The organism is Variovorax sp. 160MFSha2.1 (assembly GCF_048305075.1).
Classification (GTDB): domain Bacteria; phylum Pseudomonadota; class Gammaproteobacteria; order Burkholderiales; family Burkholderiaceae_C; genus Variovorax; species Variovorax guangxiensis.
The window spans coordinates 2,389,092-2,444,132 of the sequence record NZ_CP157624.1; the positions used below are offsets into that span (position 1 = coordinate 2,389,092).

Consider the following 55,041-nt stretch of genomic DNA (forward strand, 5'->3'; position numbering starts at 1 on the left):
GCGCTCGCGCTTCGGGGTGTACGTGGTGTCGTCGGGACGCATCTGCGTCGCGGGGCTCAATGCTTCCAACATCTCCCATGTGTGCGAGGCACTGGCCGAGGTGTGTTCCGGCGGAGAAACCCGATGAAGCCGGTCTGCAGCATCCTGATCGTCGGCGCGGGCATCGCGGGCTGCTCGGCGGCCATCGCGCTGGCCCGCAAGGGCTTCGGCGTGACGCTGGTCGAGAAGCAGGCCGAATGGCGCTTCCAGAGCTCGGGCATCTTCATCTACGGCAACGGGCTGGAGGCGCTGCGCCGCGTCGGCGTGCTGCCGGAGATCCTGGGCGCGGGCTTCGCCATCGAGGACGGACGCAACGTCTACCTGGACCATCGCGGCGAGCCCATCGTCGACGTTTTCTATCCGTGTTCCAGCGGCGGCGCGGCGCCCATCGTGGGCATCAAGCGCTCGGAGATGCACCGCATCCTGGCCGCGCAGCTCGACCTGCTGGGCGTGGAGATCAGGCTGGCGACGACGGTGGCGAAGATCGACGCGCCGGCCGGCGGCGATCGTGCCGAGGTCGTGTTCTCCGACGGCACGGCGCGGCGCTTCGACCTCGTCGTCGGCGCCGACGGCATCCGCTCGCAGGTGCGCGAGGCCGTGTCCGGCGCGCTCGCGCCGCGCTACTCGGGCTTCGGCGTGTGGCGCAGCGTGCACGAGCGGCCGCGCGAGCTGGACGCCAAGATCATGATGATGGGCATCGGCAAGCGGCTGGGCATCATGCCGATCAGCAACGACAGGCTCTATATCTTCGGCACGGTCGCCGAGCCCGCGGGGCGCTGGTATCCGAAGGAGAGCTGGTCCGGGCAGATGCGCGAGCGCTTCGCCGAGTTCGGCGGGCCGGCGCGGCAGTTCCTCGACCAGCTCGGCGCGGATTCCGAGGTGCTCTACACGGCCGTCGAGGAAGTGCAGGCGCCGCTGCCCTGGCATGCGGGTCGCGTGCTGCTGATCGGCGATGCGGCGCATGCCTCCACGCCCTTCATGGGGCAGGGCGGCGCGATGGCGGTGGAAGACGCGGTGGTGCTGGCCGACATGCTCGCGCGCCACGGCATCGCCGAAGCCACGCTGCAGGCCTTCGGCGAGCGCCGCCATCCGATGTGCCGCTTCGTGCAGGAGGCTTCGCGCAAGGTGGGCGAGGCCGGCGCCGTGGAAGACGCCGAAAGCTGCGCCCGGCGCAACGTGGCGATGCGCGAGGGCGCGCAGCAGCAGGTCGATGCCTTCTACCGCCAGCTGGCGGGGTTCGCGGTGCCGCATATGCCGGAACCGGCCTAAGCATCTGACAAATGGGTCGTTCGCTTGCGGGCGAGGGCGCGACAGAATCGCGCCCTTTGTCTCCTGCTATCGAAAGTTCGCCATGCGTGCCCATCTCTCCTTGTCGAAGCTGCTGAAACCCGCCTTTGTGCTGCTGGCGTATGCTTCGCTGACCATGGCGGCGCAGGCGCAGGCGCAGGCGCAGGCGCAGGCGCAGGCCCAGGCGCAGCCGGCGGCCGGCGCCTATCCGTCGAAGCCCGTGCACATCACCGTGGCGAACACGCCCGGCAGCTCGCCCGACGTGCTGGCGCGCTACCTGGGGCAGCGCCTTTCGGAGCAGTGGAAGCAGCCGGTGGTCGTGGACAACCGCGCGGGCGCGGCGGGCATCCTGGCGGCCGACGGGCTGGCCAAGGCGCAGCCGGACGGCTATTCGCTGCTGGTGGGCGCCGACGGGCCCATCACCATCCTCCCCAACATCCAGGCCGGGCTGCCCTACGACGCGCGGCGCGACCTTGTGCCGGTGGTGTCTCTGGGGCAGATCGACTTCGTGCTGGTCGCCAACCCGAAGACGGGCTTTCGCACGGTGGCCGACTTCGTGCGCGCGGCCAAGGCCAGGCCGGGGCACATCAACTACGCCTCCGCCGGCAACGGCAGTCCGCAGCAGCTGAGCATGGAGCTGCTCAAGCAGAAGGCGGGCATCTACGTCACCCACATCCCTTACCGCGGCGGCCCGCTGGGCATGCAGGACGTGATCGCGGGGCAGGTCGACGTGATGTTCATCGCCGTCGGCCCCGCGCTGCCGCACATCCGCAGCGGCCGGCTGGTAGCGCTGGGCACCAGCGGCGAGAAGCGCCATGCGCTGCTGCCCGAGGTGCCGACGGTGGCCGAGAGCTACAAGGGATATCGCTCGGGCACGTGGTTCGGCCTGTTCGCGCCGGCGCGCACGCCGCAGCCGGTGCTGGACGCCATCGCCTCGGAGGCCGGGCGCATCGTGCAGGCCCCGGCCGCACGCGCCGAACTGGCGGCGCAGGGCATCGAGGCCACGGGGTACGCGCAGCGCCAGTTCCAGACGCAGGTATCGGCCGAATACGAGCGCTATGCGCAGATCGTGAAGGCCGTGGGCATCAAGGCCGAATAGCAGGAATCGCCCAAGTTCCGCCCGGGGAAGTAACGGCGGGGCTTTACATCGAAACCTTGTGCAAGTCGGTCTACCGGCCGTTTCCGCGGCTCGGGCGACGCCGGGATGCGCTAAGGTCCGGGCATCCGCGTTCCTGAATACCTTCGCCCGACCATGTCCCGTCCTCCCATCGAGATCGAAACTGCCCCCAACCCCACCGCCACGGTGATCGTGATGCACGGCCTCGGCGCCGACGGCAACGACTTCGTTCCCATCGCCGGCGAGCTCGACCTGTCGGCCGTGGGGCCGGTGCGCTTCGTGTTCCCCAACGCGCCCGTGATGCCCGTGACCATCAACGGCGGCTACCGGATGCCGGCCTGGTACGACATCGTCGTGCCCGACCTCGAGGCACAGGAAGACGAAGCCGGCCTGCGCCGCTCGCAGGCGACCATCGAGGCCGTCATTGCCAACGAGAAAGCCCGGGGCATCGTGGCCGGGCGCATCGTGGTGGCGGGTTTCTCGCAAGGCTGCGCGATGGCGCTGATGACCGGCCTGCGCCACACCGAGCGGCTGGCCGGCGTCGTCGGCCTCTCGGGCTACCTGCCGATCGCCGCCACCACCGCGGCCGAACGCCACGCGGCCAACCATGAGACGCCGGTGTTCCTCGCCCATGGCCGGCAGGACCCGGTGGTGCCCTACGCGGCCGCCGTGCGCACGCGCGAGGCGCTTTCCGCGTTGGGCTACGCCGTCGAATGGCACGAATACGACATGGCGCACTCGGTGTGCATGGAAGAAGTCGCCGACCTCAACCGCTTCCTGCTGCGGGTGCTCGGCTGAACCAGATCAACGCTCGCACGAAGGAGCCGCAACATGATCCTCGTCATCGGCCACGCACTGGCCAAGCCCGATACCCTGCAGGCGATGCTCGCCATCAGCACCGAGCACGTGCTGCGCTCGCGCTCCGAGCCCGGCTGCATCTCGCATGAAGTCTCGACCGACGCGCAGGAGCCGCTGCGCCTGACCTTCGTGGAGCGCTGGAGCGACATGGATGCGCTGCAGGCCCACTTCCGCGTGGACGCCTCGCGCGCGTTCGCCAAGGCGCTTTCGGCGATGGCGGAGGGCACACCGGAGATCCACGTCTACCGCTCGGAAGAGATCGACCTCTCGGCGGGCCAGGCCAAGGCCTGAACCGCGTCCGGAACGCCGACAGCTATCAAAAACATAGCGCACAACAGGGTAACCAGCCCCGGGATTCCCTGCACGAGCAGTGCCCGCTTGCCCGTGCTACCTTCCAGCCCCTCAGAAGATTGATGGGTCATAACAATATGAGCAACAGATTGCAGGAGAGGTTGGGTGCACTTTCAGCCGCACGACTGAAGGGCATGCGACGCGGTATCGAGAAGGAGAGCCTGCGCGCGCTGCCCGACGGCAAGCTTGCGCTGACGCCGCATCCGCTCGCACTGGGCTCCGCGCTCACGCATCCGCACATCACGACCGACTTCAGCGAATCGCAGCTCGAACTCATCACGGGCGTGCACGCGGACGTCGACTCGGCCGTCGAGGAACTCACGCGGGTGCACCAGTTCACCTACCGCGTGCTCGACGGACTGGGCGACGAGCGCCTCTGGGTGTCGAGCATGCCCTGCGGCCTGCCGACCGACGAGACCATTCCGATCGGCCGCTACGGCTCCTCGAACGTGGGCCGTGCCAAGAGCGTCTACCGCATGGGCCTGAGCCACCGCTACGGCCGGCGCATGCAGACGATTTCGGGCATCCACTACAACTGGTCGCTGCCCGAGGTGTCGAGCGAAGAGTATTTCGCGCTCATCCGCAACTTCCGCCGCCACGCCTTCCTGCTGCTGTACCTGTTCGGCGCCTCGCCGGCGCTGTGTTCGAGCTTCGTGGCGGGCCGTCCGCACGAGCTGCAGCCGCTGGGCGACGGCAGCATGTTCATGCCGCACGGCACCTCGCTGCGCATGGGCCGGCTGGGCTACCAGAGCGACGCGCAGGCCTCGCTGGCCGTGAGCTACAACAGCCTCGAAGGCTATGCCGCCTCGCTGCAGGACGCGCTCACCCGCCCGTGGCCGGCCTACGAGGCCATCGGCATCCGCAACCTGGGCGGCGACTACAACCAGCTCGGCACCAGCCTGCTGCAGATCGAGAACGAGTTCTACGGCACCATCCGCCCCAAGCGCGTGATCAACCCCGGCGAGCGTCCGCTGCACGCGCTGCGCGAGCGTGGCGTGGAGTACGTCGAAGTGCGCCTGATGGACCTCGACCCCTTCGAGACCGTCGGCATCAACGCGCAGACCATGCGCTTCATCGATGTGTTCCTGCTGCACTGCCTGCTGAGCGACAGCCCCGACGACACGCCGCAGGAAATCGCCGACCTCGCGCAGAACCAGCATCTCACCGCCGCGCGCGGCCGCGAGCCGGGCCTGAAGCTGCGGCGCAACGGCGCCGAGGTGACGCTCGCCGACTGGGGCCTGGAGCTGGTCGGGCAGTGCCTGCCCATCGCCGCCGCGCTCGACGCGGCGCAAGGCAGCGGCACGGCGCATGCCGACGCGGTGCGCGCCGCCGGCGCCGCGCTGCGCAACCCCGACAGCCTGCCCTCGGCCCGCGTGCTGGCGGCCATCGAGAAGGAACACGCCAACTCCTTCGTCGGCTTCGTGCGCGCCCGCTCCGAGCAGACCCGCGCCACGCTGCTGGACCTGCCGTTCTCGGCGGCCCAGCAGGCCGAGTTCGAGCGGATGACGGCCGAGTCCATCCAGGAGCAGAAGCGCATCGAGGCGGCAGACACCATGCCCTTCGAGATCTACCGCGAGCAGTACGTCTCGCCCGCGCGCCTGGGCATGCCACGCAGCCGCACTCCGGTCGCTGCCTGAGCGCCGCTGACGCGCTGGCGACTGGGCTCGCCGCGCCGAAGCTGCCCCGCGGCCGCTTTCTGGGGTAAAACGCCACGCTGCCGCCCGGGCAAGGCAAGCCCGGCGCGGCAACGAACAACGGCAACTCCCATGGAAGGCGACACAGAGACATGAGCAACGGCAGCAACCTCGATTTCAAGGGCCGCGTGGCCATCGTGACCGGCGCGGGCGGCGGCCTGGGCCGCCAGCATGCGCTGGCGCTGGCCGCGCGCGGCGCGAAGGTGGTGGTCAACGACCTGGGCGGCGCGCGCGACGGCTCCGGCGGCTCGGTGAGCGCCGCGCAGGCGGTGGTGGACGAGATCAAGGCGGCCGGTGGCGAGGCGATTGCCAACGGCGCGTCGGTGACCGACTTCGAGGCGGTGCAGGCCATGGTCAAGGAGGCGGTCGACGCCTGGGGTCGCGTCGACATCCTCGTGAACAACGCGGGCATCCTGCGCGACAAGAGCTTCGCCAAGATGGACCTGGCCGACTTCCGGCTGGTGGTCGACGTGCACCTGATGGGCGCCGTGAACTGCACCAAGGCCGTCTGGGCGCTGATGAACGAGCAGAAGTACGGCCGCATCGTGATGACCACTTCTTCGTCAGGCCTGTACGGCAACTTCGGCCAGAGCAACTACGGCGCGGCCAAGCTTGCGCTGGTGGGCCTCATGCAGACGCTGAGCATCGAGGGCGCGAAGAACGACATCCGCGTGAACTGCCTGGCGCCCACGGCGGCCACCCGCATGACCGAGGACCTGTTCCCCAAGGAAATGCTCGAAGCCTTCCGCCCCGAAGCGGTGGTGCCGGCGATGCTGGTGCTGGCCGGGCAGGACGCGCCCAACCGCACCGTCCTCTGCGCGGGCGCCGGCACCTTCGAGGCCGCGCACATCACGCTGACGCAGGGCGCCTGGCTGGGCATCGAGGCCGACACGCCCGAGCAGCTGGCGGCGCGCCTGCCGGAAGTGACCGACCGCGAAGGCGAGGTCGTGCCGCAAAGCGGCGCTGCCCAGGGCGCCAACGAAGTCGCCAAGGGCATGGCGAACGCGAAGCGGGGCTGAGCCCGGCACCGTGTTCATGGCGCGCTTGACCTTGAGCGCACTCGAGCATTTCCAATGAATTCACCGGATGTCCGGTTCATTCATTCAAAGCAAGGAAATCGAGCCATGAACACGATCGACAACAAGGCCCTGGTCCAGCACATCCACGACGAGCTGGACAAGGGCAACGGCCGGCCCTTCGTCGAGAGCCTCGCCGACGACGCGAGCTGGAAGCTCGAAGGCAGCACCGCCTGGTCGCGCACCTACCAAGGCAAGAAGGCGATCCGCGAGGAGCTGCTGGACCCGCTCTTCGCCCAGTTCGCCGCGCCCTACAGGAGCAAGACAGAGCGCGTCATCGCCGAGGGCGACCGGGTGGTGGTGCTCTTCAGCGGCGACGTGCCCACCAAGGCCGGCAAGCGCTACAACAACCGCTATTGCTACGTCTACCGACTCGAAGGAGGCAAGGTGAAAGAGCTGACCGAATACTTCGACACCGCGCTGGTGCAAGAGGCGCTGCAGCCTCCGACCGTCGTCCATGCCGGCTGAGGAAGCCACCAAAAGGGGCTCTCCCTTCCACATCGGCGAACTGGCCAAGCGCACAGGCCGCACGGTGCACGCCATCCGCTGGTATGAGACGCAGGGGCTCGTGCCCGGCGTGGCGCGCGACGAGGGCGGCCGGCGCCTCTACGTCGAGCTGCATGTCGGCTGGCTCGACCTGATGGAGCGGCTGCGCCGCACCGGCATGTCGATCGCCGAGATGCGCGAATACACCGCGCTCGCGCTGCAGGGCAAGACCACGCTGCGCGAGCGGCGCGACATGCTCGCAGCGCACCGCGAGCGCGTGAACGAAACCATCGCCGAGTGGAAGAGGGCGCTGTCGCTTGTCGAGCGCAAGATCGACTTCTACGACGAGTGGATGGCCAGCGGGCATCGCCCGCCGCTCATTGCCGCGGAACCCTTGCCCGCGCCGAGGAAGCGCGGAAGCGGCGCTACTCGGCGATGAAGCCCGGATCGGTGCGGATCGAACCCCTGTCCCGGTGGTTGTGAAGCCGTCCCAGCGTGTTCTCGATCAGGCGCTTGAGCTTGTCGGAGGCGCCACGGAAAGCCTCGTCGAGGCTGGCCGCGTGCTGCGTCACCGCCAGCGGCTGGTGGTGCGCCAGGCGCGCTTCCATCACGCAGCACTTGTCGCTGCCTCCGGCCTTGTCGTGGTTCTCGTCGCTCAGGTGCACCTCGACGCGCGTCACGTCGTCGACGAAACGGCCCAGGTTCTGCTTGATCTCGGTGTCGGCCCAGCGCTCCAGCGCGTCCTTGTTGGTGATGCCGTTGCTCGTATTGACCTGTATCTGCATGCAATATCCTCGCTGGATGGATGAACGAAGGCCCACTTTGCACCGTGCGGCGCCGGGCGGGCCGTAGGTCTGGTTCCTACCCGCGCGACGGGCAGGCCCCAATCAGCTCTGGATGTAGGTGGTCAGCTGCTCGATGGTGGCTTCCTGGTCCGAGATGATGTCGTCCATCAGGTCCTGGATGGAGATCATGCCGACCACCCTGTCGCCATCGACCACCGGCAGGTGGCGGAACTTGCGCTGGCTCATGAGCGCCATGCACTCGCGGGTGCGGGTGTGCGGCGTCACGGTCATCACGTCGGGCGTCATGATCTCGCGCACCTTCATTTCCTTGGAGTTCTTGCCCTGCAGCGCGACCTTGCGGGTGTAGTCGCGCTCGGAGAGAAAGCCCACCAGCCTTTCGCCGTCCATCACCATCAGCGCGCCGACCTCGAAGCGCGCCAGGATGGAGAGCGCGTCGAACACGCTGGTGTCGGGGGAGGTGCGCCATGCCGCGGAATCATGGCGCTTGAGCAGTTCGGAGACGGGTTTCATCGTGTGCAACTCCATGAAGGGTTTTCGATTCGACCGACGCTCGGGCGCCGCACTCGCTCAAATCATAGGGGCGATGAATGACCGCGCGGCGCAAAAAACTCTAAGGGATTGCGCGTGTGTGCAAGACACGCGCAATGCGCGAGAACTTAAGGCTGCGCAGCCGCGGCCGCAGGGGTGGCGATGAACACGCGGTTCAAAGCCACCGCGTCGCCGACCACCGTCTTCACCAGACCCTTCTCGTCGAACTGCACCTGGAACTCCGACCAGCTGTCGCGCCAGTAGCGCCACACAGGGGCGTCGAGGCTGGGGTTCTCGCTGGCCACCGGGTAGGCGATGGCCATCAGCACCTGCTCGCGCGTCATGCCGGGCATCACCTTGCCGGCGAGGATGGCCTCGCGCACCGGCGCGGGGAAGGTCGCCAGCTTCTGCTTCGGGTCGGCGGTCACCACGTAGCGTTGCGCGAAGGCCGGCAACGGGATGTTGCGGCTGTAGTCGTTCTTGATGCGCTGCTGCTTGCCGGCGAGCTCGAGGCTGAACCAGCGGAAGTCGTAGGCCGTGATGCGCGCCGGGGTGCCGACGGCGACGATGCTCGTGCCCTGCTCGTCGTAGTTGATGTCGCTGATCGAATCGCCGTAGGTGCGCATGTTGCAGCACAGGTAGCCGCTGACGAGCGGGCCGGGCGGCGGGGAGGGCCGCTGGGCATGGGCGACGGTGATGGACGCGGGCACGACGGTGGCTGCCAGCAGGGCGGCAGCGGCAAGGCGCTTGAGCATTTGTGGATTTCCCTCGGAGTTGTTGGAATCGCTGCGGATCGCTGTCCTCGGCAGCGAAGGGATTCTAGGAGCGAACAATCCCCAAGCGAAGGCAGAATGAGCGTCTGCAGCTATCGAAAGCGTAGCAACCAGCTTGCGTTCAGGTTCCCGGTTCACAATGCGCCCCGGCGGCCCCGCCGCCCACCCGAATTCACAGAGACAGCGCGAAAAGAAAGAAGAGCCCACCGATGGCGATCCAGTGGTTCCCCGGTCACATGTATTCGACCCAGAAGGCCATCACCGAACGGGTGAAGGACATCGACGTGGTCATCGAGTTGCTCGACGCCCGCCTGCCGGGCTCCAGCGCCAACCCGATGCTGGCCGAGCTCACGGCCGGCAGGCCCACGCTGAAGGTGCTCAACAAGCAGGACCTGGCCGACCCCGCGCGCACAGCCCTCTGGCTGGCGCACTACAACGCGCTGCCCGCCACCCGCGCCATTCCCCTCGACGCGAGCCAGACCACGCCCGCGCAGCAGATCGTGAAGGCCTGCCACGAACTCTCGCCCAACCGCGGCGGGCTGGCCAAGCCGATGCGGGTGCTGATCTGCGGCATTCCCAACGTGGGCAAGTCCACCCTCATCAACACCCTCACCGGCGGGCGCAAGGCCAAGACCGGCGACGAGGCCGGCATCACCAAGCTCGAGCAGCGCATTACGCTGGCCGACGACTTCTACCTGTGGGACACGCCCGGCATGCTGTGGCCGCGCATCATCGTGCCCAAGAGCGGCTACAACCTCGCGGCCAGTGGCGCGGTGGGGCGCAACGCCTTCGACGAGGAGGAAGTGGCGCTGGAACTGCTCGGCTACCTCAAGGCCAACTACGCCGCCGGCTTGGCCGCGCGATTCAAGCTCGTGGAGCTCGACGCCGAGACCATGGCCGGCATGAAGGACGAAGCCCTGCTCGACACCATCGGCCGCAAGCGCGGCGCGCTGCTGGGCAAGGGCCGCGTCAACCTGCAGAAGGCCGCCGAGATCGTGATGCACGAGTTCCGCGCCGGCAACCTCGGGCGCATCACCCTCGAGACGCCCGGGGAGTTCGCCGTGTGGCTGGCCGACGGCCAGCGCGCCGACGCCGAGCGCGCGGCGAAGAAGGCCGCGCGCAAGCAGAAGGGCAAGCCGAAGGCAGAGGCGGCGCCCGCGCAGGACGATTGAGCGACTGAGACCGGCCATGCCCGCGGCGCCCGACCACGATGCCCCGGCCGGCACGGCCTGGCACAAGGCGTTGGCGCGGCGCTTTCCGGATCTCCTGCCGGCATCGCTGGCAGCGCTCGCGGCGCACGCACGCAGGGAGACGCTGGGCGCGAACGGCATCGTGCTCACGGCCGGCACCGTCTGGCAGCACGCGTTCTGGGTCGAGCAGGGGATGCTGCGGCTCTTCTACATCGACAGCGAAGGGCGCGAATCGAACAAGAACTTCCATGCCGAGGATGCGTTCATCTGGCCCGTGACAGAGGCGATGCGGCACGAGCCCGCTGCCTTCTTCATCGCGGCGCTGGTGCCGGTCACGGTCTGGCGCCTGCCGTACGCCACGTTGCAGGCCACGGTCGAGGGGCTGCCTTCATGGACTGCGCTGCAGCTGCACGCGCTTTCGGGGCTGCTCGACGACAAGATGCGGCGCGAGCAGGTCTTCCTGCAATGCTCGGCGCGCCAGCGCTACGAGACCTTGCTGCGCGAACGCCCCGAGTGGGCGGGGCGCATCCCGCTGCGCCACCTGGCCTCGTACCTGGGCATGACGGACGTGTCGCTCTCGCGGCTGCGCGCTGAGATGGGACTTATCGAGGGTTAAGGCGCCTGCCGCGCGGCGGCCCGACAGTGCGGGCTTTCCCGTTCGAGGAGAGAGCCCGCCATGTCTTCACGCAACCCGGCTGCCCCATTGCCGCTGGCCTTCCATGCCCTCGCCGTTTTCTGGCTCGGCGCGATGGCCGGCTTTTTCTGGACCTACAGCGCCAACGTCAACTTCGCGACCCTGGAGATGGACGGTGCCACCTATGCGCTCGTGCAGTCGGGCCTGAACCGCAACGTGCGGCACGCGATGTTCTTCGGCTTCTTCTTCGGCCCGCCGCTGCTGTGCGCGCTTGCCCTTGCCACGGACTGGCGCGCCTGCCGGGCTGGCTGGTGGCGATGCCTGCTGCTGGCGGGCGTGCTCTACGGGCTGGGCATCGTGCTGTTCACCGCGCAGGTCAACCTGCCGCTCAATGCGTACACCGAATCGTGGAATCCGCAGGCGCTGCCGCCCGACTGGGCGCAGACGCGCCTGCGCTGGAACGCCGCGAACCTCTGGCGCACCGTGGCCAGTGCGCTGGCCTTCGGGCTGGGGCTCGCGGCACTGTGTCTGCGGGCGACGGCCGCGGCTCAGTCCAGCGCGAACAGCGCGGCCGCCGCCTCGTCGAGCGCCGCGACCCTGCGCGAGTCGGAACGCGGGCCGGCTGCCTGCAGCGCGCGCTGATACATCGCCACGCGCGTGGCCGACACCGGCCTGCACAGCGGCCGCCCGCGCGTCTGCGCGATGCCGCGTCCGGGCACCACGTAGCGCCCCGGGCTGAGCCGCGCGAAGCGGATGTAGGCCTGCAGCGTGGGGAGCACGTCGGCGTGCAGCGCGTTCATGCGCTTTTCCGCCTCCTTGCCGATCTGCGCGTAGCCCTTGGCGTCCTTGGTGATGGGCAGGCCGAGGATGTCGGCCATGTCGATCTCGAAGTGCGTGAAGTCGCCGTACGGGCGCTTGCAGTCGATGACGAAGCTGCTCCAGTTCGCGTGCTGCAGCAGGCGGATGTGCTCTTCGGTCACGTCGAAGGCCGCGCGCTTCTCGAAGGGCGGCTGGAAGGCGTAGTGGCCGGCCACGAAGCTCGCGTGCAGGAAGAAGGCGGCCGCCACGTTCACGAATCGGTCGAAGACCGGCGAGTTGCCGCCGTCGAGCACGTCGCCGAACTGTTCGAGCGTCATGTCGGGCGGCACGATGGCGGGCGCGCCGGATTCGCAGCCGACCCACTCGGCGTGGCTGCGGCGGAACCAGTCGATGTCGGCCTGCGTGATCTCGATGCTGCCCGGCTGGGGCGGCGCTGTCGGGGCGGATGCGGGCGCATCCTGCGACTGGCCGCAGCCCGAGGCGGCCAGCAGGCCGGTTGCGGCGCATGCGGCAGAAAGTACCAGCGCATCCCGCCGATGGAACCATCTCAATTTGTTCTCTCCAGGGAAAAGCTATCTGTCCGGCGCACGAGGATGCCATGCGGGCCTGACATCTGCCTGAGGACGGCCGGGGCATCGGGAGCGTCAGGGGCGCGGTGTAGGCTCGCCGCATCCACATCGCAAGGAGCGACATGACCGAAGCAGCGCAGGACCGAGGCAACGACGACGACGGTGACGACGAGCTCTCGCCCGGCTGGGACGCCATCACCGCCGCCATGGAGCGCCTCTACCCCGGCCAGGAGCCGAAGCACTACGGCACGGTGATCAAGTGGATGCTCGGCGGGCCCGATCCGCTGGACGGCGTGAGCGTGTGGAAGCGCATGGAGCCGGTGCCGCACTGGCACTACCTGAGCTACGGGCTCAGCGAGCTCTACACCAAGGAGTCGGACGTCGCCGAAACCAGCGGCTACGGCTTCGAACTCACTTTCCGCCTCGCCTGCGAGCCGGACGACGAAGAACCGCCCGCATGGGCCATCAACTTCCTGCAGAACCTCGCGCGCTACGTGTTCAAGAGCGGCAACGTGTTCGACGACGGCCACTGGATGACCGCCAACGGTCCCATCGCGCTGGAGCGCGAGACGCTGATCCGCTCGATGGGCTTCGTGTTCGATCCCGAGCTGCCGGCCATCGACACGCCCAACGGCCGCGTGAGCTTCATCCAGGTCGTGGGCCTGACGGAAGACGAGGAGCGCGCGGGCAAGCGCTGGGACACGCGCCGGCTGCTCGACGCGCTGCTGCCGGCGATGCCGCTGTGGGTGACCGACCTCGGGCGGCCCTCGCTGCTCGACGATGCCGAAGTGCGCGGGCGCGTGGAGGAGGGCGCGGCGCGCGAGGGCTCGTCCAGCGGTTTTCTCTTCACCGAAGTGCTGGGCTGGGAGACGAGCAAGCGGCTGCTGCGCGCGCCGGTCACCGAGATCACGCTGGGCGCGCGGCAGGTCGACGAGCTGGTCGCGCTGCTGCCGCTGCGGCTGCCTTTCGGGCGCGACTTCCACTTCGCGAGCCGCGAGCGGGCGCTGGTCTTCGCGCACGGCGAGACCGACAGCGTTTCCGAAGAAGACGGCAGACTCACGCTGCGGCTTTCCGATGCGACGGTGCGCGAGCTGGCCCGCACGCTGAGGCCGGTCGCCGGCACCTACGAGGTGCAGGGTCTTGGCGCCGTGCGCTGGAAGGTGCAGAAGACGACAATCAGGGACCCGCAGGGGAACGTTGTCGGCACCGTAGGCTGACCGGTCATCCCCACGCCAGCCCACAGCCAGCCCATCGCCAGCAACCCGACTCCAGATGCAACGTCTCACGCGTCAACGCAACGCCGTCTTCTCCGCCTTCAGCGACGCAGGCCGCGTCCTCACCGCTCCGCAGATCCTGGCGCATGCGCGCGAGATCGTTCCCGAGATCAGCCTCTCGACCGTGTACCGCCAGGTCTCGCTGCTGCTGGCGGACGGCGAAATCGCCAAGGTCGAGCTGCCCGGCGAGCCCGCCCGCTACGAGGTGGCGTGCAAGCCCGAGGCGCATGGCAAGGCGGGCCGCGGCGCAAAGCACGCCGACCATCACCATCACTACTTCCATTGCTCCAGCTGCGGGCAGGTGTACATGCTGCATTCCTGCCCCGGGCCGATGGACGACCTGGTGCCCGAGGGCTTCAAGGTCAGCAGCCACGAGGTGACGCTGCACGGGGTGTGCGCGTCTTGCTCGGGAGCGGCCGACAAGGCGCACTGACCAGTCGGCTTTCATCCGGCTTTCAATTTATTGAGAATGGATTCTCAATAACGTATAGTCGCGGGTCCGAATCCTCTGGTTCCGATCCGATCATGCAAGTCCTGTCCTCGCTCAAAGAAGCAAAGAAGCGCCACCGCGACTGCCAGGTGGTGACGCGGCGCGGCCGCACCTACGTCATCTGCAAGTCCAATCCGCGCTTCAAGGCCAGACAGGGCGGCGCGAAGAACAGGCACAAGCGCTGAGGAGCGCATGCGCCGCTGACGGGCGCGGCGACTGAAGAGCCGGCGCCCGAATCTCCCCAACACCGAACAAACGAACGATCGACTGACCGCCTCGGCGCGTGTGCGCCGGTGCGTGCCTGCGCGCGTCCCGTTCGTCCTTCCATTCACCGGGTTTCCTTCATGCTTCGAGCCACCGGCCTCACCAAGCAATACGGCGCGCACACCGCGCTCGACAGCCTCGACCTCGACATCCGCGCGGGCGACATCTACTGCCTGCTGGGCGCGAACGGCGCGGGCAAGACCACCACCATCAACCTGTTCCTGAACTTCGTCGAGCCGACCTCCGGCACGGTGGAGATCAACGGCATCGACGTCGTGCGCCACCCGGTGGCCACCAAGCAGCACGTGGCCTACATCCCCGAGCAGGTCACGCTGTACGGGCCGCTCTCGGGGCTGGAGAACCTGCGCTTCTTCGCCGGGCTCGCGCTGGGCCGCGAGCTGCCGCGCGAGCGGCTGCTGGAGCTGATGACCGAGGTGGGGCTGGACCACGCCGCGGCCGACAGGCGCGTGTCGGCCTACTCCAAGGGCATGCGACAGAAGGTGTGGATCGCGGTCGCGCTGGCCAAGCAGGCGAAGGCGCTGCTGCTCGACGAGCCCACCTCGGGGCTCGACCCGCAGGCCGCCAGCGAGTTCTCGGGCCTGCTGCGCCGCGCCGCCGACAACGGCGTGGCCGTGCTCACCACCACGCACGACCTGTTCCACGCGCAGCAGACCGCCACGCGCGTCGGGATCATGAAGCGCGGCCGCCTCGTCGAGAGCCTGGACGGCGAGGCGCAGATCGCGCGCACCGACCTGCAGTCCCTCTACCTGGCGCACATGAGGGCATGACATGCAGCTCGTGAACTGGATCGCACGCCGCGAATTCCTCGAACGCCTGCGCGACGGGCGCCTCTACTGGGCCGGCGGACTGGTGGCGGTGCTGCTGCTGACCGCGCTCGCCGTGGGCTGGGCGCACCAGCGCGACGCGCAGGCCGAGCAGCGCGCCGCGCAGGCCATGGACTACCGCGACTGGCTGCGGCAGGACCGTCGCCATCCGCACGACGCCGCGCACCAGGGCATGCACGCCTTCAAGCCCGAGGCGGTGCTGTCGATGATCGACCCGGGCATCAACCTTTTCATCGGCAGCACCGTGTGGCTGCAGGCGCATCGCCAGAGCGAGGTGAAGTTCAATGTCGCGCAGGACGCGACCGGCCTGCAGCGCTTCGGCAATCTCTCGGTCGGCTGGATATTGCAGGTGCTGAGCCCGCTGCTGGTGATCGTGCTGGGCTTCAACGCCTTCGCGGCCGAGCGCGAGCAGGGCATCCTGCGCCAGACGCTGAGCCTGGGTGTGTCGCCGCTGCGGCTGCTGGGCGGCAAGGCGCTGGCGCTGACGGCGTCGCTGGCCGTGTTGCTGGTGCCGGCGGGGCTTGTCGCGGCCATCGCCGTGGGGGCCGGCGCGGATGACGGCGAGCGGCTCGACGCGCTGCTCCGGCTGGGGGCGTGGGCCGTCGGCTATGCCGTGTACCTGGGCATCTTCGTGTTCCTGGTGCTCGGCGTTTCCGCGGCCTGCTCGACCTCGCGCATGGCGATCGCGCTGCTGCTGGCCATCTGGATCGCTCAGGCGGTGATGGCGCCGCGCGTGCTCTCGGAGCTGTCGCGCGCATGGTTCCCGAGCCCGACGCGGCTGGAGTTCAACCGCCAGCTCGGCGCAGAACTCAAGACCGTGTCCGACGAGGTGTGGCGGAAGAACTTCGGCTCCACCGAACGCTGGGGGCGCGACGTGCCGCTGAGCAAGTGGGGCATCGCGCTGCGCCTGGACGACCAGGCCTCGTACCCCGTGTACGACCGCCACTACGGCCGCCTGTGGGACACCTGGGAGCGCCAGCAGGCGGTGCAGGAATGGAGCGGCCTGCTGGTGCCCGTCCTCGCGGTGCGCAGCTTCTCGATGGGCATGGCGGGCACCGACTTCGCGCACCACCGCAGCTTCACCACCGCCGCCGAGCTGCATCGCCGCCATATCCAGGACCTGATGAGCGAAGACCTGGTGGCGCACGCCGACCCGCTGGGCGACCAGCATTTCGCCTACCAGGCGACGCCCGAACTGTGGGCGACGGTGCCGCCCTTCGACTACCAGCCGCCGCGCGCGGCCTGGGCGCTGATGCACCAGATGCGCAGCTTCGCCGTGCTGTGCGCGGGCCTGCTGCTGGCCGCCGCCTTCGCGGCATTCACCGCCTCGCGGCAGCGCGCGCTCTGAGCAACCGTCTTGTCAGTCAAGCGATATGCATCGTCGGATCCCATGTGGTGCCGTGTTTGGCGATGGCATTGAGCATGGTCAGCAGCTTGCGCATGCAGGCCACGAGAGCGACCTTCTTGCGCTTTCCTGCCGCCAGCAGGCGCTCATAGCAGGCCTTAAGCGCCGGGTTATGTCGCACCGCCGTCAGCGTGGCCATGTACAGGGTTCGCCGCACATCGGCGCGCCCACCCCAAATGCAGCGCTGACCACGCATCTGGCCGGAGTCGCGGTTCAAGGGCGCAACGCCCACCAGCGCAGCGATGCGGCGCCGGTCGAGCTTGCCGAGTTCGGGGAGTTCGGCCAGCAGCACTGCAACGCTGGCAGCGCCGATGCCCGGCACGCTGGCCAGCGCCTGGGCCAATCGGGCGTGATGGCGCTGCACATGCGCAGCCACCTCGGCTTCGCTGTCGCCGAGTTCCTGCTTCAAGAATTCAATGACTCGCTCGATGCTCGGGCGCGCCGCCGCGTGCGCCAGGCGCAGGCGCTGCCGCTCGGAGGTCAGCATCTGCACCAACTGGCGCCGACGCAGCACCAAGGCCTGCAGTTGCTGCAACTCGGCATCAGCCAGCGGCTTGACGAAGCGCTCGCGCTCGGGGTGTTGGTGCAGCACGCGGGCGAAGGCCGCCAGCATGCGCGCATCCAGCGCATCGGTCTTGGCCAGCGCGCCCATCGAGCGGGCGAAGTCGCGCGCGGTGCGCGGGTTGACCACCGCCACCGCCAAGCCCGCGGCTTGCAACGCGCAGGCCGCTTCGAACTCGTAGCCGCCCGTGGCCTCCAGCACAACCAGCGCGGGCGCCAAAGCCGATGCCTGGTTGACCAGTTGCTCGATGCCAGCCACGTCATTGGCGAGCTGCCAAGTCTTGCCCTGATCGCTGCTGGCGATCTCCAGGGTCTGGCTGGAGACATCAATACCGATAAAAACAGAGTCGGACACGTCCTCTCACTCCCATCCTTGTCTATACGAACTTCAAGTTCCTACAACCGTTCGGGCTGCAGAGAAGGACGGTCCGGCTCGGGCGCCCAGTGCTCAGAGGCGGGCTTCAACAAATGGCCCGGAGGCCGCTCGGGCTACCCGAGCCGGTCCGAGGCTTAAAGATACAAGGCAAGCCGTACATGACGACGACCACTTCTTCCTCGGTTTCTTCCCCCGTTCCCGTTTCCATCGTCGATCCGCCGCAGGGCCGCCGGCTGCTGGCCGTGATGCGCCAGGAATGCCGCCTGATGCTCGCCGAGCGCACGCTGTGGGCCGTCGGCCTGCTGTTCCTGCTGCTGGTGGCCTATGCGCTCGGTAACGGGCTGCTGCAGACCGCGAGCCGCGACCGTGCGCAGGCGGCTGTCGCGCAGGCCGACCGCGACACCCGCGCGGCGCAGCGCGCGCTGCTCGAAAGCATCCTCGCCGGCACCGCGCAGCCCACGCCCTTCGAGAACCCGGCCGATCCTTCGCGCATGGCCAGCGGCTACGGCGGGCACCACGCGATCCTGCCGACCGCGCCGCTGGGCCCGGTCGCGCTGGGGCAAAGCGACCTGTACCCGAGCCAGTTCAAGGTCACGAACCAGAGCCGCGTGGTGTTCATGAACCCCAGCGACATCGAAAGCCCGTGGCACCTGCTGAGCGGGCACTTCGACCTGGCCTTCGTCATCGTCTACCTGCTGCCGCTGCTGATCTTCGCGCTGGGCTACAACCTGCTGTCGGCCGAGCGCGAGAACGGCACGCTGAGGCTGCTGCTGTCGCAGCCGCTGCGCCTGCGCACGCTGCTCGCCGGCAAGCTCACGGTGCGCGCGGCGGTGCTGCTGGGGCCCGCCGTGCTGCTGCCGGTGGCCGTGCTGCTGGTGGCGCGGCAGGCCGGGCTGGCCGGCTCGCCGGGTGCCGCCCTGTGGTGGTGGGCGCTGCTGGTGGGGGCGTACGTGCTCTTCTGGTTCGCGCTGGTGGTGGCGGTGAATGCCTTCGGCGCCTCATCGGCGACCAACGCGATGGTGCTCGTCATCGCCTGGGTGCTGCTGGTGCTGGTGGCTCCGGTGCTGCTGAACCTTGCAGTGACGCAGGCCAGCCCCGCACCTTCGCGCACCGAGCTGGCCACGCGCCAGCGCATCGTCACCGCCGAGGCGATGAAGCGCCACGCCGACCTGATGAGCACCGACTACCGGCACGTGGGCCGCGGCGCGATCCTCGTGCCGCGCGACGGCAAGGTCGAGATCGCCGGCCGTGCGCTGGGCAACTACCTGATCGAGAAGGAAGTCGACGAGGCCATCAAGCCCGAGCTCGACCGCTTCGACGCGCAGCAGGCCGGGCAGCAGGCGCTGCTCGCGCGCTTCAGCGCGGTGTCTCCGGCGGCAGTGGCCTACGAGGGCATGACGGCGCTGGCCGGCACAGGCACGCGGCGCCAGGCGCGCTTCGAGGCCCAGACCGTCGCCTATCACGAGGCCTGGAAGCGCTTCTTCTCCCCGCGCATCGACGCGCGCGACGCGCTGGTGCCCGCCGAGTTCGACCGCATCCCCGCATTCGCCTGGCAGGAAGAGCCCGCCGGTCTCGTGCGCGGGCAGGCGGCCATCGCTGTGATCCAACTGCTGGTGCCGAGCCTGCTGCTGTTCGGCCTCGCGGCGTGGCGGCTGCGGCGCTTCTCGGTCGCCTAGCGGCCACCCGGCTTTTCTTTTCTTCCCGCAATTCCAAGCAATCGATCCAATGACAACCCTCATCCGCACGGCCATGGCGATGGCCGCCGCCACCGCATTCCAGGTTTCGTACGCGCAGCAGGCCGGCGGCGGCGAGCTCGGCACCATCACCGTCGAAGGCAGCCGCGACGCCAGCGGCCTGCATCTAGAGGAGTCGAGCGGCTCGGCCTCGCGCCTCGGCCTCTCGGTGCGCGAGACGCCGGCCTCGGTCGAGATCCTGCAGCAGGACACCATGCAGCAGCGCGGCGCGCGCACCTTCAGCGAGGCGCTGCGCGGCATGGCGGGCCTGTCGGGCGGCGGGCCGCCGTCGTCGCCGACCACGCTGTCCACGCGCGGCTTCACCAGCCTCATGTACCTGTACGACGGCGTGCGCAGTTCCGGCGCGGGCGTGACCAACCGCGTGCAGGACACCTGGAACTACGAGCGCATCGAGGTGCTGAAGGGCCCGGCCTCGGTGCTCGACGGCGAGGGTGCCATCGGCGGCGTCGTCAACTTCGTGACCAAGCGGCCCGACCGCAACAACCCGAACAAGGAGGCGCTGCTCTCGTACGGCAGCTACGGCTCCACGCGCGCTGCATTCGGCTTCGGCGGCGCGCTGGGCGATGCCAGCGCCTACCGGCTGGACTACAGCCGCAACGACACGAAGGTGGGCACCATCGCGCGCAACGGCGAGCGCATCGACCACTTCACCAGCGGGCTGATGGTCGACTTCGGCGGCTCGGTGAAGCTGGATCTTTCGTTCGACTACCTGCGCGACAACAACCAGGCCTACTGGGGCACGCCGCTGGTGCCGGCCAGCTTCGCCACGCAGCCGACCAACGTGGTCAGCACGCCTGACGGCCGCGTGATCGACCGGCGCCTGGCGCGCAGCAACTACAACGTGCCCGACGACGAGAACTCGTCGGAAACCTACTGGCTGCGCGCGCGGCTCACGGGCCAGCTCGACGGCGGCTGGTCGTGGCGCAACGAGTTCTCGGCCAACAAGGCGAACCGCGTGTTCCGCAATTCCGAGAGCGCGGTCTTCGTGGCGCCCGCCAGCATCGCGCGCGACCAGACGCTGATCACCCACGACCAGGACTTCTGGCTGAACCGCTTCGATGCCACGCACAAGGGCACGCTCGGCGGCATGGACAACCGCTTCGTCGCCGGCGGCGAATACAGCGAGACGCGCTTCGGCAGCCAGCGCCGCTTCTCCAACGGCAGCGCAGCCACCGCGAACCTGCTGCGCGTGCCGGTGTTCGACCCGTACATCGCGCCTTTCAACGACAGCCTCGCACTCACCACGGGCGCGGGCAACCGCACCAACACCACGTCGAACGTGAAGGTCACGTCGGCCTTCGTGGAAGACGCGATCAAGCCGGTGCGCGGCCTCACGCTGGTGGGCGGCCTGCGCCACGACCGCACCGAGGTCGACCGCGGCATCGCCGACCTGAACCTGGGCAGCTACACCCGCTTCGGCACCAGCTACCGCTCGACCTCGGGGCGCATCGGCGCGGTGTACGACATCACGCCGGATTCGAGCGTGTACGCCCAGTACACCAACGCGACGCTGCCGGTGAACTCGCTCTTCCTGCTGTCGGCGTCGAATGCGGCCTTTCCGATGTCGCGCGGCAAGCAGGCCGAGGTGGGCTTCAAGCAGAGCCTGCCCGAGGCGAAGCTGGAGTGGACGGCGGCCCTCTACAAGATCGAGCTCGACAACGTGCTCTCGCGCGACCCCAACGACGCGCGCAACACGGTGAACAACGGGCGGCAGTCTTCGCGGGGCGTGGAGCTCTCGGCCGTGTGGCGGCCGACGCGCGAATGGACGCTGGCCGGCAACCTCGCCGCGCTCGACGCGCGCTACGACACGCTGATCGAGGCCGGCGGCGTCTCGCGCGTGGGCAAGACGCCGCCGAACGTGCCCGAGCGGGTGGCCAATCTCTTCGCGACCTACCGGCCCGAGGGATCGAAGTTCGAGTACTTCGCGTCGTTGAACCACACGGGCCACATGTACACCGACAACGCCAACGAGATCCGCATCAACGGCTTCACCACGCTCGACGCGGCGGTGAGCTACAGGATGCGCAACGCCTTGCTGACTTTCCGCGTGCGCAACCTGACCGACAAGCTCTACGCCACCTGGGTGGGCCGCGCGACCTCGCAGGTGCTGCTGGCGCCGCGGCGCACCTTCGAGCTGTCGGCCAAGTTCGACTTCTGACGGAGCAGGCGGCTCAGCGCATCTGCAGCCGCGCGTCCTTCGGATAGCCGATGGTGTAGTCGGCCGTCACGCGCGCGGTCTGGCCGGCCGCGAGGTCGAGCTGCCACATGGCCAGGCCGGGCTGCTTGTTCCAGGCCAGCTCGGCGGGCTGCGGCGTGAACTCCGAGGCCACGCGCACCTTCTCGTCGACCGAGACCGGAGCGGCTTCCAGCACCTGCACCGCGATCGGCGTGCGGTGGCGGTTCTCGACCACGTAGGCGCGCTGCACCTTGCGCTCGGCGCGCGAGCCGGCGAAGCCGCCCGTGCCCTGGTTGTCGCGCTCGGGCTCGGCCTGCACGCGCACCAGCTCGTCGCGGCCGAAGGAAAGCGTCAGGCGCGCATCGGTGGGCGCGTTCCAGCGGCCGCTGCCCACGAAGGCGCCGTCGCGGTAGAGCTGCATCGGGCCGGCGGGCCACACGCCGGCGGGCTGGTCGAGTTCGGCGACGAGGAAAGCGCTGGCGTCCACGCGCGGGCTGGTGCGCGCGGCGAGCTTGGCCGTGTCTTCGTGCTGGCCCAGCGCCATGGTCACGCGCTGGCCGTTGGAGGGCACGTCGATGGCCTGCGGCACCGAGAATTCGGTGGCGAAGCTGTTGTCGAACACGCTCACGTCGAACAGCGGCTCCGTCCGGCGCTCGCGGCTGTCCATGGACTTGCTGGCCATGATGGGCGAGGGCGCCATGGCCGCCGCCGGCGCGGCGGGGTAGGCCATCTCCGCCAGCGGGCGCGGCGGCGGCTCGATGCCGATGCGCCACGCCGTGGGCAGGCGGCCGGCGGTCTCGCGGCGCGGCTGGCCGGTGGAGAGCACCAGCTTCACGCCGCGCCAGTCCTCGCCCGTGGCCTGCGCCACCAGCGCCTGGCGCTCGATGCGCACCTTGCGCGTGGTGGTGTCGAGCAGCGCGCGGTAGGTGGGCGTCCAGCCGGGGCCGTTGACCTGGTAGCTGAGCTTCACGTCGGCATCGGCGCCGGCGGCCAGGGTCACCGTCACGGCGGTTACCTGGCCGCCGTTGCCCTGGGTGCGTGTGCGCTCGACCAATAGCGGGTTGAGCTGGCGGTCGATCTCTGCCTGCCTGCGCTGGATCTGGTGCTGCTTGAGCAGTGAATCCTGCCCGGTGCGGCGCATGGCCTCGGTCATGGCGGCGAGGTTGCGCGCGTCCATCGGCGCGCGCGCGCCGGGGGCGTCGCCGCTGCCGCCGGCCAGGCCCTTGAGGTAGCCGGTGACCATGCCCAGCGCGTCGGTCTCGGCCTGCAGGGCGGCCTTCTGGTCCTCGAGCTCGCGGATGCGGCCGTCGAGCGGGCTGGTCGAGCAGCGTGCCGAGAGCTCGCGCTGCTCGCTGAGCACCGAGGTCTCGCCGATGCGCACCGAAGCATCGGCCGACACCTGCAGGCTCTGCACGTCCAGCCCCGCGGGCAGGCAGGCGAAGGTGATCGAGCGCGCGCCGGCCGCGACGCGCGCCACGCGCTCCACGGTGGCGCTGCCGGGGTAGACCTTGACCTGGGTGATGCGCGAGTCGGTGGCTGCCGTGGCGGGTTGTGTAGTCGCCTGACCCTGGGCGCTCAGGCTCAGGACCAGCAGGACGGCGGCACCGGCGGTGGCGCGGAGGAGGGCGGAAGTCGATGCTTTCATGGGATGCCTCTGGAGCGAAGGTGATGAATGACCCAGGCTCATACGGGCGGCCCCGGCGATCGGGGTTAAGGCATCGTCAAAAAAACTTCATGCAGCCGGCGGCGCTGTCGCCAATGCAACCGGCACGGCGTTTCCGGTCGCGCGCGCGACGGCGGATGCGGTGCGTGCTTCATAGAGTGGCTGCATCGTCTTTTCACCCAACCCCGGACAAGGACACACCGCCATGCTCGACACCATCCAGGCCATCAACAAGACCGCCGCCTTCAACCGCTGGGCCGGCTTCGAAGTGACCAGCGCTGCCAACGGCGAAGCCGAACTGCGCATGAACTGGCGCGAGGAGGACATGGGCCAGTACGCCGGCTTCCTGCACGCCGGAATGATCGGCGCGATGCTCGACACCGTGAGCGGCTACGCGGCCGCCACCGTGGCGGGCCGCGTGCTGGCGTCGCATTTCTCGGTGAACTGCGTCTCGCCCGCCATCGGGCGCGCCTTCGTGGCGCGCGGGCGGGTGGTGAAGGCCGGGCGCAAGCAGGTGTTCGCGGCGGCCGAGCTCTATGCGCAGGGCGAGGGTGCCGATTCGCTCAAGCTCGTGGCGACGGGGAACGCAATCCTGGTTCCGGTCGAAGAGCCTGCTTCCGCGCTGCCGAAGAAGGCGCAGCCCGCGGCCTGAGCTTCAGCCCGAAGAGCGGCCGAAGGATGTTGACGCGGCGGATCAGCCCGTCCGTCAACAGCCAGCAGCCCAGCAGCGTCAGCGCCACCAGCAGCGCGGGTTCGACGACCGGGCCGAGCGCGAACGGGGCCAGCAGGGTCACGCCGGCGATGATCAGCGTCTGGTGCAGCACGTACCACGGGTACACCGACTCGTTGGCCCAGCGCAGCCAGGGCCAGGGGCGGTTCAGGTGGCGATGGCCGTGGCCGAGGATGGTCGCGACGGCCAGCCACAGGTAGAGCATGCGCAGCGTGTCCATCAGCAGGCCCGGGGGCGGGCTCTTCATGCCGGTGCGCAGCGCGATGAAGGCGGCGATCACCGCGACCGCCAGCGCGAGCGACATGCGGCGCAGCCGTTCCAGCTCCTTCCACACGCCGGTGTCCACGCCCATCCAGTAGCCGTAGAGGAACATCGTGAAGTAGAGGCTGTGCAGGTGGAAATCGCGCACCAGGTTGTGCGTGGCCGGAAAGCGCGAGGCCAGCAGCACCGTGAAGACCAGCAGCGGCACCACCGGCAACAGCAGCAGCTTCCAGCCGCGCAGGCCGTTGAAGGCTGCGCGCAGCCGCTGGCCGGCAGCGGATTTCCACAGCGGCAGCGTCAGCGCGACCAGTGCCGTGTAGGTAAATAGATAGGGCAGGTACCAGAGGTGGTTCCAGGTGATGCCGAACTCCGCGCCGTCGAAGGCCTGCTTCGGCCAGGGCTGGGCCATCGACAGGTAGCGCAGCAGGAAGGCGCCGAAGCCCGGCGCGACCATCCCGTTGGCCACGCCCTGCGCGTAGGCCTGGTAGGGCACGATCACCGCCATGCCGAAGGCCAGCGGCAGCATCAGCCGCAGGCCCCGGCTGCGCAGCAGGCCCCAGGTGCCCTGGCCTCGGCTCAGGAAGCCGAGCGACACGCCCGAGATCAGGAAGACCAGGTCCATGCGCCACAGGTTCAGGATGCGCATCGGCCATTGCAGCCATTCGGCCGCGTGCGGGCTCTTGAGGTGCCAGGGCCAGTCGGCCACGTAGTACATGCCCACGTGATAGAGGATGACGAAGAGGAAGGCCAGCGCGCGCAGGGCGTCGATGTCGTGGCGGCGGTGGTCGGATGGAATTGCTGGAACGGGATCGGCGGTCATGGGCGGCTCCTCGAAGCGGGAAGGCCGCCATGCTCGGCCCGGCCGCCCCGCGCGGCGCGGCCGGGGGACGGATCGCCCCCGCTTTGTGACGAGCGGTGGCCCGCGGGGACGAAATCCGGCCCCGAAAAGCCGTCCCGGGGCCCGTTTTCGGGAGAATCCCGGCCATGGGAGACCCCCGCAAGAACCTGTACGAACGCTACGCGCCGATCCGCCGTCCGCTGGAGGTGGCTTTCTGGATCGTGCTGATGACGCTGCAGGCCGCGTTCAGCACCATGGTGGCGATCATGGACGTGCGCACGCGCGCCGTGCCCCGGCCCAACTGGGAGGTCGCGACCTGGGAGGTGTCGAGCCACCTGGTGCTCTTGCTGCTGGTGCCCGCGCTGGCGGCGGTCGAGCGCCGGCTGTCGCCGCTGGCGCGTGCCCATCTGCTGCGCTTCCTGGCCTGGCACCTGGTGGCGAGCGTGGTGTTCAGCGTGGTGCACGTGGCGGGCATGTTCGGGCTGCGGTCGATGGTCTACGCCATGGCGGGCGAACGCTACGACTTCTGGAACTGGGCCGGCCAGTGGAGCTACGAGTACCTGAAGGACGTGCGGGTGTACGCGAGCATCGTGTTCGGCATCTGGGCGTACCGGCTGTTCCTGCTGCGTCTGCAGGGGGAGGCGCGGGTGCTGGATGCGCCGGAGGAGGGCGTGATTGCGCCGGCTCCCGTCCCGATTCCGGCTTTGGCGGAACCGGAGGGATTCGAACCCTCCGTGCCCGACGCACCCCCGCCACCGCCAGCCCGCCCCGAACGCTTCCTGGTGCGCAAGCTGCGCCGCGAATTCCTCATCGCCGCCACAGACATCGACTGGCTCCAGGCCGAGGGCAACTACGTCGGCCTGCACGTCAACGGCCACGACTACTTGCTGCGCTCCACGCTGACCGACTTCCTGGCCCAGCTCGACCCGGCGCTCTTCGTGCGCGTGCACCGCAGCCATGCAGTGAACCTGGGGCGCATCAAGGAAATCGAGCCGCTGGACGGCGGCGACGCCCGGCTGCACATGCACGACGGCACCACCGTGCCCTGCAGCCGTCGCTATCGCGATGCCCTGCGCACGGGCATCGGCGCGGCCTGATCCGGTGCGCGGCGGGCCGTGATCGGCCCGTTATTGGTTCATTCCGCACCATCAGAGAGCTTTTAGGCACCATTTTTGCTTCATTGGCCAGCCGCGCCGGTTGATTCAGGTGCGACGCACCAATTCAAACCAAAAATCCGCAAGAAGCTCCAATGGACGCACTCAAACAGGGCGCAGACGCGCTGTTCATCCTTCTCGGCGCCATCATGGTCCTGGCCATGCACGCCGGCTTTGCCTTTCTCGAACTGGGCACCGTGCGCAAGAAAAACCAGGTCAATGCGCTGGTGAAGATCCTGGTCGACTTCTCGGTCTCGACCATCGTGTATTTCCTGGTGGGCTACGGCGTGGCCTACGGCACGCATTTCTTCGTGAGCGCCACCGAGCTGTCGGCGAAGAGCGGCTACGAGCTGGTGAAGTTCTTCTTCCTGCTGACCTTCGCCGCGGCCATACCGGCCATCATCTCGGGCGGCATCGCCGAGCGCGCCAAGTTCTGGCCGCAGCTCATCGCCACGGCGGTGATCGTCGGCTTCGTCTACCCGCTCTTCGAGGGCATCGCCTGGAACAAGCACTTCGGCATCCAGGAATGGATCGCCTCGCTGACGGGCCACGAGTTCCACGACTTCGCTGGCTCCGTCGTGGTGCATGCGGTGGGCGGCTGGCTGGCGCTGCCGGCGGTGCTGCTGCTGGGGGCGCGGCGCAACCGCTACCGCGGCGACGGCTCGCTGAGCGCGCATCCGCCGTCGAACATCCCGTTCCTGGCGCTGGGCGCGTGGGTGCTGTGCGTGGGCTGGTTCGGCTTCAACGTGATGAGCGCGCAGAGCATCGACAAGATCTCGGGCCTGGTGGCCGTGAACTCGCTGATGGCGATGGTCGGCGGCACGCTGGTGGCGCTGGCCATGGGCAAGAACGACCCGGGCTTCGTCTACAACGGCCCGCTCGCCGGCCTGGTGGCGGTGTGCGCCGGCTCCGACCTGATGCACCCGCTGGGCGCGCTGGTGGTGGGCGGCGTGGCCGGCGGCATCTTCGTAAAGCTGTTCACGCTCACGCAGAACAAGTGGAAGATCGACGACGTGCTCGGCGTGTGGCCGCTGCACGGCCTGTGCGGCACCTGGGGCGGCATCGCGGCCGGCATCTTCGGCACGCAGGCGCTGGGCGGCATCGGCGGTGTGAACGTGTGGGCGCAGCTCATCGGCACCGTGATGGGCGTGGCCTGGGCCGCACTGGCTGGCGCGGCGGTGTACGGCGCGCTCAAGGCGGTGGCCGGACTGCGGCTGTCGCAGGAAGAGGAATACGACGGCGCCGACCTGTCGATCCACCACATCTCCGCGACCCCGGAGCGCGAAGTCAACTGGTAAGCGGCAAGGTGCGGCGGCTTGGGCTATTCTCGGCGCCCCTTACAACCGCCGAGGAGTAGACCCATGACAACGACACCCGCTCGCTGGCTGCGCAAAGGCGTCGCCGCACTGGCCGGCAGCCTGCTGATGCTTTCGTTCTCTTCCGTGGCGCAGGCCGGCGCGCCGCAGGTCAAGACCCAGGCGCCGGGCTTCTACCGGATGATGCTCGGCGACTTCGAGGTGACGGCGCTGTTCGACGGCACCCTCGACCTCGAGCCCAAGAAGCTGCTCACCAACACCACCCAAGCTCAGGTCGGCAAGCTGCTCGACCGCGGCTTCGAGAAGGACGCCGTGCCCACATCGGTGAACGGCTACCTCATCAACACCGGCAGCAAGCTGGTGCTGGTCGACACCGGCGCCGGGGGCCTCTTCGGCCCGACGCTCGGCAACCTGCAGGCCAACCTCAAGGCCGCGGGCTACCAGCCCGACCAGGTCGACGACGTGCTCATCACCCACATGCACGGCGACCACGTCGGCGGCCTGGTACAGGACGGCAAGCTGGTCTTTCCCAACGCCACCATCCACGCCGGGCAGGAAGACGCCGACTTCTGGCTGAACAAGGCCAATCTGGAGAAGGCCTCCGCCGAGATGAAGGGCTTCTTCCAGGGCGCGATGGCCTCGCTCAACCCCTACGTGGAAGCCGGCAAGTTCAAGGGCATGAAGGGCGGTACCGAACTGGCGCCCGGCATCAGGGCCGTGCCCGCCCATGGCCACACGCCCGGTCACAACATCTACGTCGTCGAGTCCAAGGGCCAGAAGCTGGTGCTGTGGGGCGACCTGATGCACGTGGCCGCCGTGCAGTTCGCGCAGCCGCAGATCACCATTTCGTTCGACGTCGACTCCAGGCCCGCAGCGGCCGAGCGCAAGAAGGCGTACGCCGACGCGGCCAAGGGCCGCTACCTGGTCGGCAGCGCGCACCTGCCGTTCCCGGGGCTCGGCCACGTGCGGGCCGAAGGCAAGGGCTACGCCTGGGTGCCGGTGGACTACCAGCAGGTGCGCTGAGCCAGCGATGAAGGTTGAGCGGCGCGGGCCGGTGTTGCGGCGCCCGCGCGCGCGAAGGCGCGCCCTGTAGCAAACTGGCCGGCTGCTTCGCTTTCATCATCCATCGCCCCATGACCCAAGCTCCCCCCGCCCTCGAAGTCCTCCCCCGCGACCTGTCCGCCTACCGCAAGGGCAACGTCGGCGTCGACTACGTGCACCGCTTCGAGTCCGGCAAGCCCGGCCCGCACGTGCTGATCAACGCACTCACGCACGGCAACGAGATCTGCGGCATGACGGCGGCCACGCACCTGCTCGACAACGACGTGCGTCCCAAGATCGGCACGCTCACCGTGAGCTTCGCCAACGTGGCGGCGTATGAATCCTTCAACGAGGCGCTGCCCTTCGACAGCCGGCAACTGGTGCACAACCTCAACCGCATCTGGTCGCCCGAATGGCTGGACGGCAAGGAGGACAGCCCCGAGCTGAGCCGCGCGCGCATCCTGCGCCCGGTGGTGGACGCGGCCGACCACATCCTCGACATCCACTCGACCAGCCAGCCCGTCGTGCCCTTCTGGGTGTACCCGGGCTTCGAGCGCAACGCCCGGGTCGCGCAGGCCATCGGCCGCCCCTCGGTGCACCTCGTGATGCCCGACGGCCTGGGCTCCGGCACGCCGCTCATCCAGTACGGCAGCCACGGCGGCCCCGACGGCAAGGGCGTGGCGATGGTGGTCGAATGCGGCCAGCACTTCCTGCGCTCCGCGTCTGATCTCGCCACCGCCGTCACCTACGACTTCCTCGCCTACTTCGGCCTCGTCGACAAGGACCCGGCCACCCCGCCACCCGAGCCGCAACGGCGCTTCCAACTGCTGCAGACCTACGTCATCAAGTCGCCCGACTTCGCCTTCGTGCGCCCGCTCATCGGCTTCGAGACCTTCGCCAAGGGCGAGCTGATCGCGACCAACGGCGACGAGGAAATCCGCGCGCTTTGCGACGACTGCACGATCTTCATGCCGGCCCAGCGTGCGATCGTGGGGCGCGAGGCGGTTTATCTGACCAAGCCGATCTGATACTCGGCGTGCCTGCGCCAACCAGGGGACGCAAAGGGCTCAGGTTTCCAACAGCCGCACGACCTGCTCGCGAAGCGAAGGCAAATCGTGCTGGATGGTTTGCCAGACAAGGGTGTGATCGATGGTGAAGTAGCCGTGGGAAAGCGCGTTGCGCATCTCGTAGGCGAAGCGCCATGGAACAGCAGTGTGGGCGGCCGCGAATTCCGCGTGGTGCTTCACGATGTTGTTGCTGGCTTCGCCGATGACTTCCAGGTTGCGCACCACCGCGTCCTGGGTCTTGCGATCGGCCAGATAACTGTCCGCTGTAGCGTCGCTCGTGTACTCGCGGATGCTGTCGATCGCCTGCAGGATGTGGCCCAGGTAATCCGCCACCCGTTGCGGATCTCTTCGGCTCATACCGGCATAGCCTCGCGCAGCACCTGATCGCGGAACTTGGGAGGCAGGCCGTTGGGCGTGAGTACGTCTACTTCCATGCCCAGAAGGCTCTTCAGCTCATGTCTGATTGCCCCGATGTCCATGAGCGTGGTTTGCGCCGTGGGCTCCACCAGCAGATCGAGGTCGCTGTCGGCGTCGTCCTCGCCGCGCAATGCTGAACCGAAGACTCGCACACTGCTGACGTGATGGCTCAACGCGATCTCGCGGATGCGATCACGATGCAGCGACAGGGCTTCGGAGGGGCGCATGGTGCCGAGTGTAATGTTTGGCTGCCCACGACCCTCGGGCTACGAGGCTGGTCCGTCAGGCAGTCGGTCAGCAGATCAGCAGGTGCCGCGGTTTGTCCGCGGTGCTGTAGTCCGCGTGCCAGTAGTGCGGGTCGTCGCAGGGGCTGAAGACGGCCTGGGCGCTGGCGTGGCGGGCGTCGAAGTGCTTGTCGAGCGTGACGTGCACCGAGCCGGGGTCGGGCCAGTCGGTGCCCGCGTCGCAGACCCGGTTGCCTGACGAAACCTCGGCCGCGACGATCGCCTTCAGGGCCGGGTGCAGGCGCTCGTTGAGCAGGGCGAGGATGTCGCGCCGGCTGCCGGGGCGGATCGATGTGGCGAGGCAGGCTTCGGTGAAGGCGGGATCGGCGGCCATCGTCGGGGCGGTTCCGTATGTCAGGCTGCAATGAACAACGCCGGATCCACCATCGCCCGGTTCAGCATCACCGACCAATGCAGGTGCGGCCCCGTCACCCGCCCGGTGGCGCCCACGGCAGCAAGCGCTTCGCCGGTCTTCATCACGTCGCCGACCTTCACGTCGATGCGGCTCAGGTGGCAGTACATGGTCAGCAGGCCGCCGCCGTGGTCGAGCCAGACGGTGCCACCGTTGAAGAAATAGTCTCCCGTATCGATCACCTTGCCGGGCAGGGGCGTGAGCACCGGCGTGCCGGTGCCGGCCGCGATGTCCATGCCGCTGTGCGGATTGCGCGACTGGCCGTTGAACACGCGGCGCAGGCCGAAGGAACTGGAGCGGCGGCCGGGGACGGGCACGCGCATCTGCAGGGCGGAGTCGGGGCGCATGTCGGTGAGGGTGGCCATCACGCCGGTGAGGTGGTCGCGCTCCTTGACGTACCGCGCCTCGTCCTCGGGCGAGAGGTCGACGGTGCGCGGGGCCACGGTCAGGCGCTGTTCGCGGTATTGCTTCGGGGCGACGGTGTAGGCGATCTGGCGTTCGGGCTTGCCTTCGGCGCGCACGGTGATGCTGACCTCGCCGGGTTCGGTCGCGAGCGGAATGCCGACGAGCGCGGTCCATTCGATGGCGTCGCCCACCACCAGCAGGGGGATGTCGCCCGCGAATGCCTGCGGCCGCCTGGCCGACGGGCCCAGCGACAGGCGGGCGACGCCGCCGGGCACCTGCGATGCGCGTGGCCATACGCCGGGTGTTGCCGCGGGCTGTTTCTTTGCTGCCGTCGACTTGGTCGCGGCGCCGGCGTGCATCGCGGCGATCAGGCCGATGGTGCCGAGCACGGCGCTGCGGCGGTCGAGGGCGAGATGGGTGAGGGAATAGGAGGGCGTTTGCTTCATTTGAAGAGAAGGTCGGGAAGTCGATGGATGGAGGGCGCTATCCGCTCCAGGTTCCAGGCGCGAGGCCTTCGAGCGTGTGAGGGCCGATCGCGGCGCGGATCAGCCGCAGCGTCGGCAGCCCCACGGCCGCGGTCATGCGTCGCACCTGGCGGTTGCGGCCCTCGCGGATCGCGAGCTCGATCCATGCGGTGGGAATGCTCTTGCGCTCGCGGATGGGCGGCTGCCGTTCCCACACCTCGGGCGGCGGGTCGAGCAGCCGGGCGCGCGCCGGGCGGGTGGGGCCGTCGTTGAGCTGCACGCCATTGCGCAGGGCGGCAAGCGCCGCTTCGGTCGGCTCGCCTTCGACCTGCACCCAGTAGATCTTTTCCATCTTGAAGCGCGGATCGGCGATGCGCGCCTGCAGCCTGCCGTCGTCGGTGAGCAGCAGCAGGCCTTCGCTGTCGGCGTCGAGCCGGCCGGCGACGTAGACGCCGGGGATGTCGATGAATTCCTTCAGCCCGCGCCAGCGGCCCTCGGGCGTGAACTGGCTGAGCACGCCATAAGGCTTGTTGAAGCGGATCAGGCGGGAGGAGGACGGCGCAGGCGAAGAACGAGGGGACGAAGGGCTCGGACGATTCATGTGCCGACAGGATAGCCCGGGTCTGTCCTGCAACCTCTGGCGGCCGGCTCGGCTCCAATCGACCTGTTCATTCGAGACACAGGGAATCCGGTATGACGACGATGCAACGCTCCATTCAACTCGCCTGCGCGGCGTTGGCCGGCCTGCTGCTGGCGGCGTGCAACAGCCCGGGCATCCGGGTGGGCGGCGCGCCCGAGGCCAGCGTGAAGAACTGCGTGGCAGCGGCCGCGCGCGAACTGAAGGTGCCGCCGGCTAGCATCGTCGCCGACAAGGGCACGACGCCGCGCGACGGGGTCTACACGATCAACCTGAGGGTCGGGCCGCAGGGGCGTTCGGCCGTCTGCACCACTGACGAGAACAGCGCGGTGATCGGGGTGGTCTACAAGCGGCCCGAGTAACTGCGGGCCTGCTTGCTTACTTGCCCCAGCTGTCCCGCATCCCGGCCGCGCGGTTGAACACCGGCTTGCCGGCGGCGGCGCTGGCCTTCGCGTCGAGCACGAAGTAGCCGTGCCGTTCGAACTGGATGCCGACGCCCGGCTCGGCCTTGGCCAGCGAGGGCTCGACGAAGGCCGAACACACTTCCAGGCTGTTCTTGTTCAGCTCTTCGAGCAGTTCGCCGCTGCCCGGGTGGGCTTCAGCAAACAGGCGCTCGTAGAGCCGCACTTCGGCCTGCACCGCGTCTGCGGCGGCCACCCAGGTGATGTTGCCCTTCACCTTGATCGCGTCGGCGCCGGGCGTTCCGCTCTTGGTGTCGGGCACCAGCTTCGCCTGCACTTCGACGAGCCTGCCGTCGGCGTCCTTCGTGCCGCCGATGCACTCGATGACGTGGCCGTACTTTAGTCGCACCTTGTTGCCGGGGAACAGGCGGAAGAAGCCCTTGGGCTGCACTTCCTCATAGTCGGTGCGCTCGATCCAGACTTCGCGGCCCAGCTTGAACTCGCGCTGGCCCATCTCGGGGTGGTGCGGGTGCACCGGGGCCGAGCAGTTGTCGAGCGCATCGTCACCGCCCATCAGTTCGCCCCAGTTGGTGATGACCAGCTTGACCGGGTCGAGCACGGCCATGGCGCGCGGGGCGACCGGGTCGAGCGTGTCGCGCAGCGCGGCCTCGAGGCTGGCGTAGTCGATCCAGCCGCCCGACTTGGTGGTGCCGCTGCGTTCGCAGAACAGGCGCAGCGCCTCGGGCGTGTAGCCGCGGCGGCGCAGGCCGGCGATGGTGGGCATGCGCGGGTCGTCCCAGCCGTCGACGTACTTCTCCTCGACCAGCTGGCGCAGCTTGCGCTTGCTGGTGAGCACGTGGGTTACGTTCAGGCGAGCGAACTCGTACTGGCGCGGGTGCGGGCTGGCGATGAGGCCGCCTTCGGCGAGGCGGTCGAGCAGCCAGTCGTAGAAGGGGCGCTGGTCCTCGAATTCCAGCGTGCAGATGCTGTGGGTGATCTGCTCGAGCGCGTCCTCGATGGGGTGCGCGTAGGTGTACATCGGGTAGATGCACCACTTGTCGCCGGTGTTGTGGTGGTGGGCACGGCGCACGCGGTACAGCGCGGGGTCGCGCATGTTGATGTTGGTGCTGGCCATGTCGATCTTGGCGCGCAGGATGGCGGCACCGTCGGCCACCTGGCCGTCGCGCATGGCGCGGAAGCGCGCGAGGTTCTCCTCGGGCGTGCGGGTGCGGAAGGGGCTGTCGGTGCCGGGCGTGTTGAAGTCGCCGCGGTTCGCGCGCACTTCCTCTGCCGTTTGCTCGTCGACGTAGGCGAGGCCGGCGCCGATCAGGTATTCGGCGGCCTCGTACATGAAGTCGAAGTAGTCGCTCGCAAAGTACTCGTGCGGCTGCAGGGTGCCGGGGGCGCTGGGGCGGTCGGCCAGGTAGGTTTCGTAGCCCAGCCATTTCACGGCGTCGCGGATGGAATCGACGTATTCCTGGTCTTCCTTCTCGGGGTTGGTGTCGTCGAAGCGCAGGTGGCTCACGCCGCCGTATTCCTTGGCCAACTCGAAGTTGAGCCAGATGCTCTTGGCGTGGCCGATGTGCAGGTAGCCGTTGGGCTCGGGCGGAAAACGCATGCGCACCTTGGCCGGATCGGCCATGCCCTGCGCATGATGGGCGGCGTTGCCGGGCGATCCGCCCCACTTGCGGCCAGAATAGGCACCCTGCGCGAGGTCGTTCTCGATCACGTGGCGCAGGAAATTGCTTGGTGCAGCTGTCGTCTTGGTGCCGCTTTTGTCGGTCGGGGAGGTCATCGCGGCATTTTAGGGGGCACCCCCTATGGGTTACCTTTGGCAACGTTCTTCACATTGGCCGGTGCACCCCGTTTGCATTTGCCGCGTTCAATACACCACATGGGCGGTCCGGGTCCGGACTGTCCAGCTAAACAAGGAGAGCAGGATCATGAGCTTCACACGTTCAACCTTTTTCAAGTGGGCCGCCGCGGGCGTCGTGGCAGCCGGTGCATTGTTTGCCGCCACCTCGGCCAGCGCCCGCAGTGATGTGAGCTGGTCGATCGGCGTCGGCGTCCCCGGCGTGGCCGTGGGCGTTGGCAGCCCGGCCTACTACCCGGCCCCGGTCTACGTGCCGCCGGCCCCCGTCTACTACGCGCCGCCGCCCCCGGTTTACTATCGCCCGCCGCCGGTCTACTACCGTCCGGCCCCGGTCTACTACGGCCCGCCGGCCTATTACGGCCCGCGCTACTATGGTCGTGGCTACTACCGCGGACACGGCCACTGGCGCTAAAAAGCCACGGCAATCGTGACTGAATGAAAAAAGCCGGCCCCGAAAGGGCCGGCTTTTTCTTTGGGCGCTCGCCCGGCCGATTTCACATCGCGCGAAAAAGATGGGCGTAGAGCCGGCTGACCGGAATCTTCTCGGCCCGCCCGCGCAGCATCAGGTGCAGCTTGCCGGCCTCGTCGCGGTGCACCGACTCGATGGCCGAACTGCGCACCACCACCGCCCGGTGCACCTGCCAGAAGGTGTCGGCGTCGAGCTGGGGCAGCAGCTGCTTCAGCGGCGTGCGGATCAGGTATTCGTGCGTGGCGGTCAGCACGCGCAGGTATTTGTCGGCCGCCTCGAAATAAAGCACTTCGTCGATGGGCACCATGCGCACGGTGCTGCCGCCGGCGTCGCTGGCGGCGATCATGCGCAGCGGGGCGGGCGTGGCCATGGCGGCTCCTGTGCCGGCGGCGCCAAGCACCTGGCGCCATTGGGCGAGCGTCTGTTCCAGCGCCGCATCCGCCAGCGCGGGCGTGGTCGCCGGCTGCCGCGCGGCCAGCGCCTGTTGCAGGCGGCCCACGGTCTTGCGCAGGCGGTCGGGCTGCACCGGCTTGAGCACGTAGTCGATGGCCTGCGCCTCGAAGGCGCGGGCGGCGTATTCGTCGTAGGCCGTCACGAACACCAGCTGGGGCATGGGTGCTTCGTCGGCGGGCCAGCAGTCGGCCAGTTCGGCGGCGGCGCCCAGGCCATCGAGCCCGGGCATGCGGATGTCGAAGAAAAGCACCTGCGGCAGCAAGCGCAACGCCTCGCGCACGGCGCTGCGGCCGTCGCCCGCGGTGGCGACGATCTGCAGTTCGGGCCATGCCGCGGCCAGTTCGGCCTTGAGGGCCTGGGCCAGAAGGGGCTCGTCCTCGGCGATGAGGGCGGTGGGGGATGCAGTGGTCATCTTGTCGTTGTTTTCGTGTTGCATTCAGGCGGGTGCCGGAAAGCTCAGCGTGGCGAGGGTGCCGCCCGAAGGCGAGGGCGCCAGGCTCATGCCGCCGCGCTCGCCGTACACCGTGGCCAGCCGCTCGCGCACCTGCTCCAGCCCGAAGCCGCTGCCCTGCGACGGCGGTGCCGCGCCGAGGCCCACGCCGGTGTCGCTCACCTCGATCACCAGCAGGCCGCCTTCTTCTTGCCGGCGCGCACGCACGACGATCTCGCCGCCTTCCACCTTCGGCTCCAGCCCGTGGCGGATGCTGTTCTCCACCAGTGGCTGCAGCAGCAGCGGCGGCACCGGCGTATCGCGCAGATCCTGCGGCAGGTCGAGCGTGTAGCGCAGCCGGTCGCCCATGCGCACCGACATCAGCTCCAGGTAGTCGCTCAGCCGCTCGAACTCGGCCGACAGCGGATGCGAGAGCGCGCGCGAGCCGCTGAGCGTCATGCGCAGGTAGCTGTTGAGCCGGTCGAGCATGGCCACGGCGCGGGGCGGGTCGACGGTGATCAGCACGCGCAGGTTGGCCAGCGTGTTGAAGAGCATGTGCGGCTCCAGCTGCGTCTCCAGCAGCTTCAGCCGTGCCTCGGTGGCATTGCGCTGCGCCAGCTCGATCTGGCTCTGCATGTGCTTGCTCTTGCCGAGGCTGTAGAAGAAGAAGCACATGCCGACGGTCGCGATGATGGTGATCGTGACGCCGGTCGCCAGCTTGTGGCCCTTGAAGTCGAGGAAGTCGTACCGGGGCGCGCCGAACACGGCGTCGCCGATGAGATTGCCCACGAAGAAACCGACGGCCACGCCCAGCGCGATCAGCATGAAGCCCCAGGGCCAGTTCGGCCAGTGGGTTTCACTGGCCCCGCTGAGCAGGAGCCGCCCCGTGTCGATGAACAGCCAGCTGATCATCCCGATGGCCAGCGAATAGACCAGATGGCCGGCCCAGTTCTCGCCCCCCGTGATGGTCATCGCGATGGCGATGAGGCAGCAGAAGACGGCGGTGATCAGGCCATGCCGAAGCATGTCCCGGATGTTTTCCGCGCGGAAGCGGTGCAGCGGCGTCGTGGAACTCATCCGCGGTCCTGGCCCCCCAGCGCGCGGCGCTCGCGTTCGACCAGCCGGTCGTAGAAGCCGCCGCCCGGTGCGATGAACCAGACCACCGCCCCATGGATCAGGAGCCCCAGCCCCCAGCCCATGAGCGGATACATCGCCCAGCTGCGGCCGTTGGCGGCCGAGATGGTGACCAGCCCCAGGTTGACCAGCACATAGACGAAGGCGTGGATGTACCAGCCCATCTTGGCGCCGGCGCGGCGGCGGGCGATGCGCTCGACGTCGCAGCGGGAGGAATCGGAGGACGATGCGTAGGAAGTCATGACAGCTCCTTGTATTGGACAGGAATGAAATCGGTGGTCGCCACGGCAGGCTGCGGCGCCGCCTGAAGGGCCGCGCGCTGGCGCAGCTCCTCGGTGGTGTCGCCGGGGCCCTCGGGCTTCCAGCCGGGCGGCTTCACGAGGTAGCCGACGAAGGCGCGCACCGAGCGGGCCGAGGCGAGGTCGCGAAAGAGCGCGCGCCACTGGCCGAACTCGATCTCCAGGATGTTGTGCGTGGTGACCGGGTTGACGAGGCCGTAGCGGCAGGGCACGTCGGCGCGCTCCGGGATGTAGGTGCCGAACAGGCGGTCGAACACGATCAGCACGCCGCCGTAGTTGCCGTCCAGGTATTCCAGGTTCGAGGCATGGTGCACGCGGTGGGCCGAGGGGGTGTTGAGCACCCATTCGAGCGGGCCCAGGCGCGGGATCCAGGTCGCGTGGATCCAGAACTGGTACAGCAGGTTCAGCGTGAGCATCAGCAGGATCACCCGCGGCGGCATGCCCAGCAGCGGCGCCAGCATGAAGAAGGCCAGGGTGCCGGTAAGGCGGCCGGTCCAGCCGAAGCGGTAGGCGGCCGACAGGTTCAGCTGGTTCGGCGAATGGTGGATGGCATGGGTGCACCAGAACCACCGCACGCGGTGCGCGGCGCGGTGGTACCAGTAGTAGCAGAACTCCTGGCCGATGAAGCAGGCGGCCCAGCCGGTCCAGTGGTCCATCGGCAGGGTGAAGAGGCGGTGGGCGTAGAACCAGTCCATCGCGCCGGTCCAGAAGGCCAGGGGCAGCAGCCAGCGCAGGGGGTATTCGCGCACCAGGAAGTCGAACACCGAGACGCCGGCGGCCTTCCAGTCGTAGCTGCGCCAGCCGTTGCGCCACGAAAGCACCAGGGCCTCGGCGATGGAGGCGACGAGCACCACCGTGACGGAAACCTTGAGGATCAGCAGGAGCGCGTTCATGGCGGCGTTTCTTCTTCTGGAAGTGGTGGCCCGGGAATATTAGGCGGCGCGGGCGGCGGCAGCCATGGCGTCAGTGCGGATGGCCAGCTTCCACAGGCGCGCGGCGCGGGCCGCGAACACACCGGTGAACGCGCCGTACAGCACGGGAACCACGAGTGCGAGGGTGGGCTGGTGGCGCAGCTCGGGGTGCATGGCCAGGGCGGCGCCGACCACGTACTTGGTCAGGAAGATGCCCATCATGAGCATCAGCGGCACCGGGCTGCCGGCCACGTCGAACTGGCGGGTGGCCGCGTCGTAGCGGGTGGCGGCGTGCAGCGGGCGCTGCAGCACCAGGGCGGCCATCACGGCGGCGGCGGCGGCCCAGCCCAGCAGGGCGCCGAAGGAGTCGCCGAAGACCGAGGCCACGCCGTACAGCGACAGGCCGCCCATGGCGACGGGCATCAGCGTGACGCGGGTCAGGCTCACCTGGTTGGCCAGCAGCTGCCGGGCGCCGAGCCACAGCAGCAGGAAGAAGACGGCGAACACCCACTTGGGCGTGTGAAGGATGATCTGCATCAGCATGGCGGCACTCCGTTGAAGGTGAAAGGTGAAGAAAAGCTGAAAAGGCGGCACAAGGGAATCGATGGGGTGGACTGTGCCGGCGGCCCCCCATGCCCGCCATCGCCGTGCGACGGAATGCGCGCAGGCGGCGCCAATTGCAGCCGGGCGGCGCCAATTGCGGGGTTTCGCGGCAATTCGGGGAGGCTTCGAGGAGGCTCCGACGGGGCGCCAGCCAGCTTTACCGCCGCTTTACGGCCCAGCAAAGAGCCGGACTACCATCCGCGCTGTACTACGCTGGTCCGCACCTCTGCACCTTTCGCACGCACCGTCCATGGAACAAGAAAAACCAACCGAGCCTCTGCCTTCCACCGTGTCTCCCACGCATCCGACGGTACGCAGACGCCGTTGGATGGGCAGCCTGCTGGCCCTGCTGCTGCTGGCGGTGCTGGGCGGCGGCGCCTGGTATCTGGTCCAGCGCTCGAAGATGCCGGTTGCCGGCCCTGGTGCGGGCCCGGGCGCCGGGCGACAGGGCGGTCCCGGAGGCCCGGGCGGGCCGGGGGGGCGTGGTGGCGGCGGCGGCGCGGCCTCCAGCACGGTCGGCATCGCGACCGCCCGGCAGGCCGACATCCCCGTGCAGCTCGAGGCGCTGGGCACCGTCACGCCGCTGGCCAACGTGATCGTCCAGCCGCAGGTGTCGGGCGTGCTCACGGCGGTGCTTTTCCAGGAAGGGCAGATGGTCAAGAAGGGCGACGTGCTCGCCACCATCGATCCGCAGCCGTTCCAGAACGCGCTCGGCCAGGCCACCGGCGCACGCCAGCGCGACGAGGCGCAGCTCGCGGCGGCACGCGTCACGCTGCAGCGCTACCAGACCCTGCTGGGCCAGGACTCGATCGCCCGGCAGGACGTGGACACCCAGGCCGCGCTGGTCAAGCAGCTCGAAGGCACGGTGGCCATCGACCGCGCCAACGAGAACACCGCCAAGCTCAATCTCGCCTGGAGCCGCATCACCGCGCCGGTGAGCGGGCGCATCGGCCTGCGGCCGGTGGACGCGGGCAACTACATCTCCACCGGCACCGCCAACGGCGTCGCCACCATCACTCAGATCGCGCCGATCGACGTCGAATTCGCCATCCCGCAGGACCGCGTGCCCGAGGTGCAGGAGCGCCTGGCCCAGGGCGCCAAGCTCGACGCCACCGCCTTCGACCGTACCCGCACGCGCCGGCTGGCGAACGGCACTTTCTCCACGCTGGACAACCTGGTCGACACCGCCACCGGCACCGTCAAGGCCAAGGCCCGCTTCACCAACGCCGACAACGCGCTGTTCCCGAACCAGTTCGTCAACCTGCGGCTGCTGCTGCGCACCGTGAGCAGCGCCGTGGTGGTGCCCGTTACCGCGCTGCGACACGGCCCCAACGGCGACTACGTGTACGTGCTGAACGAGGACAGCACCGTGTCGCAGCGGCCGGTGACGCGCGGTGAATCGAGCGTGGACAACGTCGCGATCATGTCGGGCCTGAAGGCCGGCGAGCAGGTCGTGACCGAAGGCGGCGACCGGCTGAAGGACGGCGCGCGGGTGCAGACCCAGGCCGACCGTCCGGCCGGCGCGGCGTCGGCGCCGGCAGGCGGTACGCATCGCGGCCGCCGCCAGGGTGGTGGCGCAGGTGCCGGCGGGCCCGGCGCGCCCAGGGGCGGTGAAGCCGCTCCGGCTGCTGCTGCCCCCACAGCCCCTGCAGCCCCTGCAGCCCCGGCCGCATCCCCGGCGCCCTCGGCCGAATCGGCCCCTGCTGCCCCTGCAACCCCCGCCAGGCTCCCTACCGCCGAGCAGCGCCAGCGCATGCTCGACTCCGCCAAGGACAACCCCGAGCAGCTGGAACGCCGCAAGCGTTTCCTCGAGGCGCTGGACCGCGGCGACCCGGCCGCGCTGGAACGCTGGCAGCGCATGTCCGAAGGCCGCGGCGGCGAAGGCGCGCAGGGCAGGCGCGGCAACCAATGACGAGCGGTCCTTGCAGTAGCAGCAGCACGGAGGCCCCACGTTGAGCCCCTCACGTCCGTTCATCCTCCGGCCGGTGGCGACTTCGCTGCTGATGGTCGCCATCGTGCTGGCCGGCCTGGTGGCGTTCCGCTTCCTGCCGCTGTCGGCGCTGCCGCAGGTCGACTACCCGACCATCCAGGTCCAGACGCTCTACCCCGGGGCCAGCCCCGAGGTGATGAGCAACACCGTCACCGCGCCGCTGGAGCGCCAGTTCGGCCAGATGTCGGGGCTCGACCGCATGAGCTCGACCAGCGCCGCGGGCGTGTCGATCATCACGCTGCAGTTCTCGCTGGGCCAGACGCTGGACGTGGCCGAGCAGGAGGTGCAGGCCGCCATCAACGCCGGCGGCTCGCTGCTGCCGGCCGACCTGCCGGCGCCGCCGGTGTACGCCAAGGTCAACCCGGCCGACGCGCCGGTGCTCACGCTCTCAATCACCTCCGACACGCTGCCGCTCACCGACGTGCAGAACCTGGTCAACACCCGGCTCGCTCAGAAGATCAGCCAGGTCTCTGGCGTGGGGCTGGTGTCGCTCAGCGGCGGGCAGCGCCCGGCGATGCGCATCCAGGCCAACACCCAGGCGCTGGCGGCCAACGGCATCGGGCTGGACACGCTGCGCACCGCGATCTCGGCGGCCAACTCCAACGGGGCCAAGGGCAGCTTCGACGGGCCCAAGCGCGCCTACACGATCAATTCGAACGACCAGCTGATGACGGTCGACGACTACAAGAACCTGATCGTCTCGTACAAGAACGGCGCGCCGATCCGCATGGTCGACGTGGCGCAGGTGGTCAGCAGCGCCGAGAACAACCAGCTCGCCGCCTGGGCCGGCAACAAGGCCGACGGCACCAGCAAGCTGTCGCCCGCGATCATCATGAACGTGCAGCGCCAGCCCGGCGCGAACGTGATCGCCACCGTCGACGCCATCAAGAAGCAGCTGCCCGAGCTGCAGGCCGGCCTGCCCGCCGGGCTGAAGATCGAGGTGCTCAGCGACCGCACCGCCGGCATCCGCGCCTCGGTGCAGCACGTCGAGATGGAACTGGTGCTGGCCGTGGTGCTCGTGGTGCTGGTGATCTTCGCCTTCCTGGGCAGCCTGCGCGCCACCGTCATCGCCAGCATCGCGGTGCCGATCTCGCTGATCGGCACCTTCGGGCTGATGTACCTGCTGGGCTACAGCCTGAACAACCTGAGCCTGATGGCGCTGACCATCGCCACCGGCTTCGTGGTGGACGACGCGATCGTGATGATCGAGAACATCGCGCGGTACATCGAGGAGGGCGAGAAGCCGCTGCAGGCCGCGTTCAAGGGCGCCACGCAGATCGGCTTCACCATCATCTCGCTGACGGTGTCGCTCATTGCGGTGCTGATCCCGCTGCTCTTCATGGGCGACGTGGTCGGCCGCCTGTTCCGCGAGTTCGCGGTGACGCTGGCCATCACCATCCTGATTTCCGCGGTCGTCTCCCTCACGCTGGTGCCGATGATGTCGGCGCGCTGGCTCAAGCACGAAGAAAAGAAGCAGGTCTCCGACAAGGGCTTCGGCGCACGCGCCCAGCGCTTCTTCAGCGGCGTGATGGTGCGCTACGACCGCTCGCTGCACTGGGTGATCGAGCACCAGGCGCTCACGCTGCTGGTGGCGCTGCTCACCCTGGTGCTGACGGTGCTGCTCTACCTCACCATTCCCAAGGGCCTGTTTCCCACGCAGGACACCGGCCAGCTGCAGGCCCGCGTGCAGGCCGCGCAGGACGTGTCGTTCGACCGCATGTCGCAGCTTCAGCTGCAGGCGGCGCAGGCCATCCTCGAAGACCCGGCGGTCGAGAACCTCAGCTCCTTCGTTGGCGTCGACGCGGCCAACAACACGATGCTGCACACCGGCAGCATGCTCATCAACCTCGCGAAAGACCGCGACAGCCAGCAGGTCGTGATGGACCGCCTGCGCGAGCGCGTGCGGCAGGTGGCGGGCGTCACGCTCTACCTGCAGCCCACGCAGGACCTGACCATTGACGCCGAGACCGGCCCGACCGAATACCGCATGTCGCTCGAAGGCGTGGACAGCGCCGCCATCACCGAGTGGATGAAGAAGCTCGTCGCGAAGCTGCAGGAATCGGACAAGGTGCGCAACGTGAGCAGCGACGCCGGCGCCCAGGGTCTGGCGGCTTTCGTGAACGTGAACCGCGACACGGCTGCGCGGCTGTCGATCACCGCGAGCACCGTGGACGACGCGCTCTACAGCGCCTTCGGCCAGCGCATCGTCTCGACCATCTTCACCGAGACCAACCAGTACCGCGTGATCCTCGAGGCCCAGCCCGGCATGGTGAACACGCCGCAGACGCTGGGGCAGCTGAGCCTGATCGCCGGCTCCGGCACCGCGACGCCGCTGTCGGCCATTGCGCAGATCAGCGAGCAGCAGGCGCCGCTGCAGATCACTCACGTGGCGCAGTATCCGGCGAGCACGCTGAACTTCGACACCGCGCCCGGTGTTTCGCTCGGGGCTTCGGTCGATGCGATTCGTGCGGCGGCAAAGGAAATCGGGCTGCCCAGCAGCGTGACGATGACCTTCCTTGGGGCTTCAGGGGCTTACGAGAAATCGTTGTCTAACCAGCTGTGGCTGATTCTTGCCGCCGTGGTGTGCGTGTACATCGTGCTGGGGGTGCTGTACGAGAGTTACGTGCATCCGCTGACGATCCTGTCGACGCTGCCTTCGGCCGGGGTTGGGGCGCTGCTGGCGCTGATGATCACGGGCAACGACCTGGGGGTGATCGGGATCATCGGGATCATCCTGCTGATCGGCATCGTGAAGAAGAACGCGATCATGATGATCGACTTTGCGATCGATGCGGAGCGGACACAGGGGAAGTCTCCTCGGGAAGCGATTCACCAGGCTGCCTTGCTGCGGTTCCGGCCTATCTTGATGACTACGTTGGCGGCTTTGTTTGCTGCTGTGCCGTTGATGTTGAGTTTTGGGGATGGGGCTGAGTTGCGGCGGCCTCTTGGGTTGGCGATTTTTGGGGGGTTGATCGTCAGTCAGTTGCTTACTTTGTTCACTACGCCTGTTATTTATCTGGCGTTTGATCGACTGGGTGGGGGGAGTGCTCGGAATGTTGTGATTGAGGAGGAGGCGGTTTGACTTGGTTCGCCTCTTGTCGTTTTGTGTTCCGGGGCCGGGTCTCGCCCCGGCTGGCGACCTACTTTCTTTTGCTTCGCCAAAAGAAAGTAGGCAAAGAAAAGGCGACCCTACTGTCTGCGACCCTTCGCTTCGCTACGGGCAACCTGCGGTGCTCGACTCCGGAGGGGGTCCGCAGAACTCGCTTCGCTCAAACAGCTGCGGCCCTTATCCCTCCTACGTCTGCGCTCCTCGGCGCAGCCAGAAGGGATCGATCCGCGCCATCGCTTCGCTCGGCTTCTGAACAGCCTGGACGGGCCTTCGCGTTGCTCGGCTGCGCATTCGAGATCAACGGCTTCAATCACCCCACTGCCCAATCCCAAGCCCAGCAGGCGCAAAGCGCCTGCTGGCCACCAGCGGCCGAGCGCAGCGATGGCCCGCGTGTCCCCAATCCCCTCTGGCTGCGCCGAGGAGCGCAGCGTTTCGCGGATCAGGGCTCGCCCTTGTCTGAGCGAAGCGAGTTTGGGCGAGACCCCGCGAAACGCGAGCACCGCAGGTTGCCCCGTAGCGCAGCGAAGGGGTCGCAGACAGTGGGGTCGCCTTTCTTTTGCCTACTTTTCTTTGGCGAAGCAAAGAAAAGTAGGTCGGCCGCCGGGCCGAGACCCGGCCTCCGCCCTCCGCAAGGAGAGCAGCGATGAACCTATCCCTACCGTTCGTCCGCCGCCCCATAGGCACAGTGCTTCTGACCATAGGCGTAGCCCTGGCCGGCATAGCAGCCTTCTTCGTCCTCCCAGTCTCCCCCCTCCCGCAGGTCGACTACCCCGTCATCTCGGTAAGAGCCTCGATCCCCGGAGCGAGCCCGGAGACGATGGCCACCAGCGTAGCCACCCCGCTGGAGCGCCACCTCGGAACAATCGCAGGCGTCAACGAAATGACGTCGACGAGCTCGGTCGGCTCGACCCGCGTCACGCTGCAGTTCGACCTCAGCCGCAACATCGACGGCGCGGCCCGCGAGGTGCAGGCCGCCATCAACGCGAGCCGCATCGACCTGCCCGCCACGCTGCGCAGCAACCCGACCTACCGCAAGGCCAACCCGGCGGCGTCGCCGGTGATCATCCTGGCGCTCACGTCCAAGACCAAGACACCAGGCCAGATCTATGACGCCGTGTCGAACATCGTCAGCCAGCGCCTCTCGCAGGTCGATGGCGTCGGCGACGTGGAGATCGGCGGGGGCTCGCTGCCCGCCGTACGCATCGAGCTGCTGCCGTTCGCTCTCAACCGCTACGGCATCAGCACCGAGGACGTGCGCGCCGCCATCCAGGCGTCGAACGCCAACCGGCCCAAGGGCATGGTGCAGGGCGACGGGCGCAAGCTGCAGATCTACACGCAGACGCCGGCGCTGCGCGCGAGCGACTACGCGTCGATGGTGATCGCCTGGCGCAACGGCGCGGCGGTGCGGCTGCAGGACGTGGCGGAGGTGGTCGACGGTGTGGAGGACACGCGCACGCTGGGTCTCTTCAACGGCGAGCCGGCGATCATCGTGCTGATCACCCGGCAGCCCTCGGCCAACATCATCGAGACGGTGGACAGTGTGCGGGCGCTGTTGCCCGAACTGCAGGCCCAGTTGCCGCCCGACGTGACGCTGCAGGTGGCGTCGGACAGCACCAACTCCATCCGCGGCTCGCTGCGCGAGGTGGAGCTGACGCTGGTGATCTCCGTCATCCTGGTGGTGCTGGTGGTGAGCCTGTTCCTGCGCAGCGTACGCGCGACGATCGTGCCGGCCGTGGCGACGGTGGCGGCGCTGCTGGGCACCTTCGGGGTGATGTACCTGCTGGGCTTCAGCCTCAACAACCTGAGCCTGATGGCGCTCACGGTGGCCACCGGCTTCGTGGTGGACGACGCCATCGTGGTGCTGGAGAACACGAGCCGGCACATCGAGTCGGGAATGACGCGCATGAAGGCGGCGTTGCTGGGCGCGAAGGAGGTGGGTTTCACCGTGCTGTCGATCAGCGTGTCGCTGGTGGCGGTGTTCATCCCGCTGCTGTTCATGGGCGGGCAGGTGGGGCGGCTGTTTCGCGAGTTCGCGGTGACGCTGTCGGCGGCGGTGCTGATCTCGCTGGTGATCTCGCTGACCACCACGCCGATGATGTGCGCCTGGATGCTCAAGCCCGGCGGCGAGCACGACAAAAACAAGCCGCAGGGCAGGCTGGGCCGCATCGCCGCGCGCAGCTACGACTGGATGCTCAAGCGCTACGAGAGCAGCCTCGACTGGGCTCTGGACAGCAAGGCGCTGGTGATGCTGATCCTGGTGGCGGTGGTCGGGCTGAACGTGTATCTCTTCAGTGCCGCGCCCAAGGGCTTCTTCCCGCAGCAGGACAGCGGCCAGCTCAACGGCGGCCTGCGCGCCGACCAGAGCATCTCTTCGCAGGCGCTCGCCGAGAAGCTGCGGCAGGTGGTCGACATCATCCGGAAAGACGAGGCGGTCGACACCGTGGTGGGCTTCACCGGCGCGGGCCGGGCAGGGGGCGGCTTCATGTTCGTCAACCTGAAGCCGGCGAACCAGCGCAAGGACAGCGGCCTCGCGGTCATCGCGCGGCTGCGCCCGCAGCTCAACCAGGTGACGGGCCTGCGCGTGTTCCTGGGCACGGTGCAGGACGTGCGCTCGGGCGGCCGGGCAAGCAACTCGACCTACCAGTACACGCTCAAGAGCGACAACGTCGCAGACCTGCGCACCTGGGCCGTGAAGCTGGCCGACGAGCTCAAGCTGCAGCCGGTGCTGACCGACATTGACACCGACCAGGACCAGAACGGCGTGGAAACGGTGGCCAAGGTCGACCCCGACAGCGCGCGGCGCCTGGGCCTGACATCCACGGCCATCGACAACGCGCTCTACAACGCCTTCGGCCAGCGGCAGGTGGCGACCATCTACACCGAGCTGAACCAGTACCACGTGGTGATGGAATGGGCGCAGCGCTACACGCGCAGCCCGAACTCGCTGAGCGACGTTTACGTGCCGGCCACCAGGACGTCGGTGGTGGGCGGGCAGACCGTGACCACGCAGGTGGCGGCGAGCAGCACGTCGACGGGGTCTTTGTCTACTTCCTCGTCGAGTTCCTCGTCTTCCTCCTCGTCCTCGTCCGCCGCAACCGCGGCCACCGTGCCGGTGTCGGCCAACGCGGCGCTGCGCAACGCATCGACGGGCAACGTGCTGAGCAACACGGCCACCGCGCTCGTGCCGCTGTCGGCGGTCGCGAAGTTCGAGGAGCAGTCGGTGGCCACCTCGGTGAGCCACGAAGACGGCGAGCTGGCCACGACCATCTCGTTCAACCTCGCCGAGGGCGCCAATCTGGGTGACGCGCGCGAGGCCATCGCCAAGGCCGAGGCCAACATCGCCATGCCCACCAACGTGCGCGGCGCGTTCGCGGGCACGGCGGCGAGCGCGCAGCAGTCGCAGGGCCAGCAGGCGATTCTGATCCTGGCGGCGCTGATCGTGATCTACATCGTGCTGGGCATCCTGTACGAGAGCCTGGTGCACCCGATCACGGTGCTATCGACGCTGCCTTCGGCGGGCGTGGGCGCGGTGCTGGCGCTGCTGATGTTCCGCATGGAGTTTTCCATCATCGCGCTGATCGGCGTGTTCCTGCTGATCGGCATCGTGAAGAAGAACGCCATCCTGATCATCGACTTCGCGCTCGAGGCCGAGCGCCAGCGCGGGCTCACGCCGCTGGAGGCGGTGCGCGAGGCGTGCCTGCTGCGCTTCCGCCCGATCCTGATGACGACCATGGCGGCCGCGCTCGGCGCGCTGCCGCTGGCCATCGGCTTCGGCGAGGGGGCCGAGCTGCGCCGTCCGCTGGGCGTGGCCATCATCGGCGGGCTGATCGCGAGCCAGCTGCTGACCCTGCTGACGACGCCGGTGGTCTACCTGCTGCTCGACAAGCTGCGCCGCCGCGGCGCCAACGAGCGCGAGCTGAGCCGCGTGACGCCCGCCTGAGCGAGAAACGACAACGACATGAACGCACTGTTTACTTCCACTTCCCGCTTTTCGATTTCGGCGCTCGCACTGGCCGCCATGCTCGCGGGCTGCGCGGTCGGCCCGCGCTACGAACAGCCGGCCACCGCCGCGTCGGCCAACTGGAAGGAGCAGAAGGCCGCCGAAGGCTGGCTGCCCGCGGCGCCGGCCGACGCGCTCGACCGCGGCGAATGGTGGAGGCTCTTCGGCGACGCCACGCTCGACGACCTGGCCGGCCGCGTGCAGGTGTCGAACCAGAACATCGCCGCCGCGGTGGCCAACTACACGCAGGCCCAGGCGCTGGTGCGCGGCGAGCGCGCGGCGCTGTTCCCGTCGGTGTCGCTCGACGGCAGCGGCAGGCGCTCGGGCACGGTGGGTGGCAGCAGCACCTCGAGCCCGTCGAACAGCTTCTCGGCATCGTTGGGCGCGAGCTGGACGCCCGACGTCTGGGGCCGGCTGCGCGAGGCGGTGAGCAGCGCGCAGGCCAACGCGCAGGCCAGCGAGGCCGACCTGGCCGCGGCGCGGCTGTCGGCCATCGGCGACCTGGCGACCAATTACTTCTCGCTGCGCGAGGCCGATGCGGAGATCGTGCTGCTCGACGAGACCATCCAGGGCTACCAGCGCGCCTTCGACATCACCAGCAATCGCTATGCCGCCGGCATCGCCGCGCAGACCGACGTGCTTCAGGCGCAGACGCAACTGGTGAATGCCAAGGCCGAGCGCGTGGGCCTGCAGCGCACGCGCGCCACCTACGAGCACGCCATCGCGGCGCTGATCGGCGTGGCGCCGGCCGACTTCAGCCTGCCCGCCGCGCAATGGACGCCCACGGTGCCCGGCGTGCCGCTGGGCGTGCCCTCGACGCTGCTGCAGCGCCGTCCCGACATCGCGGCGGCCGAACGCTCGGTGGCGGCGGCCAATGCGCAGATCGGCATTGCGCGCGCGGCGTACTTCCCGAACATCAGCCTCACGGCGTCGGTCGGCAGCAGCAACGTCAGCCGCGTGAAGGACCTGTTCAGCTCGTCCAACACGCTGTGGGGGCTGGGGCTGTCGGTTGCGCAGGTGGTGTTCGACGCAGGCGCGATCGCGGCCAATGTCGATTCGGCAAAGGCGGGCTACGAATCCAGCGTGGCGCGCTATCGCCAGACCGTGCTCACGGCCTTCCAGGCGGTGGAAGACCAGCTCACCGCGAGTGCGACGCTCGCGCAGCAGGAGGGCCTGCGCCGCGAGGCCTCGGCGGCGGCCGACAAAACCGAGCAGCAGCTGCTCAACCGCTACCGCGCGGGGCAGGTCAGCTACACCGACGTGGTCACGGCACAGGCCGCCGCGCTCAGCGCGCGACGCACGCTGGTGCAGCTGCAGGTCAACCGCCAGACCACGGCCATCGCGTTGATCCAGGCCATGGGCGGTGGCTGGCAGGCCGGGTGGATGGACGGCGCTGCGCAGGCGCAGCCCGCCACATCGCCTGCCACGCGGTAAGCGCGGCGAGCGCTGATACCTGACCGGCGCGGGCGGTCGTCAATGCGCCGGGCGGTCCATGGTGTGACCCAGGTAGTCCTTGTCGGTCACGAGAACCCACAGCGCCAGCACCAGGATCACCGCGGCCACGAGCACCGCGTTGACCATCGCCGTCTCGGTGCCGCGGAAGCCGAGCACCCAGGGCGATACCGCGAGCCAGGCCGCCAGCGCGACCTCGGTCCATTCTTCCCACTGCCGGGGCACGAAGGTCGCACCCAGGGCCACCGCGCCGAGCACGATGCCGGTCGCCACCATCGTCCACATGGCGGCCGTCATGCCCGAAAAGCCCAGGACCCAGGGCGAGACGATCAGCCAGGCGCCGGCGGCGGCGTTGACGGGGTCTTGCCAATGCTTCACTTGCTTCATGGTCATTACCTCCTGTCGCGACAAGGCGCCGCGACAGAGTTTTGGACCCTTGCCGCGGCGGAGGGGTTCCTGCTGGAGCTGCGTCGCGCCTAGAGTGGCAACTCCAATGTTTCCCACTTGCGCGGCACGGTCACCTGGCGGCGGAGGTAGTCGGTCGGCATCGCCTGGGAGCCCCGGACGGGAAGACGCCATGGTTGCCAGCATCCGGATCGCGTTTCTATAATTGAGCACGTACTCAATCAATAAAGACCGCAGCCGACCGCCATGGCCAGACCCAGAAGCGAAGACAAGCGCAACGCGATCCTCGATGCAGCCATTGCCGAGTTCGCCAGCCGGGGCGCGTGGAGCACGCCCACCTCGGCCATCTCGCGCGCGGCAGGCGTGGCCGAGGGCACGCTCTTCACCTACTTCGCGAACAAGGAAGTGCTGGTCAACGAGCTCTACCGCCAGCTGAAGACCGAGCTCGCCGAGGTCATGCTCGCCGACTGGCCCGAGGAGGCGGACCCCAAGACAAAGTACCGCCACATCTGGGACCGCTATGTGTACTGGGGCGTCGACAACCCGGAAAAATTCAAGGTGATGTCGCAGCTCAAGGTGTCGGACCAGGTGAGCGATGAAAGCAAGGCGGCGGGCATGGCGCCGTTCCTGCGGCTGGAGGTGCTGGCGACGGAGTGCATCCGCAACGGGCTGATACGCGACCAGCCGCTGCCCTTCCTCGGCGCGATGCTGGGCGCGATGGCCGAGACCACGATGGTCTTCGTCGCGCAGACCAAGAGCAGGAAAGGGCGCGCCGGCTACTGCGAAGCCGGCTTCGAGACCTTCTGGCGCGGCATCGTCGCCGGCGCCTGAGTCCCCCGCAGACCCCCACGAGAGAGAACCACACCATGCCCAAGCTCAAGCGCCGCCATTTCGTTCTTGGCACCGTGGGGGCCGTCGGCGCCCTCGTCGTCGGCTGGTCTGCAACGCCGGCCGCGTCGCGGCTCGTGCCGGCCGAACCCCTGCCGGCCGCCCCAGGGCAGGTCGCGCTCAACGGCTGGGTCAAGGTGGGCAGCGACAACACGGTCACGCTGATGATGTCGCAGTCGGAAATGGGGCAGGGCACGCACACCGGGCTGTCGATGCTTCTCGCCGAAGAAATGGGCGCCTCGCTCGAGCAGATCCGGCTGGAGACGGCCGGCCCCGACGCCATCTACAACAACCAGGCAGCGATCCTCGACGCGCTGCCTTTCCGGCCCGGCGATGAGGGCGCGGTGAAGCGCTCGACGCAGCACGTGGTCGGCAAGCTGCTGCGCTCGATTCCGGGGCTCTCGGGCACGGGCGGCTCATCGAGCATCACCGACCAGTGGGTGCCGCTGCGCGAGGCCGGCGCATCGGCGCGCACCATGCTGCTGGGTGCCGCCGCCGCGCTGTGGCAGGTGCCCGTGGCCGAATGCCGCGCCGAAGCCGGGCGCGTTCTGCATGTCAGCGGCAAGAGCTCCACTTTCGGCGAACTGGCCCCGAAGGCCGCGCAGCAGCCGCTGCCGGCGCAGGTGGCTCTGAAGAAGCCTGCCGATTTCAAGCTCATCGGCCAGCCCGCGCGGCGCGTGGACGGCGCGGCCAAGCTCGACGGCTCCGCCACCTTCGGCCTCGACGTGCTCCCGCCGGGCCTGCTGTACGCGAGCATCGCGATGTGCCCGACCACCGGCGGCCGCGTCGCGAGCTTCGACGCCACGGCGGCGCAGAAGCTGCCGGGCGTGCGCAAGGCGATGGCGCTGGAGCCGGTCGGTGCCACGCTCATCGGCACCGGCGCCACGCCGGGCGGCGTGGCCGTGATCGCCGACACGCCGTACCACGCGATGCGCGCCGTGAAGGCGCTCGCCATCGAATGGGACCACGGCCCGGCCGCCAGCCTTTCGAGCGCCGAGATGATCGAGCGGCTCTCGCAGACGCTGCGCACCAGGCCCGGCAACGCGCAACTGAACGACGGCGACGTGGCCGCCGCGTTCCGGTCATCCGCCAAGACCATCGAGGCCGAGTACCGCGTGCCCTTCCTGGCCCACGCGACCATGGAGCCGATGAACTGCACCGTGCAGTTCAAGGACGGCAAGGCGACCGTGTGGGCGCCCACCCAGGCGCCGGGCTTCACGCGCAACGCGGCGGCCAAGGCGCTGGGCATCGACGCCGCCAAGGTCGAGCTGCACGTGACCTACCTCGGCGGCGGCTTCGGCCGGCGCTACAGCACCGACTTCGTCACCCAGGCCGCCACGCTGGCGCGCGAGACCGGCGGCGCGCCGGTGCAGCTCTTCTGGACGCGCGAGGAGGACATGGCGCACGACTTCTACCGGCCGGCCTACGTCGCGCGATGCAAGGCGGGCTTCGATGCGGCTGGCGCGCTGGTTGCCTGGCAGACCACGACGGCCGGCTCGAGCATGGGCGCGCCCTCGTTCATGGACACCACCACCGATGGCGCGTGGAATACGGCCTACGCATTTCCCAATGCGCGTGTCGCCCACGTGCCGGTGGAGTCGGCCATGCCCACGGGCGTGTGGCGATCGGTCGCGCATTCGCAGAACGCCTTCTTCGTCGAGAGCTTCATCGACGAATGCGCCGCCGCAGCGGGCAAGGACCCGGTGGCGTTCCGCGCCGCGCTGCTCGCCAAGGACGAGCGCCACCTGCGCGTGCTCAGGCGCGTGGCCGAGCTGTCGAACTGGGGCCAGCCACCGGAGCCGGGGCCCGACGGCGCGAAGAGGGCGCGCGGGCTGGCGATCCACCGCTCCTTCGGCAGCATCGTCGCGCAGGTGGCGGAGGTGTCGGTCTCGGCGGACCGGCAGGTGCGGGTGCACCGCGTGGTCTGCGTCATCGACTGCGGCGTGGCCGTCAACCCGAACCTGATCCGCCAGCAGATGGAAGGCGCCATCGTCTACGGCCTCTCGGCCGCGCTGCACGGCGAGATCACGGTCGAGAAGGGGCAGGTGCAGCAGAGCAACTTCCACGACTACATGCCGCTGCGCATGAACGAATGCCCGGCCATCGAGGTCGAGATCGCCGCCAGCGGCGAGGCGCCCGGTGGCGTTGGCGAGCCCGGCACGCCGCCCATTGCGCCGGCGGTGGCGAATGCCGTGTTCGCGCTCACCGGGCAGCGGCTGCGCAGCCTGCCGCTGAAGCTCGCCTGAGCGGCCGGACACCGGACAAACAAACAAGCAAGGAAAACGCGATGACCACCACGCTCACCGTCAACGGCAAGGCCGTCACCGTCAATGCCGAACCCGATACCCCCCTGCTGTGGGTGCTGCGCGGCGAGATGCGGCTCGTCGGCACCAAGTTCGGCTGCGGCAAGGCGCTCTGCGGCGCCTGCACCGTGCACCTCGACGGCGAGGCGGTGCGCTCCTGCGTCACCCCGCTGGAGGCGGTGGGCAGCCGGGAAGTGACCACCATCGAGGGACTGAATGGCAAGGAGGCCGACGCCCTGCGGCAGGCCTGGGCCGCAGTCGACGTGGTGCAGTGCGGCTACTGCCAGAGCGGTCAGCTGATGTCGGCCTGCGCGCTGCTGAAAAAGACGCCAAAGCCTGGCGATGACGACATTTCTTCCGCAATGAGCGGAAACATTTGTCGCTGCGGTACCTATCCGCGCATCCGCGCCGCCATTCACATCGCCGCGCAGACAGCCTCGCGCTGAGAAGAACTGGCCGGGTTTCGGGCGGCGCAACCGGGCGGGGGCGGGTTAACGCTCGTGGTCAGAAAGCTGTTTACAAAAATTAAGAATTTTTCCGTAATCATCGAAAAAGCCCAGAAATAAAATTTTTACGGAAACAGGGGATATGAAGCTTTTGTACGCCGCCGTACCATCCGCGCGGCCCGCTTCCGGCCGCCCCCAGTTCCCGACTTTCGATGACCCCCCCAGATCCTTCACGGACGCGAGCGTTGTCCGTGGCCGAAACCCTGCGTGACCGCATCTTCGATGGCGAGATCGCGCCCGGTTCCCATTTGATGGAAATTACGCTGGCCAACGAGCTCGGCGTGTCGCGCACGCCTGTTCGCGGCGCCATGGCACGGCTGGCGGACGAGGGGCTGCTGGTCTACCTGCCCAACAAGGGCTTCCAGGTGCGCCGCTTCAACGCCAAGGACGTGCACGATGCCTTCAGCGTGCGCGCCACGCTGGAAGGCATGTGCTGCCGGCTGATCGGCGAGGTCGGGCTCGACGGCGCGGCCCTGTCGAAGCTGACCGCCATGCTCGACGAGCAGCACGAGCTGCTGCATCACACCGGCGAATGGTCCGAAGGCCGCGCCGCCCGCTGGCAGGACCTGGACCTGGCCTTCCACCAGAAACTGCTGGCGCTGGCGGACAACCGCTGGCTCGCCGAAGCGGTGCAGCGCGCCAGCCAGCTGCCGATCATCTTCGACAGCAAGCTGCGTCCCCACAACCGCGATGCCTCGATGCTGCTGCACAGGCACGAGCAGGCCCTGCAGGCGTTCGCGGACCACTGCCGCATCGTCGAGGCGCTGGGCCGGCAGGAAGCCGCCGCCGCCGAGGCCGCCATGCGCGAGCACATCAACTCCAACCGCGATCTGCTGGTGCTCTACCTGAGCCAGAAGAACCCGACCCGCACCCGGGCCCTGGTCTGAAGCAGACTCAGGCCGGCCCCTGGCCGCCGCGCATGGCCGGCGCCGTGAGGTAGGCCCCCGACTCGAATAGCTGCGCCTCGGCCTGGTCGATGCGCCGGATCACCGGTTTGCCGGCGCGGCTGGCCAGCAGCTCGACCAGCGCCTCCGTCACCGCCACCCCGGCCGCGACCGAGGGGAAGAAGGAGGGGCTGTTGATCGTGAAGAGCAGCGTCTCCTCCGCCAGCAGCGACAGCGGCGAGGCCACGCTGTCGGTGATGGCGACGATGCGGCAGCCCGCCGCCTTGGCCGCCCGCGTCACCTGCAGCGCCTCGCGCGAATAGGGCGCGAAGCTCGCCACCACCAGCGCGTCGCCCTTGGCGAAGGCGCGCTGCTGCATCTCCAGCGAGCCGCCCTGGCCGTCGACCAGGTGCACGCTGGCGCGGAAGAGCCGGTACACGTACACGAACGAAAAGGCGATCGGAAAGCAGGCCCTGAAGCCGGCGGCGTGCACGGCGGGTGCCTTCTCGATCAGCGCGCAGGCCTTCTGCAGCGCGTAGCCGCTTTGCTGGTGGGTGGCTTCGAGGTTGCGGCGCTGCACTTCGAACATCTCGCCGGTCAGCGTCTGGTCGCTGGCGCGGCCGACGAGCTGCTTGGCGCGGCCGCCGTAGGTCTCGGAGCCCAGGCCCATCCCGGCGGCGAAGGCTTCCTTGAGCTGTGGCCAGCCTTCGTAGCCCATGTGTTGCGCGAAACGCACGAGCGTCGCGGGCGTGCTCTGCGAGCGCATGCCGACGCTGCGCATCGAGCCGGTGACCACCGCGTTCGGGTGGTCGAGTACGTAGCGCGCCACCTGTTGCAGCGCGGGGCTCAGTTCGTTGAAACGCTGGCGGA

At 68.6% G+C, this 55,041-nt stretch carries 54 protein-coding genes (2 of these 54 running past the window's edge); 34 read left to right on the plus strand and 20 right to left on the minus strand.

All coding sequences use genetic code 11. The features are described from left to right. The 9 genes from ABL838_RS10630 to ABL838_RS10670 form a co-directional block, all read left to right on the plus strand. On the plus strand, positions 1-127 hold the end of the coding sequence (locus tag ABL838_RS10630) for an aromatic amino acid transaminase (protein ID WP_418125274.1). The gene continues 1,064 nt to the left of window position 1, outside the view; 127 of the gene's 1,191 nt are visible here — the last part of the coding sequence; its start codon lies beyond the left edge, outside the window; it ends in the stop codon at positions 125-127. Then, on the plus strand, positions 124-1,308 hold the full coding sequence (locus ABL838_RS10635) for an FAD-dependent oxidoreductase (protein ID WP_418125275.1): 1,185 nt from the start codon (positions 124-126) through the stop codon (positions 1,306-1,308). Before ABL838_RS10630 ends, ABL838_RS10635 begins: the two co-directional genes overlap by 4 nt. 82 nt (positions 1,309-1,390) lie before the next feature. Further along, on the plus strand, positions 1,391-2,425 hold the full coding sequence (locus ABL838_RS10640) for a tripartite tricarboxylate transporter substrate binding protein (protein WP_418125276.1): 1,035 nt from the start codon (positions 1,391-1,393) through the stop codon (positions 2,423-2,425). Between the two features lie 153 nt (positions 2,426-2,578). Continuing rightward, the gene (locus ABL838_RS10645; protein ID WP_369658778.1) at positions 2,579-3,241 is read left to right on the plus strand and encodes an alpha/beta hydrolase; all 663 of its coding nucleotides are present in this window, start codon (positions 2,579-2,581) and stop codon (positions 3,239-3,241) included. Between the two features lie 33 nt (positions 3,242-3,274). After that, positions 3,275-3,592: a putative quinol monooxygenase gene (locus ABL838_RS10650; RefSeq protein ID WP_126024193.1), complete on the plus strand. Its 318-nt coding sequence runs from the start codon at positions 3,275-3,277 to the stop codon at positions 3,590-3,592. A gap of 137 nt (positions 3,593-3,729) precedes the next feature. Beyond that, a complete protein-coding gene (gene gshA, locus ABL838_RS10655) occupies positions 3,730-5,289 on the plus strand; it encodes a glutamate--cysteine ligase (protein WP_126024194.1) in 1,560 nt (519 codons plus the stop codon). 149 nt (positions 5,290-5,438) lie between these two features. Next, a complete protein-coding gene (locus ABL838_RS10660) occupies positions 5,439-6,365 on the plus strand; it encodes an SDR family NAD(P)-dependent oxidoreductase (RefSeq protein ID WP_418125277.1) in 927 nt (308 codons plus the stop codon). A gap of 105 nt (positions 6,366-6,470) precedes the next feature. Next, positions 6,471-6,890 carry a nuclear transport factor 2 family protein gene (locus tag ABL838_RS10665; protein WP_418125278.1) on the plus strand — a complete coding sequence of 140 codons (420 nt, stop codon included), beginning with the start codon at positions 6,471-6,473 and terminating at the stop codon, positions 6,888-6,890. After that, on the plus strand, positions 6,880-7,347 hold the full coding sequence (locus tag ABL838_RS10670; RefSeq protein ID WP_418125279.1) for a MerR family transcriptional regulator: 468 nt from the start codon (positions 6,880-6,882) through the stop codon (positions 7,345-7,347). Before ABL838_RS10665 ends, ABL838_RS10670 begins: the two co-directional genes overlap by 11 nt. Here the strand turns inward: ABL838_RS10670 and ABL838_RS10675 are convergent. The 3 genes from ABL838_RS10675 to ABL838_RS10685 all read right to left on the minus strand — a co-directional run bounded on the left by ABL838_RS10675 (position 7,334) and on the right by ABL838_RS10685 (position 8,997). Next, positions 7,334-7,693, minus strand: a complete 360-nt coding sequence (locus ABL838_RS10675; protein ID WP_126024198.1) for an HPF/RaiA family ribosome-associated protein — start codon at positions 7,691-7,693, stop codon at positions 7,334-7,336. The genes ABL838_RS10670 and ABL838_RS10675 overlap by 14 nt on opposite strands. 102 nt (positions 7,694-7,795) lie before the next feature. Beyond that, on the minus strand, positions 7,796-8,224 hold the full coding sequence (locus tag ABL838_RS10680; RefSeq protein ID WP_126024199.1) for a CBS domain-containing protein: 429 nt from the start codon (positions 8,222-8,224) through the stop codon (positions 7,796-7,798). Between the two features lie 146 nt (positions 8,225-8,370). Next, complete coding sequence (locus ABL838_RS10685) at positions 8,371-8,997, minus strand: cell envelope protein SmpA (protein ID WP_369658773.1); 627 nt, start codon at positions 8,995-8,997, stop codon at positions 8,371-8,373. Between the two features lie 227 nt (positions 8,998-9,224). Between ABL838_RS10685 and ylqF the strand changes: the two genes are divergently transcribed. Genes ylqF through ABL838_RS10700 form a run of 3 tightly spaced genes read left to right on the plus strand, consistent with a single transcriptional unit; the run spans position 9,225 to position 11,481 of the window. Next, the gene (ylqF, locus tag ABL838_RS10690; protein ID WP_418125280.1) at positions 9,225-10,187 is read left to right on the plus strand and encodes a ribosome biogenesis GTPase YlqF; all 963 of its coding nucleotides are present in this window, start codon (positions 9,225-9,227) and stop codon (positions 10,185-10,187) included. A gap of 16 nt (positions 10,188-10,203) precedes the next feature. Beyond that, the gene (locus ABL838_RS10695; RefSeq protein WP_418125281.1) at positions 10,204-10,821 is read left to right on the plus strand and encodes a Crp/Fnr family transcriptional regulator; all 618 of its coding nucleotides are present in this window, start codon (positions 10,204-10,206) and stop codon (positions 10,819-10,821) included. A 60-nt stretch (positions 10,822-10,881) separates the two neighbouring features. Further along, on the plus strand, positions 10,882-11,481 hold the full coding sequence (locus tag ABL838_RS10700; protein WP_418125282.1) for an anthrone oxygenase family protein: 600 nt from the start codon (positions 10,882-10,884) through the stop codon (positions 11,479-11,481). On the opposite strand, the gene ABL838_RS10705 is transcribed toward ABL838_RS10700, so the two are convergent. Next, positions 11,388-12,209: a hypothetical protein gene (locus ABL838_RS10705; protein WP_418125283.1), complete on the minus strand. Its 822-nt coding sequence runs from the start codon at positions 12,207-12,209 to the stop codon at positions 11,388-11,390. The two genes, ABL838_RS10700 and ABL838_RS10705, sit on opposite strands and share 94 nt — an antisense overlap. 140 nt (positions 12,210-12,349) lie before the next feature. On the opposite strand from ABL838_RS10705, the gene ABL838_RS10710 reads away from it, so the two are divergent. The 5 genes from ABL838_RS10710 (at position 12,350) to ABL838_RS10730 (ending at position 16,448) form a co-directional block, all read left to right on the plus strand. Continuing rightward, positions 12,350-13,444, plus strand: a complete 1,095-nt coding sequence (locus ABL838_RS10710; protein WP_418125284.1) for a suppressor of fused domain protein — start codon at positions 12,350-12,352, stop codon at positions 13,442-13,444. A 55-nt stretch (positions 13,445-13,499) separates the two neighbouring features. Continuing rightward, entirely contained in the window at positions 13,500-13,934 is a 435-nt protein-coding gene (locus tag ABL838_RS10715; RefSeq protein WP_184636289.1) for a Fur family transcriptional regulator, read from the plus strand. Positions 13,935-14,026: 92 nt separating this feature from the next. Beyond that, positions 14,027-14,176, plus strand: a complete 150-nt coding sequence (ykgO, locus tag ABL838_RS10720; protein WP_019654976.1) for a type B 50S ribosomal protein L36 — start codon at positions 14,027-14,029, stop codon at positions 14,174-14,176. A 159-nt stretch (positions 14,177-14,335) separates the two neighbouring features. Then, entirely contained in the window at positions 14,336-15,043 is a 708-nt protein-coding gene (locus ABL838_RS10725; protein ID WP_369658768.1) for an ABC transporter ATP-binding protein, read from the plus strand. Between the two features lies 1 nt (position 15,044). After that, positions 15,045-16,448, plus strand: coding sequence for an ABC transporter permease subunit (locus ABL838_RS10730; RefSeq protein WP_418125285.1), 1,404 nt, complete (start codon positions 15,045-15,047; stop codon positions 16,446-16,448). 16 nt (positions 16,449-16,464) lie between these two features. Here the strand turns inward: ABL838_RS10730 and ABL838_RS10735 are convergent, their stop codons facing one another. Next, positions 16,465-17,421, minus strand: coding sequence for an IS110 family transposase (locus ABL838_RS10735; RefSeq protein ID WP_418121320.1), 957 nt, complete (start codon positions 17,419-17,421; stop codon positions 16,465-16,467). Positions 17,422-17,600: 179 nt separating this feature from the next. Between ABL838_RS10735 and ABL838_RS10740 the strand changes: the two genes are divergently transcribed. Next, on the plus strand, positions 17,601-19,118 hold the full coding sequence (locus ABL838_RS10740; RefSeq protein WP_418125286.1) for an ABC transporter permease subunit: 1,518 nt from the start codon (positions 17,601-17,603) through the stop codon (positions 19,116-19,118). A 49-nt stretch (positions 19,119-19,167) separates the two neighbouring features. After that, positions 19,168-21,354: a TonB-dependent receptor gene (locus tag ABL838_RS10745; RefSeq protein ID WP_418125287.1), complete on the plus strand. Its 2,187-nt coding sequence runs from the start codon at positions 19,168-19,170 to the stop codon at positions 21,352-21,354. A gap of 13 nt (positions 21,355-21,367) precedes the next feature. Here the strand turns inward: ABL838_RS10745 and ABL838_RS10750 are convergent, their stop codons facing one another. Next, positions 21,368-23,017: a DUF4139 domain-containing protein gene (locus ABL838_RS10750; protein ID WP_418125288.1), complete on the minus strand. Its 1,650-nt coding sequence runs from the start codon at positions 23,015-23,017 to the stop codon at positions 21,368-21,370. A gap of 223 nt (positions 23,018-23,240) precedes the next feature. Here ABL838_RS10750 and ABL838_RS10755 point away from each other — a divergent pair, with 223 nt between their 5' ends. Continuing rightward, positions 23,241-23,687 carry a PaaI family thioesterase gene (locus ABL838_RS10755; RefSeq protein WP_418125289.1) on the plus strand — a complete coding sequence of 149 codons (447 nt, stop codon included), beginning with the start codon at positions 23,241-23,243 and terminating at the stop codon, positions 23,685-23,687. Here the strand turns inward: ABL838_RS10755 and ABL838_RS10760 are convergent. Then, on the minus strand, positions 23,599-24,846 hold the full coding sequence (locus tag ABL838_RS10760; protein ID WP_418125290.1) for an acyltransferase family protein: 1,248 nt from the start codon (positions 24,844-24,846) through the stop codon (positions 23,599-23,601). The two genes, ABL838_RS10755 and ABL838_RS10760, sit on opposite strands and share 89 nt — an antisense overlap. A gap of 164 nt (positions 24,847-25,010) precedes the next feature. On the opposite strand from ABL838_RS10760, the gene ABL838_RS10765 reads away from it, so the two are divergent. The 4 genes from ABL838_RS10765 to ABL838_RS10780 all read left to right on the plus strand — a co-directional run bounded on the left by ABL838_RS10765 (position 25,011) and on the right by ABL838_RS10780 (position 29,403). Continuing rightward, positions 25,011-25,961, plus strand: a complete 951-nt coding sequence (locus ABL838_RS10765) for a LytTR family DNA-binding domain-containing protein (protein ID WP_418125291.1) — start codon at positions 25,011-25,013, stop codon at positions 25,959-25,961. A gap of 152 nt (positions 25,962-26,113) precedes the next feature. Further along, positions 26,114-27,316: an ammonium transporter gene (locus ABL838_RS10770; RefSeq protein WP_019654985.1), complete on the plus strand. Its 1,203-nt coding sequence runs from the start codon at positions 26,114-26,116 to the stop codon at positions 27,314-27,316. A gap of 63 nt (positions 27,317-27,379) precedes the next feature. After that, positions 27,380-28,357 carry an MBL fold metallo-hydrolase gene (locus tag ABL838_RS10775; RefSeq protein WP_126024207.1) on the plus strand — a complete coding sequence of 326 codons (978 nt, stop codon included), beginning with the start codon at positions 27,380-27,382 and terminating at the stop codon, positions 28,355-28,357. A 110-nt stretch (positions 28,358-28,467) separates the two neighbouring features. Then, entirely contained in the window at positions 28,468-29,403 is a 936-nt protein-coding gene (locus ABL838_RS10780; protein WP_418125292.1) for a succinylglutamate desuccinylase, read from the plus strand. Between the two features lie 39 nt (positions 29,404-29,442). Here the strand turns inward: ABL838_RS10780 and ABL838_RS10785 are convergent, their stop codons facing one another. The 5 genes from ABL838_RS10785 to ABL838_RS10805 form a co-directional block, all read right to left on the minus strand. Further along, positions 29,443-29,799, minus strand: a complete 357-nt coding sequence (locus ABL838_RS10785) for a DUF86 domain-containing protein (protein WP_418125293.1) — start codon at positions 29,797-29,799, stop codon at positions 29,443-29,445. Then, a complete protein-coding gene (locus tag ABL838_RS10790) occupies positions 29,796-30,086 on the minus strand; it encodes a nucleotidyltransferase family protein (RefSeq protein ID WP_418125294.1) in 291 nt (96 codons plus the stop codon). The genes ABL838_RS10785 and ABL838_RS10790 overlap by 4 nt, the downstream gene beginning before the upstream one ends. A gap of 67 nt (positions 30,087-30,153) precedes the next feature. Then, on the minus strand, positions 30,154-30,477 hold the full coding sequence (locus tag ABL838_RS10795; RefSeq protein ID WP_126024211.1) for a hypothetical protein: 324 nt from the start codon (positions 30,475-30,477) through the stop codon (positions 30,154-30,156). Between the two features lie 20 nt (positions 30,478-30,497). After that, complete coding sequence (locus ABL838_RS10800) at positions 30,498-31,406, minus strand: peptidoglycan DD-metalloendopeptidase family protein (RefSeq protein WP_418125295.1); 909 nt, start codon at positions 31,404-31,406, stop codon at positions 30,498-30,500. A gap of 37 nt (positions 31,407-31,443) precedes the next feature. Next, positions 31,444-32,025: a pseudouridine synthase gene (locus ABL838_RS10805; RefSeq protein ID WP_418119852.1), complete on the minus strand. Its 582-nt coding sequence runs from the start codon at positions 32,023-32,025 to the stop codon at positions 31,444-31,446. A 92-nt stretch (positions 32,026-32,117) separates the two neighbouring features. Between ABL838_RS10805 and ABL838_RS10810 the strand changes: the two genes are divergently transcribed. Next, on the plus strand, positions 32,118-32,423 hold the full coding sequence (locus tag ABL838_RS10810; protein ID WP_418125296.1) for a hypothetical protein: 306 nt from the start codon (positions 32,118-32,120) through the stop codon (positions 32,421-32,423). Positions 32,424-32,439: 16 nt separating this feature from the next. Here ABL838_RS10810 and ABL838_RS10815 read toward each other — a convergent pair whose 3' ends face one another. Then, positions 32,440-34,257 carry a glutamine--tRNA ligase/YqeY domain fusion protein gene (locus tag ABL838_RS10815; protein WP_418125297.1) on the minus strand — a complete coding sequence of 606 codons (1,818 nt, stop codon included), beginning with the start codon at positions 34,255-34,257 and terminating at the stop codon, positions 32,440-32,442. A 148-nt stretch (positions 34,258-34,405) separates the two neighbouring features. Here ABL838_RS10815 and ABL838_RS10820 point away from each other — a divergent pair, with 148 nt between their 5' ends. Next, the gene (locus ABL838_RS10820) at positions 34,406-34,747 is read left to right on the plus strand and encodes a hypothetical protein (RefSeq protein WP_126024215.1); all 342 of its coding nucleotides are present in this window, start codon (positions 34,406-34,408) and stop codon (positions 34,745-34,747) included. Between the two features lie 82 nt (positions 34,748-34,829). Here ABL838_RS10820 and ABL838_RS10825 read toward each other — a convergent pair whose 3' ends face one another. From ABL838_RS10825 to ABL838_RS10845, 5 genes are read right to left on the minus strand one after another with little or no spacing between them, the layout of a single operon-like run. Continuing rightward, the gene (locus tag ABL838_RS10825) at positions 34,830-35,669 is read right to left on the minus strand and encodes a LytR/AlgR family response regulator transcription factor (protein WP_418125298.1); all 840 of its coding nucleotides are present in this window, start codon (positions 35,667-35,669) and stop codon (positions 34,830-34,832) included. Between the two features lie 24 nt (positions 35,670-35,693). Continuing rightward, positions 35,694-36,764 carry a sensor histidine kinase gene (locus ABL838_RS10830; protein WP_418125299.1) on the minus strand — a complete coding sequence of 357 codons (1,071 nt, stop codon included), beginning with the start codon at positions 36,762-36,764 and terminating at the stop codon, positions 35,694-35,696. Further along, positions 36,761-37,063 (minus strand): 2TM domain-containing protein, encoded by a 303-nt coding sequence (locus ABL838_RS10835; protein ID WP_418125300.1) that lies wholly within the window; start codon positions 37,061-37,063, stop codon positions 36,761-36,763. The genes ABL838_RS10830 and ABL838_RS10835 overlap by 4 nt, the downstream gene beginning before the upstream one ends. Then, a complete protein-coding gene (locus tag ABL838_RS10840) occupies positions 37,060-38,013 on the minus strand; it encodes a sterol desaturase family protein (protein WP_126024219.1) in 954 nt (317 codons plus the stop codon). Before ABL838_RS10840 ends, ABL838_RS10835 begins: the two co-directional genes overlap by 4 nt. Before the next feature lie 39 nt (positions 38,014-38,052). Further along, on the minus strand, positions 38,053-38,574 hold the full coding sequence (locus ABL838_RS10845; protein WP_126024220.1) for a DUF6622 family protein: 522 nt from the start codon (positions 38,572-38,574) through the stop codon (positions 38,053-38,055). Positions 38,575-38,884: 310 nt separating this feature from the next. On the opposite strand from ABL838_RS10845, the gene ABL838_RS10850 reads away from it, so the two are divergent. The 4 genes from ABL838_RS10850 to ABL838_RS10865 all read left to right on the plus strand — a co-directional run bounded on the left by ABL838_RS10850 (position 38,885) and on the right by ABL838_RS10865 (position 49,167). After that, positions 38,885-40,546 (plus strand): efflux RND transporter periplasmic adaptor subunit, encoded by a 1,662-nt coding sequence (locus tag ABL838_RS10850; protein WP_418125301.1) that lies wholly within the window; start codon positions 38,885-38,887, stop codon positions 40,544-40,546. 40 nt (positions 40,547-40,586) lie between these two features. Continuing rightward, entirely contained in the window at positions 40,587-43,706 is a 3,120-nt protein-coding gene (locus tag ABL838_RS10855) for an efflux RND transporter permease subunit (RefSeq protein WP_418125302.1), read from the plus strand. Positions 43,707-44,376: 670 nt separating this feature from the next. Then, entirely contained in the window at positions 44,377-47,673 is a 3,297-nt protein-coding gene (locus tag ABL838_RS10860; protein WP_418125303.1) for an efflux RND transporter permease subunit, read from the plus strand. A gap of 18 nt (positions 47,674-47,691) precedes the next feature. Then, on the plus strand, positions 47,692-49,167 hold the full coding sequence (locus ABL838_RS10865) for an efflux transporter outer membrane subunit (protein ID WP_418125304.1): 1,476 nt from the start codon (positions 47,692-47,694) through the stop codon (positions 49,165-49,167). A 39-nt stretch (positions 49,168-49,206) separates the two neighbouring features. On the opposite strand, the gene ABL838_RS10870 is transcribed toward ABL838_RS10865, so the two are convergent. After that, positions 49,207-49,572 carry an SPW repeat protein gene (locus ABL838_RS10870; protein WP_126024225.1) on the minus strand — a complete coding sequence of 122 codons (366 nt, stop codon included), beginning with the start codon at positions 49,570-49,572 and terminating at the stop codon, positions 49,207-49,209. 264 nt (positions 49,573-49,836) lie between these two features. Here ABL838_RS10870 and ABL838_RS10875 point away from each other — a divergent pair, with 264 nt between their 5' ends. The 4 genes from ABL838_RS10875 (at position 49,837) to ABL838_RS10890 (ending at position 54,174) form a co-directional block, all read left to right on the plus strand. Further along, positions 49,837-50,421, plus strand: a complete 585-nt coding sequence (locus ABL838_RS10875; RefSeq protein WP_184636334.1) for a TetR/AcrR family transcriptional regulator — start codon at positions 49,837-49,839, stop codon at positions 50,419-50,421. 35 nt (positions 50,422-50,456) lie between these two features. After that, entirely contained in the window at positions 50,457-52,724 is a 2,268-nt protein-coding gene (locus ABL838_RS10880; protein WP_418125305.1) for a molybdopterin cofactor-binding domain-containing protein, read from the plus strand. A gap of 41 nt (positions 52,725-52,765) precedes the next feature. Next, positions 52,766-53,227 (plus strand): (2Fe-2S)-binding protein, encoded by a 462-nt coding sequence (locus ABL838_RS10885; protein ID WP_369658735.1) that lies wholly within the window; start codon positions 52,766-52,768, stop codon positions 53,225-53,227. Between the two features lie 251 nt (positions 53,228-53,478). Beyond that, a complete protein-coding gene (locus tag ABL838_RS10890) occupies positions 53,479-54,174 on the plus strand; it encodes a GntR family transcriptional regulator (protein WP_418125306.1) in 696 nt (231 codons plus the stop codon). Positions 54,175-54,181: 7 nt separating this feature from the next. On the opposite strand, the gene ABL838_RS10895 is transcribed toward ABL838_RS10890, so the two are convergent. Beyond that, on the minus strand, positions 54,182-55,041 hold the 3' portion of the coding sequence (locus ABL838_RS10895; protein WP_418125307.1) for a MurR/RpiR family transcriptional regulator. It continues 19 nt past the right edge of the window; the window shows 860 of its 879 coding nt (coding positions 20-879); its start codon lies off the right edge, out of view — the gene reads right to left on this strand; its stop codon occupies positions 54,182-54,184.

Bases quoted from the DNA above. Each gene is read 5' to 3' on its own strand.
- ABL838_RS10695 (WP_418125281.1), top strand. From the start codon at position 10,204: ATGCCCGCGGCGCCCGACCACGATGCCCCGGCCGGCACGGCCTGGCAC.
- ABL838_RS10795 (WP_126024211.1), bottom strand. From the start codon at position 30,477: ATGGCCGCCGATCCCGCCTTCACCGAAGCCTGCCTCGCCACATCGATC.
- ABL838_RS10790 (WP_418125294.1), bottom strand. From the start codon at position 30,086: ATGCGCCCCTCCGAAGCCCTGTCGCTGCATCGTGATCGCATCCGCGAG.
- ABL838_RS10700 (WP_418125282.1), top strand. From the start codon at position 10,882: ATGTCTTCACGCAACCCGGCTGCCCCATTGCCGCTGGCCTTCCATGCC.
- ABL838_RS10845 (WP_126024220.1), bottom strand. From the start codon at position 38,574: ATGCTGATGCAGATCATCCTTCACACGCCCAAGTGGGTGTTCGCCGTC.
- ABL838_RS10665 (WP_418125278.1), top strand. From the start codon at position 6,471: ATGAACACGATCGACAACAAGGCCCTGGTCCAGCACATCCACGACGAG.
- ABL838_RS10675 (WP_126024198.1), bottom strand. From the start codon at position 7,693: ATGCAGATACAGGTCAATACGAGCAACGGCATCACCAACAAGGACGCG.
- ABL838_RS10805 (WP_418119852.1), bottom strand. From the start codon at position 32,025: ATGAATCGTCCGAGCCCTTCGTCCCCTCGTTCTTCGCCTGCGCCGTCC.
- ABL838_RS10650 (WP_126024193.1), top strand. From the start codon at position 3,275: ATGATCCTCGTCATCGGCCACGCACTGGCCAAGCCCGATACCCTGCAG.
- ABL838_RS10745 (WP_418125287.1), top strand. From the start codon at position 19,168: ATGACAACCCTCATCCGCACGGCCATGGCGATGGCCGCCGCCACCGCA.
- ABL838_RS10830 (WP_418125299.1), bottom strand. From the start codon at position 36,764: ATGAGTTCCACGACGCCGCTGCACCGCTTCCGCGCGGAAAACATCCGG.
- ABL838_RS10640 (WP_418125276.1), top strand. From the start codon at position 1,391: ATGCGTGCCCATCTCTCCTTGTCGAAGCTGCTGAAACCCGCCTTTGTG.
- ABL838_RS10710 (WP_418125284.1), top strand. From the start codon at position 12,350: ATGACCGAAGCAGCGCAGGACCGAGGCAACGACGACGACGGTGACGAC.
- ABL838_RS10780 (WP_418125292.1), top strand. From the start codon at position 28,468: ATGACCCAAGCTCCCCCCGCCCTCGAAGTCCTCCCCCGCGACCTGTCC.
- ABL838_RS10875 (WP_184636334.1), top strand. From the start codon at position 49,837: ATGGCCAGACCCAGAAGCGAAGACAAGCGCAACGCGATCCTCGATGCA.
- ABL838_RS10765 (WP_418125291.1), top strand. From the start codon at position 25,011: ATGGGAGACCCCCGCAAGAACCTGTACGAACGCTACGCGCCGATCCGC.
- ABL838_RS10800 (WP_418125295.1), bottom strand. From the start codon at position 31,406: ATGAAGCAAACGCCCTCCTATTCCCTCACCCATCTCGCCCTCGACCGC.
- ABL838_RS10715 (WP_184636289.1), top strand. From the start codon at position 13,500: ATGCAACGTCTCACGCGTCAACGCAACGCCGTCTTCTCCGCCTTCAGC.
- ABL838_RS10635 (WP_418125275.1), top strand. From the start codon at position 124: ATGAAGCCGGTCTGCAGCATCCTGATCGTCGGCGCGGGCATCGCGGGC.
- ABL838_RS10685 (WP_369658773.1), bottom strand. From the start codon at position 8,997: ATGCTCAAGCGCCTTGCCGCTGCCGCCCTGCTGGCAGCCACCGTCGTG.
- ABL838_RS10775 (WP_126024207.1), top strand. From the start codon at position 27,380: ATGACAACGACACCCGCTCGCTGGCTGCGCAAAGGCGTCGCCGCACTG.
- ABL838_RS10840 (WP_126024219.1), bottom strand. From the start codon at position 38,013: ATGAACGCGCTCCTGCTGATCCTCAAGGTTTCCGTCACGGTGGTGCTC.
- ABL838_RS10810 (WP_418125296.1), top strand. From the start codon at position 32,118: ATGACGACGATGCAACGCTCCATTCAACTCGCCTGCGCGGCGTTGGCC.
- ABL838_RS10850 (WP_418125301.1), top strand. From the start codon at position 38,885: ATGGAACAAGAAAAACCAACCGAGCCTCTGCCTTCCACCGTGTCTCCC.
- ABL838_RS10670 (WP_418125279.1), top strand. From the start codon at position 6,880: ATGCCGGCTGAGGAAGCCACCAAAAGGGGCTCTCCCTTCCACATCGGC.
- ABL838_RS10660 (WP_418125277.1), top strand. From the start codon at position 5,439: ATGAGCAACGGCAGCAACCTCGATTTCAAGGGCCGCGTGGCCATCGTG.
- gshA (WP_126024194.1), top strand. From the start codon at position 3,730: ATGAGCAACAGATTGCAGGAGAGGTTGGGTGCACTTTCAGCCGCACGA.
- ABL838_RS10880 (WP_418125305.1), top strand. From the start codon at position 50,457: ATGCCCAAGCTCAAGCGCCGCCATTTCGTTCTTGGCACCGTGGGGGCC.
- ABL838_RS10825 (WP_418125298.1), bottom strand. From the start codon at position 35,669: ATGACCACTGCATCCCCCACCGCCCTCATCGCCGAGGACGAGCCCCTT.
- ABL838_RS10885 (WP_369658735.1), top strand. From the start codon at position 52,766: ATGACCACCACGCTCACCGTCAACGGCAAGGCCGTCACCGTCAATGCC.
- ylqF (WP_418125280.1), top strand. From the start codon at position 9,225: ATGGCGATCCAGTGGTTCCCCGGTCACATGTATTCGACCCAGAAGGCC.
- ABL838_RS10645 (WP_369658778.1), top strand. From the start codon at position 2,579: ATGTCCCGTCCTCCCATCGAGATCGAAACTGCCCCCAACCCCACCGCC.
- ABL838_RS10755 (WP_418125289.1), top strand. From the start codon at position 23,241: ATGCTCGACACCATCCAGGCCATCAACAAGACCGCCGCCTTCAACCGC.
- ABL838_RS10725 (WP_369658768.1), top strand. From the start codon at position 14,336: ATGCTTCGAGCCACCGGCCTCACCAAGCAATACGGCGCGCACACCGCG.
- ABL838_RS10730 (WP_418125285.1), top strand. From the start codon at position 15,045: ATGCAGCTCGTGAACTGGATCGCACGCCGCGAATTCCTCGAACGCCTG.
- ABL838_RS10750 (WP_418125288.1), bottom strand. From the start codon at position 23,017: ATGAAAGCATCGACTTCCGCCCTCCTCCGCGCCACCGCCGGTGCCGCC.
- ABL838_RS10760 (WP_418125290.1), bottom strand. From the start codon at position 24,846: ATGACCGCCGATCCCGTTCCAGCAATTCCATCCGACCACCGCCGCCAC.
- ABL838_RS10835 (WP_418125300.1), bottom strand. From the start codon at position 37,063: ATGACTTCCTACGCATCGTCCTCCGATTCCTCCCGCTGCGACGTCGAG.
- ABL838_RS10785 (WP_418125293.1), bottom strand. From the start codon at position 29,799: ATGAGCCGAAGAGATCCGCAACGGGTGGCGGATTACCTGGGCCACATC.
- ABL838_RS10680 (WP_126024199.1), bottom strand. From the start codon at position 8,224: ATGAAACCCGTCTCCGAACTGCTCAAGCGCCATGATTCCGCGGCATGG.
- ABL838_RS10865 (WP_418125304.1), top strand. From the start codon at position 47,692: ATGAACGCACTGTTTACTTCCACTTCCCGCTTTTCGATTTCGGCGCTC.
- ABL838_RS10740 (WP_418125286.1), top strand. From the start codon at position 17,601: ATGACGACGACCACTTCTTCCTCGGTTTCTTCCCCCGTTCCCGTTTCC.
- ABL838_RS10860 (WP_418125303.1), top strand. From the start codon at position 44,377: ATGAACCTATCCCTACCGTTCGTCCGCCGCCCCATAGGCACAGTGCTT.
- ABL838_RS10815 (WP_418125297.1), bottom strand. From the start codon at position 34,257: ATGACCTCCCCGACCGACAAAAGCGGCACCAAGACGACAGCTGCACCA.
- ABL838_RS10820 (WP_126024215.1), top strand. From the start codon at position 34,406: ATGAGCTTCACACGTTCAACCTTTTTCAAGTGGGCCGCCGCGGGCGTC.
- ABL838_RS10870 (WP_126024225.1), bottom strand. From the start codon at position 49,572: ATGAAGCAAGTGAAGCATTGGCAAGACCCCGTCAACGCCGCCGCCGGC.
- ykgO (WP_019654976.1), top strand. From the start codon at position 14,027: ATGCAAGTCCTGTCCTCGCTCAAAGAAGCAAAGAAGCGCCACCGCGAC.
- ABL838_RS10770 (WP_019654985.1), top strand. From the start codon at position 26,114: ATGGACGCACTCAAACAGGGCGCAGACGCGCTGTTCATCCTTCTCGGC.